Origin of the sequence: Prevotella veroralis DSM 19559 = JCM 6290, from assembly GCF_000377625.1 — a bacterium.
GTDB classification, from domain to species: domain Bacteria; phylum Bacteroidota; class Bacteroidia; order Bacteroidales; family Bacteroidaceae; genus Prevotella; species Prevotella veroralis.
Genome location: NZ_KB898328.1, coordinates 57672 through 115342, shown reverse-complemented (window position 1 = coordinate 115342; position 57671 = coordinate 57672). Strand labels below are relative to the sequence as shown.

Below are 57671 nucleotides of genomic sequence, written 5' to 3'. Positions count from 1 at the left end.
CGAATGTGCGTATGGGTTACAACGCTTATAACTATAGTGATGTACGCATTGCAAAGGGCGACTTTATTCGCATGAAGGAGATTTCCCTCGGTTATAACCTACCAGCACAATGGTTCAAGAATAGCGTTATTCAGAACCTTTCTCTCAAACTCCAAGCCACTAATCTCTTCTTGCTTTATGCTGACAAGAGACTCAATGGGCAGGATCCAGAGTTCTATAACGTGGGTGGTGTGGCGTCACCAATGCCAAAGCAATTCACCCTTACTGTAAAAGTTGGACTTTAAAACTTATGAAGATGAACGTCAATAAATATATAATGTGCCTGTCGCTTGCGTCCGCTGCACTTGCCTTTACATCGTGCAACGACTTCTTGGACAAGTATCCCGATAGTCGTATGGACTTGAAGACACCCTCTGAATCGAGCCAACTACTCGTCAGTGCTTATCCGCAAGGACACCCTGCTTACCTCTTGGAGATGTACTCTGACAATACAGATGAGCAGTTGCACAGCACTTGGAGTGCCTTCGATCGCTTTCAAGAGCAGGCTTATCAATGGAAAGACATTGATGAGGTAAGCAATCCCGAGACGCCCCATCAGTTGTGGGAAGCGCATTACGCCGCTATCTCAACATGCAATGAAACGCTTGATCACATCGATAAGGTAAAGGACAAAGAGGCTTATGATGCGCAGAAGGGAGAGGCTTTGTTATGTCGTGCCTTCGCTATGTTCCAGTTGTCAACAGTATTCTGTCAGGCTTATGACAAGACCACTGCGCAGAACAACTTGGGCTTGCCTTATCCTAAGCAACCCGAACGAGTCGTGGGCAGACTCATGGAGCGTGGCACCTTGGCAGAGCTTTACAAGAATATAGAAAACGACTTGGTGGAAGGCATGAAACTTGTTGGAACGAAGTATGCTAAGCCTAAATTCCACTTCACTAAGCAGGCTGCTTATGCTTTCGCAACCCGTTTCTATCTTTATGCACAGCAATACGACAAGGCGGTGGAGTATGCTAATAAGGTGTTAGGAGACCACCCTGAGGACATACTACGCAACTGGGCAGAGTGGAACAGACTGGGTCCCAGTGGCAACGTGCAGCCTTATGACTTCATAAAAGCAAGTAAGAACGCCAACATCATGCTGCTTCCTGCACCTTCACAGTGGGGTGTTATCAGTATTCCAATACTTGCTGGTAGCAAGTACGCACACGGAGAGTTGATCAGTAAGAACGAGACTTTGCAGGCTGCCGGACCATGGGGTAACAGCGGAACAGACCTTAACTACACCGTTACCTATAATAATGGTGTATCGAAATACGCCTTGCGTAAGATTCCATACATGGCTAAGGTCATTGATACACAGGCTGAAATAGGTATTCCCTATGGTGAGTTTGCAGTCTTCACAACCGATATCACCCTCCTTGAACGCGCCGAGGCTTATGCCCTCTTAGGTCAGTATGACAAGGCAGTAGCCGATATCAACAGTGAACTGGCAGCCTTTTCGAAGCGTCATGTGGTCTTGACTCTGAACCAGATAAAGGATTTCTACAACACGTTGGCATATTACACTCCATCGCAGCCAACGCCTAAGAAGGAGCTACACCCACTGTTCACTATTGAGCAGACAACGCAAGAGCCCCTCTTACAATGTATATTGCAACTGCGTCGATTGGTGACCATTCACGAGGGTTTCCGCCTACAAGATGTGAAGCGATATGGCATTACGATATACAGACGAAAGGTCGACGTGCAATCGAATGTCACGGCTATCACCGATACGATGAAGGCTGGCGATCCACGTTTAGCCATCCAGTTACCGCAAGACGTGATAACTGCTGGCATTACTCCTAACCCACGTAATAAATAAAAGGAGACCTATTTATGAAAAGAAATATTCTATTGGCTGCTATCGTAATAGCCTGCGGAACCATGGTTCTCACGGCTTGCAACGATGATAAAGTGGGCGGTGATTCCATCTTCCCAACCACTGCCTTGAAGCGAAACAAGTTCGATCAATGGCTGTATAACAACTATACTATGCCTTATAACATCGAGTTCCAATACCGCTTGAAGACGGAAGAAACCGATAAAGCCTACAACTTCGTGCCTGCCGATTCAGCAAAGACTGCCAAGTTAGCTATCATCACTAAGTACATGTGGTTCGATGCTTACGCCGAGACAGTGGGCTTGGATTTCGTCAAAGAGAACGTTCCGCGCATTATTGTTGCAGTAGGTATTCCGGGCTACACACGCTATCGCACGGAGGTAGTAGGTAGTGCAGAAGGTGGTTACAAGGTGACATTAAGTAAGGTGAATGCCCTTACTGACGACCTATTAAAGGACTACGGCAGTATGACGGGGTTCTATTTCCACACCATGCACCACGAGTTTATGCATATTCTGAACCAAAAGAAACCTTACGATGAGTCGTTTGATGACATCTCACGTGCCGATTATGTCAGTGGCAACTGGACATCAGTACCAGAGAAGCAAGCCTACTCACAGGGTTTTGTCTCACCTTATTCAATGGAGAATCCAGCAGAGGATATTGCCGAGCTGTACTCTATCTACGTTACAAGTACGCCTCAGGAATGGAATAAAATCTTGCAGATTGCAGGTCCAAAGGGTACGAGTATCATCAATCGGAAGCTCAAGATGGTGCGTGAATACATGCGTAATTCATGGGATGCAGACATTGATTTGCTCCGTAATGCTATCCTTCGTCGTGGTTCAAAGATAGCTACGCTCAACTTGGAAAGCCTGGAATAAGAGCGATAAAAGAGGATTCTTGGGAATGTAAAAAGAGTAAGAAGTAAAAGCGTAAAGCCTTAGCAATCTTGCTATTGACTCTCATTTCCTTAACTCCCTTAACCTCTTTAATTCCAAAGAAAGCCTCCCCTCGAATGGAAGAGAGCCTCCCTTCACATCAAGGAGACGCCCTCTTCGCATCAAAGAGACGCCTTCTTCAAATTGAGGAAACACCTTCTTCGAATCAGCGACGTGCCACCCTTCACATCAACAACGTGCCACCTGTAGGGACAGACGCCCTCGTCTGTCCGCACAAGGGAACATGATCGACCATGACGCAAGGGATTTCTGGCGGACAGACGAGGGCGTCTGTCCCTACACCGAGGCATCATTAGGATAAGAAAGAACCACCCCAACTGACTTCCGTGAGGCACTCCTCCCCTTGGGGGAGGCTGGGTGGGGTTTCCATCCGAGGGCGTCTGTCCCTACACCGAGGCATCATTAGGATAAGAAAGAACCACCCTAACTGGCTTCCGTTAGGCACTCCTCCCCTTGGGGGAGGCTGGGTGGGATTTCCATCCGAGGCATTCCTCTCCAACTTTAAACGCATTTGAAACAACGAAATAAACGAAAGAAGAAAATGAAAAAACTATGTTTTCTATTCTTAACCATCGTGTTGGGACTGTCTTTGCAGTCGTGTTTACATGATGATAAGACACTCTTCGACCAGCCAGCAGCCGAGCGTATCGACAAGAGTGTATCGGATTATACCCAGCTATTGGAGTCCTCCGAAGGTGGCTGGATGTTACATTATTATGCTGGAAAAAACTATAGTTATGGTGGTTACACGCTCTTGTTGAAGTTCAAGAATGGGCATGTAACGGCTATGGGCGACGTGCAAGATCCCGAGGAACAGGCTACTTCTGGATACGAGGTAGTCAAGGATCAAGGTCCGATGTTGTCCTTCAATGAGTATAACAAGGTGATCCATCCACTTGCAGAACCATGGTTGGGCAACCCCGATGGAGTGCAAGGTGACTATGAATTTAGCATTCTTCGTGCTACAAACGATAGTATCTACTTGCGTGGAAGGAAGTGGAAAAACGAGATGGTACTCACTCGCTTGCCTAAAGACGTTAGCTGGGAAGAGATGATGATGGGCATTATCACCGTCAAAGATGGGATGAATGTCAATACCTACGACTGCTTCCTTGGCACCGACTCAATCGGTCAGTGCAACCTCGACGGATCGACCCGTCGCTTCACAATGACTATAGGTGATAAGACATTGGATATGCCTTATTGCACTACACCAACAGGTATTTCGCTACGCGAACCATTGATATTCAATGGTAAGAAATACCAAAACTTCACATGGAATGAAGATTCGCGTTCGCTCCAAGAGGGCGATTTACGCATCGTTCAATTCCTACCGAAAAACCATAAGGACATCGACTTCTGGATTGGTACTTGGCGTCTGAAGACCAGCTTGAGGAAGAAGATTACGCTCACACTAAGCATGGGTTCGGTGGCAAACACACTAAAGGGAAAGTTGCAGATAGGTAGTATCCAGTATGAGATCTTACTAACATATAACCCCGCAACAGGCAAACTTGAGCTGCCCGGGCAACCTGTTACTGACCCCACATATACCTATCCTGCAGGTATAGTTCTTATACCGGGATCGAAGCAGGAGGGCAAACTCTTCGGTGAAGGAAAGGGTAGTTTACTCTTCACATGGGACGAGGATATGCAGCGCGCAACGGCTGAAGACAGTGGACAAATCACTGGTCATGCTGTCGATTCGTTCTTTGGTGTGGCTTACGGAGAGGACTTGTCGCCTATTATGAAGCCTGATGGCAGTTACACCTATGCGTTTACTCTGCCGGGAATAGAGTACATGACGAAAATAAATTGATACTGATTATGAACAAATATATCTATATCTTCATAGCTGCCGTATCGGTCTTCTTCGGTGCAGCATGCAGTAGTGACAATGATTTACCAGCGTATGCAACGGGGCTGAAGGTGGTGAAAGCAGAGACAGACTTCGGTGTGCTCGGTGAGACCAAAGAGGTGATTATGAGTAAAGAACCTGCTCGTGCCTATGCACTCGATACGTGGCTTACGGTGTCGAAAACGGCAGAGAAACTATCACTGACGGCTCAACCGAATACGAGCGAACAGTCGCGTAATACGTTGCTGGTGGTTAAGAACGAGCAAGGAGACTCTATCACACTGAATATCCAACAGGAGGGTGTGACCTTCGGGTTGCCTACTGGCGAGGATATCTATGCTGGAGATGAGGCTGTCGAACGCTCTTTGATAGCCACTTCTAACGTCCCCGTGGAATACAATGGGACGGCAGATTGGATCAAGGTAGGCAATACGAATGGGAAAATAAACGTCAAGGTCGAAGCCAATACGACGGGGCGTCCACGCGTAGGGTGGGTTACTGCCAAGGCAATAGGGCTTGTTGACTCATTGAAAGTGGTACAGGCTTCGCTCAACGATGTGGTTGGCGATTATGTGCAAACGGCTAAAATGCGCCTTCCAAGTCGTGACTTAGCAGAGAAGACGTCGTCTGTTCGCATTGAGGCAACGGGTACGAACAAGGCAAACTTCATCGTTGACAATCAATACAAGTGGGAGGTTAGCTTCACACCAGGCAAAGGCTTTGAGATGATGAATGGTAAGATTGTTGGTAAGAAAGAGGTTGTTCCAGGCGTATATGAGTACCTCATCACCGTAATCGTGGCTGACGACTTCAGTAAGGAGCATGAGACTGCCATCAACGGAACGAAGGAGAGCATCCTTCTCACGTTCGATAACAAGGGTAATCTCGTGTTCCGTGAGGCACAGAAGTTAGCTTCCGAACAGACCTTCTCATCCTATGGTTGGAACCGATTCACCGATACGAAGCCTGTTATGGGTGCTTTCCGTGGAATCGGAGAGGTGTATGTTAATCCGAAGTTAACACGTAGATAAATGCAACTTTAAATTCTATCATGATATAGAAAAGGGTGTTTTCACCCTGACTCCGCCCTTGCATGTGAATGTAGGGGCGGAGTTTTTGTTATCAAGAAAAGCCTCACCTTTAATTCAAAATTCAAAGTTCACAATTCAAAATTATGATTAGTTCGAGTTGACGAGTGATTAGCTCTGTTGTTGAAAAGCATTAATAAGTTCTTTGCTGGGGCATTTTTAACACGGAATACACGGATAGCACGAAGCCGCAAGGCGACACAGAGTTCCTAAAGGAACATGGGAATGAAACCCCTCCCAGCCTCCCCCAAGGGGAGGAGTGCCTAACGGGAGCGAGTTAGGGGAGACTCTTGTTTAATTCAAAATGCAAAGTTCAAAATTCAAAATTATGATTAGTTCTGTTGTTGAAAAGCATCAATAAGTTCTTTGCTAAGGTATTTTTAACACAGAATACACGGATGGCACGAAGCCTGAAGGTGACACAGAGTTCCTAAAGGAACATGGGAATCCACGGAAGCAGACGCCCTTGTCTAATTCAAAATTCAAAGTTCAAAATTCAAAATTGTGATTAGGTAGAGTTGACGAGTGGATAGTTGACGAGTTAACAAGTTGTTTGTTCTGTTGGAAACAATGGAGAACCTGTAGGGACAGACGCCCTCGTCTGTCCGCCTTTACACTTCCTTTGGGCATCCCGTTAGGCAACATCCCCTCCTTCGGAGGGGCTTGGGGAGGCTGTTATTTGCTGTGATTTGGCGGACAGACGAGGGCGTCTGTCCCCACAGGTTAGTATTATCATTAATTAAAGGAACGCCCTTCTCAATTTGAAGAGGGCGTTTCCTTGCAATGAAAAGGGCGTTTCTTCGATGTGAAGAAACGCCCTCTTTGTTTTGCAAAAACACAACTAACGAAAGCCTCCCCAAGCCCCTCCGAAGGAGGGGATGTGCCTAACGGGATGACAAGAGGGAGCGTAAAGGCGGACAGACGAGGGCGTCTGTCCCTACTTGTGACCTCCCTTTCGTATGCAAATGGTGCTATTTACTCCCCTCTCCATTCGGAGAGGGGGCGGGGGTGAGGCTGTAGAGGAGCCGCATTGAGGCTTTCCTTTTACTTCAAACAAATCTTTGTAGCCTTATTGCCTACACGCACAACGTATGTGCCGGGAGCCAATGAGATGTGGAGATCAGCGGTTGCGGCCTTGGCACGATAGATGGTTTTGCCATCAATGGAGTAAACAGCTACAGGGCTGTTCTCGCCTCCTACGATGTTAATACCACCTGCAACGAACTGAATCTTGACGTCTTCATTGGTCTTCACTGCGTCAATGCCTGTTGGAGTAAACTTAACGTAATCAGTGCTAAGAACGGCTTTTGGGAAGGCAGGATTCGTCATTACGCATACGAGGTTATTAATAGCCTTATCCAGTTTCAGTGTAGTGACACCATTCTCAAGTGTGTATGATTCGTTGAGTTCCAGCTCTTCGCCATCAAGCTTGCCATCCCTAACTTGTATCTTACCAACGAACCAACGGAAGGTAGTTGGCTCTCCGCCAGCTGTCACCTCAGAGCTGAGATCAACCTTACCATTGACACATTCAACCTTAATTGGGTCCTGAAGGTTGTACGAGTATCTGTTATAACGCTGCTTCTTGGATAGTCCTTTCGTTACTTTCTCATTAGCCGGAGGCATCGTAGAGAAGCGTAGACGGTTACCAACAAGGTTGAGGATCTTCAACTCTGGGTTCTGTGCATAAGGTACAGAAACCTTTGTCAACCTGTTAGTCGTTAGGTACAACTGATCCAACTTAGGCAACTTTGACAAGTCGATAGACTCCAGTTTGTTCACACTCAGGTCTAAGTTCCACAAGATTGGGTTATCGAGGACAATGCTTGTCAAGCTGTTGTTTGAGATCATAGCATTCTCTAACTTCTTTGCAGGAGAGAGGTCAATGGATGTGATCTTATTGTCAGCTAATGTGAGGAAGGACAAGTTTGGATACTTAGACACATCAAAGTTAGCGAGCTTATTACCGCTTAGATTGAGCTGAGTAATATACTGTCCGTCGGCCGGGAGCTTAACACTTTCCAAGCCTGTATTCGATAGCGTGATAGCGTGTGTACGCCCCAGTTTAGAGAGATCAGCGTTCTCCATCTGTACATTTGATACACTGAAGACTGAAAGCTCATCGGTTGGGTTGGCAACAAGCACACGTACTCTGGCTCCTTCCTTAGACTTAGCACGGAAGCGGGTGTAGGTGTTCTTTAGTGTATATTGATAGACATTATTATCGCCACTCCACTCGAAATAAACCGAAGTACCTGCTACTGGACTTGCCAAAGAGAGCTCTACACTATCGGTCTGGTTGACTGTTGTGAACTCTGCCAATACGTTTGTTGGCATTGGGATAGGCGTTGTTGAGGTTGTTCTGAACACATTGACACCCTTGAAATCAGGGTATGCCTCGTGTGTCATCTCACAATAGATACGCCCCGTACTGGTGTTCTTGAACTTAGAAGAACCCTTGTTGATGGTATAGTCTGTGCCCTCTATAAGAGCCTGATTATTCAGTTTCTTCCATACGAACTGAGTAACTTTTCCGTTCTTGGTTACATATTGTTCGGATAGGTCGATACCAGGGGAAGCAGTAGAGATCTCCAATGGGTTCTGTGGAGCATATAGGAATTTGCCCTGCCCGAGACCGAGATAATCAGGCATAGTAGCCAATGTGAAGAAGTTACCACGGATGTCCAATGTCTTCAATGGAGCATTAGCAGGAACGTAGAACCTCGACAACTGGTTATAAGAAATATTCAGATTCTCAAGCAACTCACTATGGTTCAGCAGCATGGTGTTGAACTGGTTGTGTGAAGCATCAAATGAGCGGAGGTTGTCGGCATTGTTTACTCCGAGCTTAACGAGGTTGTTGTAACTTACATCAAGATGACGAACAACAGTGATGTTGTTATACTCGATCGTCTCCAACTTGTTGTGACTAAGGTTGATGTCAGTCAATATACTCTTATCGAAGTAAGCAGAAGGTCCCTTCAAGCTCACCTTTCTCATGTTGTTATAAGAGAGGTCTAACGTCTCGAGCTTGTTGTTATATCCAAGCCCAACAGAGTCTAAGTCGGCATGAATCAAAGCGAGGTGACGGAGTTGAGGGAGGTTATCGAGGTCAATCTTAGACATCTTCACGCCATCAGTTCCTAATGCTGTGATCTGCTTATCCTGTGGTACATAAACCGTAACAACGTTTGATCCGGTAAGAGTTCCTTTAACATTAACGCCCGTAGGAAGCTCGTCTACAATGATTCTCTCAACCTTCGTGCCATCACCAAAGTCGATCTTCACCTTTACAGGAGCTGCTGCCGTAGCATCCTTCACACCAATCGCCATCTTGATGGCAGAGCCTTGGGCGTTGCCAGTAACAAATGAGAAAGCCTTGTCGTCCTGCCCAAATTCAGCTGTAGTCTTTACTCGGAAGTTCGCAGTGCGTAGTGAGTAATCCTTCAAGACAGAGTTCTCATACTGGATAAAGACTTCACCTTCAACCGCACGTTTCAGTGTTAACTTACCATTGTTATAGTCGTAATACTCGGCAGAGAGCTTCTCTGGCTTCGTTGGGTCATCCTTTGGCACACGATAGAGCACGCCATTTGTGGTTGAATTAGGACGATTGACACGACTGGAAAGGTCGACAACAGAACCGACACTATAGGTTGGGTTCACTTCAAGATCATTCTGTTCGTGATAATACTCGAACCAGTTTTTAGGTTGAGGGAGCGTTACGAAGTCAAGATAGTTATAACGAACATTCACGCTATAGAGCTTTGTGTTCTTTGTTAAATCAAGGCTTCTTAGCTTGTTACGAGCACATGAGAAGGTGAAGAGTTCAGGGTTTCTTGTGAGGTTGAGATTGGTTAGATTGTTACCATCACAATAGAAGATCGTAAGTAGCGGACACCTTGTTACATCAATGTTATCAAACTTGATGTCTGTATTAACGCTACCCGATGAATGAGAGGCATATAACTGCTTGATCTTTCCACTACGGCTGAGATCAAGGTTCTTAATGCGTGAGTCGCTGACATTCAGCACCTCCAAAAGAGGGTTCTTGCTAAGATTTACAGAAGAGACCGAGGTCATGTCCAAGCTCAAACGGCGTAGATTCTCACATCCTGTAGGGTCGCAAGAAGTCAGACTAAGTGTGTGATAAGCATCGAAAGATACTAACTTCGGGAAGTTCTTTAGTGTGAAACTTGGCGAGATATGCCCTATCTGCGTTACTTCCAACACCTGAAGGTTAGGCAAACGACCAATCATCAACGGTGTTGCAGCTGTGAAGGGGTTGTCCTCCAAATAGATTACTTGCAACTTCTGGAGCTTATTAATGTTCAAAGCCTGCAACGAGTTATGTTCGAGGTTGAGAATCTTTAAGCCCAACTGATCGCTGAACTTGATTTGATCAATCTCTTGACCAGAAGCATTGAAATAGTCGATCTTGCTTGCATCACCATAGATCTTGACCCAGCCTTTATCGTCTACTTGCACAGAAACAGGTGAACCTTTCACAGCAACTTCACCCTGTTCTGTAGTCGTCAAGTTGGCTATTCCGACCTCAGCTTCTTCCTCTCCGTTACCGCCATCAACGCTAAGTGTGGTATTCTCGGTGGCTCCGAGAGATAGATAAACCATTGGAGTGGTACCAGCACTCTTAGCCTTTGCATACACATTAGTATGGAAGGAGATGATAGGCTCGCCCTCTTGTGCATGCACAACGAGCGGACTTAACAGCATTACCACCAATCCTATAAGGAATGATGATAGGTAGGTAAACTTTTTATTCATATTCATTGAATAGATTAATAAATGATTATTCGTTTTGAAACTCCGCCTGCTACTTGCACAAGGTACACGCCCTTGCCCCATGAAGCGGCGTTAACATCAGCCTCATCGCCCACACACTGCTGTGCATGAACAAGCTGTCCAGAGACGGTATAGACGCGCAGACCAAACTGCTTAGCCCCTGCGAGGAATACACGGAACGAACGCTCGCCGGTCATGGTGATGAGTGGTTCGGTCTTCTCAGCCACTGTCTTCACACCATCAATACCTGCTGCCATCTCATTCAACACCTCTTTTAAACCAGCATAAGCGTTGAACTTACCCGCACCCCACTGCACAGGATCGCCTGTATGGAGCACTTTATCGTCCTTAACGGCAGTCTTCTGGATGATACGGAACACATCCTTGTACTTCAATTTAGGATTAGCTTGAAGCCAAAGAGCAATGGAACCTGCGACAACAGGCGTTGCCATGGATGTACCCAACGTCTGCGCCCAGTAATAAGTCTTGTTCCCTTTCTTCAACTTTCCCTGTAGTCCGGCATCAGTAACACCATTGGCAGGGTCGTCAACGAAGTAGCCATTGTAAGAAGAGATGATAGCTGCTGCACCGGGAGCACATATATTAGGTAGGCTTCTGCCGTCAGCAATAGTGCCATAAGATGAGAATCGGGTGGCTTGTCCATCTGGATACTCATCAATACCATCCTTTACATTATAACCATAGACCCATCCGTCGAGACTGGGCCAGTGTTTACGGACATTGTAACTGCCCACGCTAATAACATTCTTGGCACATGCCATATCACTAATTGAGCCATTGCGCGAACCTTTATCGAACTTCTTTATATCATAGTTATCGAAGTAAACAAACTGTGCATCACCATAGGCATCAATGCGCTGACCGTCTTTCTTGCTCTTAAACAAGAGTCCGAGCTTGTAACGCCCATCCTTATTTGTGGTTTGATTGTCGCTGGTCAGGAACTGAACAAGAGCGTAGTAACGACCTGTTTCAGGGTCTTTCATTGACGCAAGACCGATATATCCGTCGAAAGCCTTTGCGAAAGTAACATCCGTGGAAGCACCATTAACGGCATAATCACCGCCTGATGAGATGGTGACGGGCTGACCGTTAGTATTGCTCTTAACGGTGAATCGCTTAGCGATAAAACCCGTTTGTCCATTGTAAATGATGACTTGCATCTCGAACTCGGTGGAGTCCTGACTATAAACAGCTACCTGTCCGTTGCGCAAGTTATAGTAAGTTTTACTCGTCATCTTAAACTCTCCCTCTGACATTGGGCGTATGAGGGTTTGCTTGATTTGCCCCGGTTTATCGAACTTAGCCGTATATGCCACAGGATAATTAGCCTCATTACCAGCTGCCACACAAATGATTACATCCTTACCACACTCTGCAAGGAACTTATTCATCACACTTGTAGAGTCGTGAGCACCAACGTTACTACCTAAAGAAAGGTTGATAACGCAAGGTTTAGGCTCTTTGCCAGACAGCTTCGCATAGTTGACAATGTCGTCAACACCCATTGCGATGAACATATCTTGCAAGTCGCCGCATGAAGCAACAAGCTCGGATTCGGGTGCGCAGCCGTAGAATGGATTCGGACCAACCACTTGCTTGGCTGTTTGGTCAGTCACTCTCTGAGCATAAGTGATGTTTCCTCTATAGCCACCAGCCATGATTCCAGTAGTATGCGTACCATGGAAACTCTTTTCAGAGTCGGTTGTGAAGTCCTTTTCTATCGAATAGGTCTCGGCCTTCTGTGCCATAGTGTCGAGCACAGCCTGTGGGTAATAATTCTGATAGAGGTAGCCTTCCTTTGTGGCTGATGACTTCGTGATCTTACTGATGTAACCGAAACGTGTGGTGCCATCAGACTTGAGGAAGTTGATATGGTTAGCCTCAATACTACCATCAACGATACCCGTCACAACGCCTTTACCAGTGTAAGCCTGTGGAAGGTCGAGCCCTTGATGAATCTTGTCGATGCCTATCTCCTTACGAACAACATCCATCTTCTGATACACGCGACGTGGGAGTTCAATGCGATGAACGCACTTCAGACTTGCAACACGCTCTACATCAGCAACAGGCAAAGAAACTATTGCGATGTTACCACGCACACGAAGCACCTTTACACCTTGTTCTTCGAGTTTCTGTAAGGCATCATCACCCTTAAACTCAACCATAGCCATGGTTCCTTTTGGCAACGATTTCTGGAACTCATAAGCACGAGTACGGGCATTGTAAGTCGGTATAGAGGTATTGCGCATACGCAACAACTCCATCTGACTCTGTAGGTCTAACTTGGACTGACCATGTGCAGTCCAAGCCAAACCGAGGCTTAAAACGGTTAATAAAAACTTTTTCATCAATTATTTGATTATAACTTTCTTACCATTGATAATATATATTCCACGTGGCAACTTGGTCTCATTTACACGTGTTCCATCCAAACGATAGACTTCGTTCTTACCGTTTGCTGATTGGCGAACAGCCTCTATTCCGGTTGGATCTCCCTTAATCTTAATCTCTAAGCGATCGCCATCCTGCAATGTAACCTCATACGCGGTGCTATTTTCATAAGCACTTTCAACCTTAGTGCCATTAAGTTTCACGAGCATCTTCTTGGCGTCTGCTCCATAGGCAGAGAAGCGGAATGGATTGTCTTCAGACATGAACATGAGGGTGTTCTCACCAGTTTGCATGGTAACTTTAGAGTGGTCGGCACGCTCGAAGTTGAAGCCATACGGACTTGCAGAAAGGTCATCAATAACAACGGTTGCCTTCTTATCTCTTACAATCTTAGAGGTCTTGATCTCAACAACCGAACCTTCAGAAAGGTTGAACTGATAGGATCCATCATAATTGGCAGACTGCTGTGCACCATTGATCTTGACGCTTTCAATCTTGCAATCAGCTGTCGGCTTTAATTCAAATTGTTTACTACGCTCGCCGAACTCAATGTTGTTTTCACCAGCAACAAGGCTGACTACCTTATTTTGATAGCTCTGTCCATGATAGAGAATGGCATTAGCTGGATTGTCGATAGACACTTTGGCGTGAAGCATAGCATACTTATGTGACTTCACATCAATGGTGGTTTCGCCTGTAACGAGATAATCATAAGAGATACCATAGATGGTTATCTTCTTACCATTTATCTTGAGTTCGTCCAGAGCGAAGTCCTTGGTATTGAAGTTTAAACTAATTTTCTTGCCTGCTTTCACTGTGAAGTTGCCAGCAAGGAAATTGCTAACAGCCTGTCCATCAACCATCACACTGGCGATTACTCCCTTAGCTGCTTCATCGGAAAAAGCGAACTTTACGGGGCAATCAACATCTGGATAGTTGGCTTGAACATCGATAACTGTGTTAGAGGTAAGTGGTAGCCTGTATTCACCATCACTGCCTTGAACGTCCCTACCATCCTGTGTCACCTTATATATAGGTGCTCCGCCATAGTTCGCGGAACCAAGGATAAGGGTGTTCTCTGTGCCATTTATAAACTTAACAGTATTATTACCATTTTGCAGAGAAAGGGGAGATTGGGTTTCTTGTAAGCTCGCACGAACCTTCGAAGCATCGTCTACCTTCAACGTAAAGGATGCGTCGCGATAATCGTCCAACACGCCTGACTCCACTTCAAAAAGTGCACCTGCATCAAGGTTAGAAACATATACAGCACAGCTCTTATAATTGCTGATAGCCTGGTCAACAGGCTCTTCACCAAGTTTACTCTTCGTCACTCCTAAAAGGATACAGCCCTGTTTTGCCTCAATCTGAATCGATCCATACTGTGGCACCTTCACGGTATTGTCTCCATTAACTAAGGTCAGTGGCTGACCATAGTTGACGCGTACTGCCACATGATTAACATTATCGACTTTAACAGTTACAGCCGTCTCTTTATTGTCCCCACCCTGGGCAAAGACGTTGGCAGACAATAGCAGAATGACTGCCAACAGCATAATAGAGTATAATTTCCTCATACTTTTAAGGGTTTTGGTTATTAATTGTTCTTCTTTGATCGATTTCCTCTTATGTTACTAAGTGGCTTTTCGATAAATATTCATTGATTCAATATAGGTAAGAATCATAGCAAGAAGAGGCACATTGCACCTTGGCAACGTACCTCTTCACCGCTATTTATCTATGAATATCATATTTTATTCATTTAAGTTCATACCTAATTAAAGTTCACAAGCCGTAATCCTTTATCGAAGACGAGCTTGTAGGAAGGATCCAAAGTAGATGTTAATGTCAACTTCGTTGGGCTCTTCGGATCATCAAGCGATACCTCGTAGGTTGTTTCAAGCCCATTCAGTTTGAAGCGAACGAGTGCATCTTCAAAGCTAAGATATTGCTTAAAGATTGGGTAGTTATTGTTAGCAGCACCGCTCAACCCAGCATTCTTTGCTTCATTAGGACCTAAGAAGAGAACGTGGTTATCATCTATTTTCTCGTAATCATAGACTACTCGACCTCCAAACTGACCATACACAGCACCAATAGAGAACACATCATCACCATCATAAGTACCTATAAACAGGCTTCGAAGAGGATACTTATTACCAGAAACAGCCTTTGCATAAGTATTAACAGTCTTCCATACAGTTACAGTCTGGGAGTTTGTTTCAGTCAAGTTGACTGTCCATAGACCCGAAATGAGGGCTTCAACAGGTGAAGGATAGTATGGCAAGAGCTTGACGGTATTGTCGTTTTTGTCTGCCCACTTGTCATCTTCAGAGTAAGTGAAGTTTCTTACGATCTTATCATGCACTTTCTTTGGTGCAAGCAAGTCCATTCCTTTATCGGTGTAAACGAATGGGAGGTCGATAACAACACCGTTTGTATCGGTTGCCGCAATAACATTATAATCGGTCTTAACGGCTTTCAAGGTGTCATTCCCCAGCACGAGACGATAGTGATCAGTGGTCATCAACGTCTTCATATAGCGTGCATCAGCAACATAATCATCCCATGTCTTATTCTCCGGCATAGGTGTCATGACAATGCGAGCACCTCCCTTCTTACCTTGCAGAACCACACTATCCTTCGAGCAAGACAACACACGGAACTCAAAGTCGCCTTCGAAGCCCTTACCAGCCTGCCCTACTTGTGCGCCATCGAGCTTTCCTACAGGGTCAGAAAACTTGTGGAAGGCTTTGTTGAAAGTATCGAATGAGAGTTGAACACCCTGTGACTGGCTTACACGATAATGTGATTCAGCTTCCGCCTGTTCGGTCTCTTCCATCACTTTCACATTCTCCGTCGCATCGAACTTACAGAACACATTGTATCCGCCATACTGCTCTGCACCATAATAGGTCATCCTCCATCCGTTAGGAGCAGAGGTCAGAATCTCCTTTGTGTTACTGATTGATTCAGCTATACGATTCGCTGAAGACTTGTCAAAGACACTATCCACTTCTGGTGTACAAGCACCTAAAAGCAGGATTGATGTCAGTACAAGTAACATACTAAATAACTTCTTCATAATCTAACTCTCTTAATTTAATGTTTCCAAATCCAGGCTACTTATCTCGCTCTCACGCTTCAATACGATCTTATGTAACTTATCGATATCAACGCCCCAAGAGTCCATTAGGTAGCTGCGAATCAGTGACAACTTAGCGAGAATAGCTTTCTTTCCGTCTTCCTTACCACCTGCGGCGGTAACAGCCTGCGCCAGTCTCTTCTGCCACATCTCGTCTGTGTCGGTCACATAACACGCGAATACCTCGGCAAAGTCCTCGTTGTATTCACTGCTGGCATAGCCTGTTACGAATCCTTCAGCACCTGAATTTATATCTTTCACATTGACCCAGTCGGATGAATGGTACTTACCCTGAGAGATCGTACGGAAGTCTGTTGAATAGTTCTTGAGCTGCGTTAGAATGTGAGCAAACTCATGGTGCATAGTGTGGAAGTATGCAAAATTCAAGTCAAAGACGCCTGATGTATTATAAGGGTCATGTTCCTCGATGTAGAGGTTATTGAAGTCGAGGTTGTTAACTTGGAACAGATTCACACGTACACCACCCTCTGCAAAACCCAAGGTAATTGACCCCTGACCATTGTATTGGGCGGATCCTACAAGCTGAAACTCACGGAAACAATGCTCTTTCAAGAACTTCGGTCCCATCAACTCAGTGTATGCGTCCAACCAAACATGCTTGATGATCTTTGCCAAAGCGATAGAACGTTTCAGCTCAGCAGGCGTCACGTTATAGCCAAGGTTGGTGTTCTGGTCAACGTACTTATAATTAAATTTGATGTTGTAAGGCTCGGTGTAATTCTTATACAACCACTTATCAAAATCGTTCTGACGCTCCGTTGACTTCGTTGGGAATATTGAATTTCCCTTATCGACATCATCATTTGAGCAAGCCGCAGCCGTTAGTACGAGTACAGCTGCTATAAGCATTAACTTTATATTCTTCATATTTTATTACCTCCTTCACCGTTTAGTTACGTGGATTAGCTTGTAGTCCACTGTTGATAACATCGGATGGCAACTGTATAGCACCACGTAGATCGCCAGCCACGAAATAGAGCGGATCTTCACCATCTATGCGGTGGGTGATTTCAATGCCATAGCGTTTAATATCCTGGAAACGCAATCCTTGTTGCCAAGTCTCTATACGACGCATCTGCAAGAGGGCGTAAAGCATATTGGTCTGTGTGCCTGTCTCAACACTAAAGCCTTGTGGATGTAATGGCTTCTTGATACCCATCTGTGCATCCAGCATCACCTTTGCAGGAACTGTTGGAAGCCCATTAAAGAAACTGTTGATTGATGCCTCGGTCAGAGTAGGACGTGTGGCAGAACCTGCGGTCTCCTCTGTGTGTGATACAACCCACGCATTCATATCCGCCAAAGCAGCTGTGTAATTCTTCAACAAGATCTCTGCCTCTGCACGTACCAATAGGGTTTCATCAGCCGTAAACACGGCATCCAAGCTATGAATATAGCCTGCCGTCTTAGCTGCATTGGTGTACTGTATCTCGGACATAATCTTTGGGAAGAACGTAAGCTGTGTATTACCATAGAGCATACGAGCCTGATACAGCGTGTTATTCTGTGAACCTTTACCCCATGGCATAGGTGCCCAGAAGAGTTCTTTTGCTATCACTTGCTGTGCAAAGTTAAAGCGGAGTGCACCTGTACTAATCAACCGTCCCAATGAAGAGTAAGCTGTTTGAAGCATGTAATTAGCCTTCTCACTTGAACTAATGTAGGCATTGTGGATATCTATCGAACCACTGAGTGTCTTATAATGTGGCCAGTTTCGCAAGTCAGCTGATGGAGCAGAACCCAACGACTTAGTAGCATAATCGATTGCTTTCTGCCATTGTCCATAATAGAGGTTGAAGCGAGCTGCGAAGGCATAAGCCGCACGACTGTTGAAGTGATACTTAGGAGCTGTCAAGTAACTATCGTCCAGTAACGGCAGAGCTTCTTCAATGTCTGCATTGATATTCTCGTATAGTTGCTTCAGAGTTCCACGTTCGTTAACAGATACTCCGGGCTCTTTTGGATAAGGAAGACCTAAGTATTGGTTGGCTTTCGTACCATCGTATGCCATACAGAAGATGTTTGAAAGGCGGAACATTGTCCATGCTCTGCACAGCAAGGCTTCAGCACGTACTGGTGAAGGATCGCGATCTTTCACCTTACTAAGGCTTGCTAACACCTCGTTGGCATGCCCTACTGCGAGGTAAGAATTATTCCACACGCTGCGTGGATCATCATTATCTGTAGTCGTAACAGGCTTCCAGCGATAGACTTCACTTTGGTTAGTATTGTACATGAATGTCTTGCCATTGTCCATGACGTTATCGCTACTCCACTCCATTAGGAAGTCTGGTGACCCCTCTGCATAGGCTGAAGCTACGAGCTTCTTAGCTTTCTCAAAGGTGTTAACCTCTGCTCGATCGTCAGGCAATTTATCGAGGAAGTCGTTGCAAGAGGATAGGGCAATGAGCCCTAATCCAGCAAGCAGTATATTTAAATTCTTCATGTTCTTGTCTATAATATAATAATGTGTTAGATGCCAAGACGCAATGTCAAGGTGAACTGGCGAGGTGTTGGAAGAGCCACACCGCCGGCATTCATAAACTCTGGATCTTGTCCGTTGAGCTTCTTATCAGTGTAGATAAGGAAGAGGTTGGTTGCTTGGAGCTTCAGACTGAGCGCACTCAATGACAAGTGACGAATCAGTTGTACAGGGAAATCATACGACAGTGAAATCTCTTTCATACGGATGAAGTCGCCCTTTGCAATACGCTCGTTCGAATAGTTATAAGCGTTATAAGCACGAATGAGGTAACCATCCTGCTGTTGTGTACGTAGGTCGGCAATAGCAGGGATAGTGGTTTTCTCTTCATCACCAGCCTTTGTCCAACGGTTGCGGAACTCCTTAGGCATAGCCAACATGTCACTATAGCCTGTGCTAAAGAACGGATCCAAACGAACCTTGTTACCAAACGCATAGGTCATAAAGAGGCTCAAGTGCCAACCCTTATAACTAAAGGTATTATTCAAAGAACCGGTAATGGTTGGATCAGTTGGACCTTCATACTTCAAGTGACTAAGGTCGTAACTTTGGAAGTCAACGTTACTTGTGGTCAATTTACCATCTTGATTGATTACCTGAGGGATACCGTTTTTATTCAAGCCTTTGAAGTCGAAGGAGAAAAGGGCACGATAAGGATAACCCACCATAGTAAATCCTGTACCTGAAACCATCGACATAATGCGTGAACGACTATCGAGTGATGTAACCTCAGTCTTTACGTGTGAGAAGATGAAGTCGGTGCTCCATTGGAAGTTCTTCTTCAATATGTTCTTGCTCGAAATAGAAAGTTCTTCACCATGAGACTTCATAGATGCAACGTTAGCATACTCTATGATCGAACCTTTCGTACCATTGGTTGTACGTGGACCAATGAGGTCGTAGTTGTTACGAGTGTACCAGTCGAAGACTACATTCAAGCGGTTATTGAAGAAACCAAGGTCTGCACCAATGTTAAACTCATGCTTCTTCTCATAGGTCAGATCCTTATTTGCGAACTGACTGATATATAAACCTGACTCCTGATCGACTGCGAATGGACGCCAGATGTTGGTACTGCGGATAATTACCTGTGAGTTGGTAATAGCTGGCTTATCACCTGTCAATGAGTAAGATGCACGAAGAGTAGCGTGAGTCAAAGAGTTCTTGAATGTCTGTTGGAACCATGGCTCCTCATGTACATTCCATACTCCTGATACGTTCCAAGTAGGCAACCAACGTGCAGAACGTGCCTTACCCAATCGGTTACTACCCTCGTAACGGGTGGTGAAGTTAGCTGCATAGCGTCCTTTCCACGAGTAGTTAGCTGTACCGAAGAATGAAACATCACGCATATAGCTGTTGCTCAACTGGTAATAGAGGTTACCGTCTTCCACAGCCTGCTTGAAGTAATGGTAGTCGTAACTGGGAAGATAACCCATATCATACTGCATGCCGACACCGTCGTAAGCACTTTGTTTACGAACAATGTTGTTGACTTCCATACCACCATATAGGTTTACGATGTGACGATCATTAAAGACATCATTGTAACTGGCCGTTGCACGGAAGTCCCAACTGTTCATCTTGTACTTTTTCTCATTGTAGAAACCACCCTGAGGAAGCACAGAGTACTTCAGAGAGTTAGGTAGGTCAGGGTCTTGATAGAGCCATGGATTGTTGTCACGGATAGTGGCATCGTCCATAGCACGATAAGCCATTGCCATATTAGAACGCTCGCGAACCTGTGAAGCCTGCGTCGTTGTAGAGAACTTATAAGCACCGAGTACGGCAAGTGTAAGTTTGCTGATAGGCTTATACTTCAGTTCGGCTTGCACCTTCATATCGAGCACATCAAAGTCAATGAAGTTATTGGCTAACTCGTTATGAATGTTGAATGGAGCATAATTACGTATGTAAGAAGCATTCGGATCCAATGCGCGTGAAGCATTCATTGCGTATGAGAACGGGTTGATATCGAAGTTTCGACTCACTGCACCAGACGTTGGGTCGACCTCTTGATTGAATGATCCTGGGGCGCGTTGCTTACGATATGAGGTGTTACCAATTAGGTTTAACGACACCTTCTTATTGATGTTGTAGTTCGCATTGATTGAGTATGTCATACGTCTAACCTTGCTCTGCTCGGTCCATCCCGGGTCATCCATGAATGAGAACGAGGTGTAGTATTGAGCCTTGTCAGTACCTGAAGACATAGAGATGGAGTGGTTCATTGAAACCGAGTTAGTAAACAACTCGTCAAACCAGTTAGTGTTTCTCATCTCTGCCTCACGCAGGTAACCATTCATAGCTTCCTCTGTGTTGGCAAGACCAAACTTACCCGTGCTCTCGTTGTAGCTGTTGATGAGCTTGTACATCTTACCATAGATACCACTTGTGGCAGCACGAAGTGTACGAGAGAAGGAGAACAATCCGTCCGCAGCCATCTCTTTGTAAACACCCATCTGCTCCTGTGAGTTCATGATATTAAACTGTGAGTAACTTGGACGAAGACGCATTGTGTACTCGCCAGTGTAGCTTATTCGGTTACTTCCTGATTTACCTTTTTTGGTCGTAACTACGATGACGCCACCCATTGCACGTGCACCATATATAGAGGTGGCAGAACCATCCTTCAATATCTGGAAGCTCTCAATGTCATCTGCATTGAGTCCTGCAATAGCCGAAGAAATCAATGTTGCAGCATCACCTGATGATAGGTTGTCGGCATTCACCTCAGCTACATCATCCATGATAACGCCATCTACAACCCAAAGAGGTTTAGAAGATCCATAGATAGAAGTGGCACCACGCACACGAATCTTCGGTGCCGTACCAAAGGTACCAGACACGTTTTGAACGCTGACACCTGCTGCACGACCTTCCAAAGAGCGACTCACATCAGCCACACCATCGAGTTTTGCCTTCGATGCATCAATCTTTGTAGCTGCACCAGAGAACAATCTCTTGTCCTGTTGGGTCATACCTGTAACGACAACCTCCGTGAGTTGGTGGTTATCATTAGCCAAGGTGACCTTCATACCATCCTTAGGTGTGACGGTCTGAGTGGTCATTCCAATGTAACTAACTACGAGTTTCTTGCCTGCAGGAACGTCAAGTGAGAACTTACCATCTATATCGGTAACAGTTCCAGTCGTCGTACCCTGTACCATGACAGAGGCTCCGATGACAGCTTGACCATCGTCCTGAGAAACTACGGTTCCATTGATTCTTGTCTGACCAAAGGCTGTTCCGATGGACAGCAATAGTCCAAACAAAAATAAAGCGAATCTTCTTTCCATAGATCTCTTTTGTTTAACTAAATTTATATTATGATACTTTGCTTTCATTATGTCAAATCAGCTCGAATGCTGAAAATAGCCTTTTGAGAACCATCTAACGGTTGTCACTATTGGAGGCTTCACCTTATTATATATGTCACCAGTAACAATTCGTTATGTTTTGATACTTTTAAACTTGAACACAATCACTGGTCACAAATTTAGGAAATATTTAATTTAGATGCAAGAGATTCACATAAAAAATTACAATTGGCATGTACTTTTGTTTAAAACGTTTATATTTATAACTTAATAATGTGCCTTTACCTCAATTTTATGCGCTTTTTAGAATCAAAGGGTGTACGCCTTACAAGTTTCAAATCGTAACTTCTCTGTCAGAGCAAAGGCTCTTCTTTAATTCAAAATTCATAATTCAAAATTCAAAATTAAAGCCTCCCCAAGCCCCTCCGAAGGAGGGGATGTCCTCCCTAAAGGTCTTGCTTAACTTCTAAAGTGTGGTTGGTAGGAGTAGACAAGTTGATAGTTGACGAGTAGACGAGTTGTTTGTTCTGTGGAAAATAACACTATCTACTCCCCTCTCCATTCGGAGAGGGGTTGGGGGTGAGGCTCCTCTTAACACGGAATACACGGATGGCACGAAGCCGCAAGGCGACACAGAGTTCCTTACGGAACATGGGATTCCACAGAAGCTGACGCCCACGTGTAATGCAAAATGCAAAATGCATAATTCAAAATTATGATTACTTCTGTTTGATGTAAGAGTTTGCTAAAATGTTATGTGTCATATAGTTTCAGTGTAACGAGGTAACACCTCGCTAACAAGAACATCCAAAACAAAAACAAGGAACGCCCTTCTCAATTTGAAGAGGGCGTTTCCTTGCAATGAAGAGGGCGTCTCTTCGATGTGAAGAAACGCCCTCTTTGTTTGTAAATAATACTATCTACTCCCCTCTCCATTCGGAGAGGGGGCGGGGGTGAGGCTGTTTTTCCTCCTTTTGAGGGACTTGGGGAGGCTTTCTGGGGGATTGGATGAAACTGTTCCCACACTCTTTAGTCTCGGCATAGACCATCATTAGTAATCAAATTATTAGACTTTATTCCGACTATGTATCATCTTGATACTTAAAGGATTACACTGCTAACTGCCGACAAAATAGTAAGTTTCGACCGACCAAAGGGGAACTTCGAGCCGACAAATAGGTAGACTCTCTGCGACAAAATGGGAACTTATTTTAAACGAAAGCGACTGAAAGGGAAGAAGAGTGCGACAAATTAGTAGGTTGAAACGCTTTCCTTTCCGTTTTCTTTATGTTTTCTTGATTATTCAGAACTTTTCCCTTGATTTCGATCTACTTTCTTCTCTTTTTAAGGTGTTTGTCTTTAATAATGGACTTGTGTAACTATCACGTTATCAAAGACCTACATTTATGTGCGACAGATTAGTAAGTTTTTATAGTACAAAGCCTCCGCTATTATGCGACAAATGTGGAGTTTGTTGAAAACAATTAAACTTTACACTTTTTTGTCGCCGTTTATATAAATATATAATAGCACGTTTATGTTTGAAAACAGAGGAACCGTTGGACAGAGTAAGGGGTTAGAAGAGACAGAGTAACATAAGAACAGGAGCCTTATCCGACCTCAGAAGAAGCCCCAACCGACCTCCTCAAAAGGGGAGGAGACCTATTTGCTAAGGTGAAAACAAAGGTTTGGGAAACAGTAGCTAATGGGTTTGAAAAGGTAAAACTAAAGGCTTGAGAAACAGTAGCTAATGGACTTGAAAAGGTGAAAACAAAGGTTTGCAAAATGGTAAACAATGATTTTCAAGATAACAGTTAATGGCTTGCCAGATTACAGCTAACAGGTTTATAAGATTACAGCCGGCGAACAATACACACTTGATTGTCCGCCAGCTGCGTTACAGGAATGGGCTGATTACATACAAGATGATACGCCCAGTGAAGTTGCAATAGCCGTGATGATGGTCACAGCCAATTGGAGAATTGTTCTCCATGTTGATGGTTTGATCATAATTGAAAAGTGTTAATAGTGAATAAACGAAACTTACTCTCTGTCGGTTGCAAGGTCAAATGATTAGCTTTCTACTACTGGACCCGCATGCTCAGAACCGCCCGGAGTGCCGGAGCCGCCGTCCTTCTTGCCCGCTTTCTTCTTAGCAGAACCCTTTAAGATGAGCGCCTCCTGCATCTTCAAACCATTCAGTAAAAGCGGTGTGCGACGGCGGTCTGCACCCACGTTAACGGCTGGCGTGAAGATAACATGCGGACGACTGATGTGCTTCTGGACATTGAAATCCTTGATGTTCTTCACCCCCTGAGAGTGAATCCCTACTCGGAATATTCCCAAACTGTCGAGTTTCACACGCTTACCCTCACGCAGGGCGTAGTTCATCTCGACCACAAGTGCGGTGATAACAGCCAACACGTCCGACTCAGTCACCGTACAGGTGTTGTTGATGCGAGTGGCTAACTCCTTCATTCCCACAAGGTCGGGAGAGTAAGCGCGGGCGTACCATGCCCCCTTGTTCTTACTGTTCTTACGATTGTCCTGGTACATTCGATACTTAATTGCCATAGTTTTTAAGATTTAAAAAGTGAATAATTAATGATGTAAAAAACAAATGATTGAAAATGTAAATATATATAAAGATAATACTATAAAAGTGTAGTTTTGATTCATAATGGGCCTTATCTCTTATCGATCAATTCGTGCCTGTTCTTGCCAGAACGTTTGTAACTAACATGAATCCAACGCTTTATAGGGGCGTTGATAGGCTCTAAGATGAGTTGATCGAAGTCGGTTTTGAGCAATATTCGGGTGTATTTATCCAACATATCACGCGTTGTGATATGGATATCAGCAGCCTCGCCACGCAGATGCTGAGAGTTAGCTACACCGCCAACAGCGTCATTAAGCTGTTTACAACGGAATCCGCTTGTGATGATCACGCGTCCCACTTGTTGGCGGAGAGGCTCTAACACATTCATTGCCAATGCCTTCATATTCTCAACAACCTCCGTATAAGAAGATTCAAAAGGGCTTGCTTTCTCACTCGGAACATTATCTATTTGGAGCAGTATAGCGCGTCCTGATCGCAACATCTCACCGAGTGTAAAGTGAGGGGAAAGGTGTTGATTGAAGTCAACAAAGGTTGGAGTTCGAATTTTATTATTCATATACTTATATATTTATATTATAACTTGTTTATATGTCCAGATGCTTTCTGAACACATTGCAAAGGTACTATTTCGAGCAAGCAAAAGCAAGGAAGAAGTGCATAGTGATGTTGGTAGAGAGTGTGGAGAGGGCTTTTAAAACCTTCCCCAACCCCTTCCAAGGAGGGGGAGTACCTAACAGGAGTTAGTTAGGAAAGGCTCTTCTTTAATTCAAAATTCAAAGTTCATAATTCAAAATTATGATTACTTCGAGTGGACGAGTTGACAAGTTGACGAGTAGACAGGTTATTTGTTCTTTGGAATAGAGCACCACTATGTAGGGACAGACGCCCTCGTCTGTCCGCTCCAATATTCCACCTTACATTACAAGCAGCCTCCCTTATTCGGACAGACGAGGGCGTCTGTCCCTACTTTGAAGCAGACTCTTCAATCAACGAGAGGGACTTACTGCAATTTAAAATTCAAAGTTCATAATTCAAAATTATGATTACTTCGAGTGGACGAGTTGACAAGTTGACGAGTAGACAGGTTATTTGTTCTTTGGAATAGAGCACCACTATGTAGGGACAGACGCCCTCGTCTGTCCGCTCCAATATTCCACCTTACATTACAAGCAGCCTCCCTTATGCGGACAGACGAGAGCGTCTGTCCCTACAGATTGGTATTATCATTAATTAAAGGAACGCCCTTCTCCATTTGAAGAGGGCGTTTCCTTGCAATGAAAAGGGCGTCTCTTTGTTTCTGCTCTTTTGCTCTTTGCGAACGAAACTCTGCCTCGTTACACACCGCACGACCCTCATTCGTAAAAGAAAATACACATACCAATATAGATAAAAAAGGGCATTATAAAGAAAAAAGAAGTCCATTTATAGACGTCTATATTATGCTTTTTACGAACAATAAAGTGTTTATATTTTTCATAATAAACACTCCGTTGTTCTTTACCAGTACTCTCCTCTGATCTGCTCCGCCTTTTTCTCTATTTGTCCTAACATGTCACAATCGCCAAGACAAGGCTCTCATTTCAAAATAAAGGTTAAAGTTTGGGGTATAGAGGCAAGTTTCCTGCGTAAGTGTATTGGTATTCAAAAGAAAAACACTACCTTTGCATCAAGTTTTTTTAGTGGTTAATTTAGTTTTAGTATTTAAACCTTGGGTGATGTGAATCAGTCAAGGTTTTTTAGTATATAGGGTTTTTTCCTCTAAAAAAGAGGCTTATTTACACCCTAATTTATAAACATAATTCGCAAACGATACACTTGCTTTAAATCAAGTAATCGTTTAAGATCTCAATAAAAAAGTATGAAAATGAAATATGTAAACGACGGGGTGCGTCGCCAGGATCGCCTGATGGACGAGGAGCGGGCACTTGAGTTATTAAGAGAAGGTGAATATGGTGTGTTGAGCATGGTGGCTGACAACGCCGGTTATGGCATCCCCGTCAACTTCGTTTGGGATGGTGATCACAGTGTGTATATCCATTGTGCGCCAGCCGGAAGGAAGTTGGAAGCGATTGAAAAGAACCCTAATGTATCGTTATGTATCATTGGTAACGTCCACTTGTTGCCGCGTAACTTCACCACAGAATACGAGAGTGCGATCTTCTTCGGACGGGCTCGTGTACATCTGTCGGACGAAGAGAAGATGCACGCTCTACACCTTCTTATCAATAAATTATCGGCAGACTTCAAGGAAATTGGCGATAAATACGCCCACAAGAGTTTCCATCGTGTGGAGATAATACGCATCGACTTCACCGAATTTAGTGGTAAGAGAAAGAAGGTGCATACGGCAGATTAGAGCCGCCCCAGCCGCCCCAAAGGGGAGAGAAGGAGCCTCACCCCCGCCCTATCTACAGCCTCTCCCTCAACCCATCTACAGCCTCACCCCCGCCCCCTCTCCGAATGGAGAGGGGAGTGAATAGTGCTGTTTGCATAAGAGGGGGTGGTGGGTTGGTGTATAACGAGACTGTACCTCGTTAGCTGGAATAGCAGGAGCAAGAACAAGGAGATGCCTTCGTCAAAAGGAAGAGGGCGTCTCCTTGCAATAAAAAGGGCGTCTCTTCACATCGAAGAAACGCCCTCTTTGTTTGCTAATAGTAGTATTTACTCCCCTCTCCATTCGGAGAGGGGGCGGGGGTGAGGCTTTTCTTTCCCCTTGGGGGAGGCTGGGTGGGGTTCCCATGTCACTATGTCCTTCTGTCTAAAACATCTGCTACTCCGCCAGTGTTCCTATGTTACTTTGTCTTTAAAAACCTGTTACTCTGTCTTTAATAACTTGTTATTATGTCTTTAAAGACTTGTTACTCCTATATAAAAAAAACTTAGGAATCCTCGAAAAAGGATTCCTAAGCGATGAAGTGTTGCGGGTGCAGGACTCGAACATGCGACCTCCAGGTTATGAGCCTGGCGAGCTACCAACTGCTCCAACCCGCGATATTAACCAAAGATAACGACTAATTGAATTAGTCCTAATCCTGAATTGCGTGTGCAAAGGTACTACTTTTTATCCGAACTACCAAATAATATCGAAAAAAATATAACCTTCCTATGGTTTTATTGGTACTTTCCATCATACCATCAGCACTTTTTCTAAATCTTCAAAATGGTCGATCACTTGTTCAGCACCAGCTTTCTCGAGGCTCTCCCGACTCCCATTTCCATAGCTTACACCGATGGTATGCACCCCAGCATTGCGCCCCATGAGGATATCAAACTCGGTATCACCAACGACAACAGCAGCCTCGGGACGCACACCGAAATGCTCCAGTGTTACTAAAACAGACTCCGCCTCGGGTTTATGTTGCTGTACATCATCCGAGCCAATGACGTACTGGATATATGGACCGAGGGATAGATCGCTGACCAATGAAGCCAGTGTTCGATGGCAACGGCTACTGGCAATCGACAGCTGAATACCCTTTGCATGCAATCGCTTGAGCGTGTCCTTCACACCAGAGAATAGCGTCACAGCACCCTTAACATTCTTCTCGTCGAAGATACGACGGTAGGTATTCTCGCAGGCATCGGCCTCCGCTTCGGTCAAGGTCATTATACTCGTGAAGCACTCGCGCAGCGGGAGTCCAATGGTTGTAGCAAACTGCTCGCGTGTAGGCGACGGCAGTCCGAGTTCGTCAACAGTGGCAAGCATGGTATCAGTAATGAGCTTCTGCGAGTCGCCGAGAGTTCCATCAAAGTCGAAGATCACCAATTCTATTCTTCCTCCCTTGCCTCTTCTGCGTGTCAAGCTGCGTTTTAATCGTTTGTAGCCTTCGACCCCGAGGATGGCAATACCACTATATTGAAACAGTTTCGCAATGCCAAAGAACACCGCCCATAACACCGTCTTTGTACTGGTGGAAAGCGGTAGGAGCATCTGAGCAAAGGACAGTATATAGAACGGAACACATACCAGAAGGATGATTGCACCCGTCCGGAAAGATAGTCCCTGCAGCTTCGTTTTGATAGACATCATAATGTATTGGTTTCCTGTTTAGGCTGCAAAGGTAAGCATAAAATCGTTGTTTGAAGACAGAGTAACAGGTTTTTAAAGACAAAGTAACATAGGAACACGGGAACCCCACCCAGCCTCCCCCAAGGGGAGGAGTGCCTAACGGAGCCAGTTAGAAGAGGGCTTCTTTAATTCAAAATTCATAATTCACAATTCAAAGTTGTGATTAGTTCTATATGAAAAGGTTGTTTGCTAAAAGGCTCTGTGTCATATAGTTTCAGTGTAACAAGGCAGAACCTCGTTAGCAAAGAACGAAAGGGCAAAAAGAAAGGAACGCCCTTCTCCATTTGAAGAGGGCGTTCCGTCGTTATGAAAAGGGCGTCTCTTCACATCGAAGAAACGCCCTCTTTGTTTGTAAATAATACTATCTACTCCCCTCTCCATTCGGAGAGGGGCGGGGGTGAGGCTTTCTCCTCCTAATCTCCAACCGCATGGGATCCTGAATACCAGCGGCATTCATAACATATAAATAGCGATCCAACAGGGGACCGACACGCACGTTTTTGCGCGCACGAACCGCCATAATCGTTGAAGAGGGGTTGCGGGGAGCAAGCACATGGAGCACCCGACAGATGTTGCGCACTATCGTGATGAAGTCCATCGGACGCCCATCTGATCGCAGCAAAGCGCCACTCTCCCATACCATGTGCGCCATATCAATAAGGTCGCAGGTGGCACCTTTCCAATACAAACCCTCCTTCTCACTTCGATTGATTAGGTCGTAAAAATCATTAATAATCGTGGACTTCAATCGTTGCTTGTCCTCTTCTGTCCACTTCACTGTCGCTTTCAAAGCCGTAGCTTTCTTGTGTTCATTGTTCATAGATGATCTCTTCTAACAATTTATACTGTGTTTTCTCTCACGTTGTTCCTGCTCATTACCATCGTTAAATGATCGGAGAAGATGGGCAGGATGTGGCATCTTTTGGTCATCAGTGGGCACCGCTCTGGGGAAAATAGCACTCACCTGAATCGCTGACAAAGATAGTCTTTAGTTGTGCAAAGGATGTTCACTTGATAAAAAAGTTTCCTTAAATTAGTCTAAGAAGTAACATCTGTTAACAAAGAGAAGCCTCATCATCAGCCCAACGACAGCCTCACCCCCGTCCCCTCTCCGAATGGAGAGGGGAGTAAACAGAGTTGTTTGCGTACAAAATGGTGTATAGTCGGGATGTAGCGAGGCTATGCCTCGTTAGCTGGAACAGCAGAACTAAAAACAAGGGAACGCCCTTCTCCAATCGAGAAGGGCGTTTTTTCGCATCAAGGAGAGGCTTCCTTCACATCAACGGAACGCCCCCTTTGTTTGCAAACAATACTATTCACTCCCCTCTCCATTCGGAGAGGGGGCGGGGGAGAGGCTGCTTCTTTCCCTTGGGGGAGGCTGGGTGGGGTTTCTACTCTTGTGTTCCTCTCTCTAAAGCATTCTGCTTTTCTATCCGAAAAAACTTGTTACTTTCCGCTTTTTTACGTATCTTTGTCAATTAAGAGATAGTAGTTATAATATTTACCCAAACACCTTTTGATATGGAGAAGAAGTATTTTGCTCCCTCAGAGCTCATTATCAATAATGATGGAAGCGTTTTCCATCTACACTTAAAACCTAAAAATTTAGCTGACAAAGTCATCCTTGTGGGTGATCCCGGGCGTGTGGCACTCGTTGCGTCACACTTTGAAGACATTGAGTGTGAGGTATCTAACCGTGAATTTAGAGCCATTACGGGTACTTACCACAAGAAGCGTATCACGGCATTAAGCACAGGTATCGGTTGTGATAACATCGACATTGTTGTTAACGAACTGGATGCTTTGGCAAACATCGACTTTAAGACACGTTATGAAAATGAGCAGTTGCGACAGTTGACATTGGTTCGCATTGGTACATGTGGTGGTCTGCAGCCTTACACTCCAGTGGGTACTTACATCGCATCAGCCAAGAGTATTGGTTTTGATGGGCTTCTGAACTTCTATGCCGGGCGCAATCAAGCATGTGATTTAGACTTTGAACGGGAGTTTAAAGAGCAGGTGCAATGGGACATGCAGATGGGTAATCCTTACGTGTCATGCGCTGATAGCGAGTTGCTCGACCGTATTGCGGGCGATGATATGGTGCGAGGTGTGACCATCGCGTGCGGTGGCTTCTTCGGTCCGCAGGGTCGCGAGCTACGCTTACCACTGCAAGATCCAATGTTAAATACGAAGATTGAGAAGTTTGAATACCATGGTTTGCGCGTGACGAACTTTGAGATGGAGTCGTCAGCGTTGGCTGGCTTGGCTACACTCATGGGTCATAAGGCTGTCACCTGTTGCATGGTTATAGCCAACCGATTGGCTAAAGAGGCGAATGCCAACTATAAGAATTCCATCGATGGATTGATTGAGACCGTCCTCAGACGTATATAATAAGGTGGGAGCAATGGGTGTTGTCTGATGAAGATAAGATGAGGCTATCCCCTTAATGCGCATTATCTCTTGGAATATATTTGGTATGCGGTCGGCGTTCCCTGCCTTTCTATCAATGTTGGAAGGCTGGGAACCAGACATAGTTTGCCTACAGGAAACCAAGATAAAGACGGTAGATGCACGCTTCAATATCGTTGGATATCATCAAATATGGAATGAGGCGGATGACTCGGCACACCTTGGTACAGCGTTATTCACCAAATCATCGAACCAAGGAAACCTTTTAGACGAATTTCTGAAAGGTGTTTACAAACGGGAACACATGATAGTTGCAGAGCTGAAGAGCGTGTATATCGTTGGTGTATATGTGCCTTATGCTGGCAAGGAGCAGTCGACACGAATGTATCGGCACGATTGGTTTGAATCTTTCCAACATATTATTCATCAGTTACAAGCCCATAAGCCTTGTATTATCTGTGGTGATTTTAATATCGTCCAACAGGATATTGATGCCTTTGATAACGTGTCCGTCAAGTCGACAGCATGCTTTACCAGACAAGAGCATATCGATTTCGAACATTTTATGCAGGCGGAGGCTCTGATGGACGTGTATAGATATTTGCATCCTAATAAGCAACAGGAGGGTTTCACATATTACCCTTTTGGAGGGGAGTACAGGATAAATAAGGAAGGATATAGGATTGACTTGTTTCTTATTAGTAAGCAATTAACTGGGAAGGTAGCGGATTGTTATCCCCTTCAAGAGGTGGAGGGTTCGTGTAATGTGCCCTTACTACTGGATATTAATATATGATTTTATGGTATTAGACACGATTTCTTCGACTGCAACAGATACAATTACAGCACTCGCAACGCAGCCTGGTGGAGCCATTGGAGTGGTCAGAGTGAGTGGCGCAAAGGCGATTGAACTGACAGAGAAGGTCTTTCGTGGGGTGGGGAAGAAGCCGCTCCACGAAGCAAAGGGGAACACGCTACATTATGGAGTGATTATCGACAAGGACGGAAAAGAGATTGATGATGTCCTTGTGAGTGTGTTTCGTGCCCCACATAGTTATACGGGTGAGGATAGTACGGAAGTCTCGTGTCATGGTTCGGCATACGTTCTTAATCAGGTGGTAAAGGCACTTATCGATGCTGGATGCCGACAGGCTCGACCGGGGGAATACACCCAACGGGCGTATCTGAATGGTAAGATGGACTTGAGTCAGGCGGAGGCTGTTGCCGACCTGATTGCTGCAACGAACAGAGCCTCCCATCAGGTGGCATTGAGCCAACTAAAAGGTCACTTCAGTTCGGAACTCTCCAAGCTACGAGATCAGCTCTTGAAGATGACGTCCCTACTTGAGTTAGAGCTCGACTTCTCCGATCATGAGGAGTTAGAGTTTGCTGATCGGGGGCAGTTGAAGGCGTTGGCAGAGACAATACACGAGCGTATCTCGGTGCTTATCAAGTCGTTTGAAACAGGTAACGCACTGAAGCGTGGAGTGCCGGTAGCCATCATTGGCAAGACAAACGTGGGTAAATCAACGCTTTTGAATTGCTTGTTACACGAAGAGAAAGCGATTGTTTCAAATATTCATGGTACGACCCGCGATGTTATTGAAGACACGACAGAGATACAGGGGATCACTTTCCGCTTCATTGACACAGCTGGTTTGCGTAACACGGACGATCAGGTTGAGCAACTCGGAATCGAACGATCGTATAAGAAACTGGCGGAGGCTCGCATCATCCTGTGGGTGGTTGACACTCCGCCCAGAACATCGGAACTGTCTGATATGCAGGCTCGTTGCGAGGGAAAGAGCCTTATCCTCGTGCACAATAAAGTGGATGAGAGTGCCGCAGAAGAGGTTTCCGCGAGCGATAGTCCATGCCCCGTGGTTGCCATATCTGCCAAGTATAAGCGTAATATCGACCAACTGGAGCAACTTATCTACATATCGGCTAATATTCCAGAGATCAACGAGAACAGTGTAATCATCACTTCCGTCCGCCATTACGAAGCCCTCACTCGTGCCGACGAGTCCATCCGCCGTGTCATAGAAGCCCTCGCCATGAACCTTTCCGGCGACCTCATCAGTGAGGATCTCCGCATTTGTCTTAACGAATTAGCCGATATTACCGGTGGACAAATTACCCCCCATGAGGTGTTGGGGAATATCTTTAAGCACTTTTGCATAGGCAAGTAAGGACGGAAAGTAGCTTCCCCAGAGGGGAGGAGTGCCTAACGGAAGCGAGTTAGGATAGGCTTTTCTTTAATTCAAAATTCAAAGTTCACAATTCAAATTAAAGCCTCTCCAAGCCCCTCCGAAGGAGGGGATGTCTTCCCCAAAGGTTTTGCTTAACTTCTAAAGTGTAGTTGGTACGAGTTGACGAGTGGACTGGTTGACGAGTAAACGAGTTATTTGTTCTGTAGGAAACAATACTATCTACTCCCTTCTCCATTACTTCCCTTCGGTCAGTGACCGTTGGTTCGGAGAGGGGGTGAGGCTCCTTAAGTAGGGACAGACGCCCTCGTCTGTCCGCTCCAATATTCCACCTTACATTACAAGCAGCTTCCCCTATGCGGACAGACGAGGGCGTCTGTCCTTACTTTGTGGTGTCATCCTCAATCTAAAATACTAATCCTAACTAACTTCCGTGAAGCGCTCCTCCCCTTGGGGGAGGCTGGGTGGGGTTTCCAGACGAGGGCGTCTGTCCCTACTTTGTGGTGTCATCCTCAATCTAAAATACTAATCCTAACTAACTTCCGTGAAGCGCTCCTCCCCTTGGGGGAGGCTGGGAGAAGTTCCCAGACAAGGGCGTCTGTCCCTACAGGTTGGCATTATCTTTAATTAAAGAAACGCCTTCTTCAATTTGAAGAGGGCGTTTCCTTGCAATGAAAAGGGCGTCTCTTCGATGTGAAGAAACGCCCTCTTTGTTTGCTAATAGTAGTATTTACTCCCCTCTCCATTCGGAGAGGGGTTGGGGGTGAGGCTTCTTCTCTCCCCTTGGGGGAGGCTGGGAGGGGTTCCCATGTCACTATGTCCTTCTGTCTAAAACATCTGTTACTACGCCCATGTTCCTATGTTACTCTGTCTTTAAAAACCCATTACTTTGTCTTCAAAAAACCTGTTACTCTGTCTTTGCACACGCACACAAAAAAAAGAGGACACCGTTAAGATGTCCTCTATGTGATTCCGACAGGATTCAAACCTGTAACCTCTTGATCCGTAGTCAAGTGCTCTATTCAGTTGAGCTACGGAACCATTAAAATGGTTGCAAACGCTAAGAGCAATAATGCTATTGCTTAATTGCGAGTGCAAAGGTATCACTTTTCTTCCAACCCACCAAACTTTTCATCAACTTTTTTACGTTTTCTTTTCGTCTTCATCGTGTAGTGTGGGCAGCGAAATATGGTAACCTACTGCAACAAAGCGTATTACACAAATCATAAGAAAGGAGACTATCACCGTCAGGGGAAGCCCCATTCCGAGCGAGAAGAGTGTCCAATAGGTGAGACCTCCTGCCACACTTGCCACGGCGTAAATCTCTTTATGAAAGATGACGGGGATGTTATTCAACAGAACATCACGTATGACGCCACCTGCCACACCTGTGATACAACCCATGATAACGGCTACCCAGAAGCTATGACCTAATGCGATGGTCTTCTGAATACCGGCTATGGTGAACAGAGCTAAGCCCAGTGTATCGAAGACGAACCATGCGTTATCGAGCCTCTTGATCCATTTCCTTGATAGGATAACGAGGAAGAGTGCAAGTCCAGTAACCAACACGTACATGATATTCGACATCCAGAACGGGCGCACACCAAGCATGGCATCACGTATCGTACCGCCTCCGATGGCTACAGCAAAGCCGCATACGTAGCCTCCGAACCAATCGAAGTGCTTCTGGGCGGCGTGCCGTATACCGGAGATGGCGAACGCGAAGGTACCAAGGAACTCCAAGATGACCTGGAGGGTACGGACGAGATGGGGGTCAGTGTAGGTCATACGCAGTTTTGCGGAGTGCCTTCTATGAATTTCTTGATATTCTCCACGGCAATAGCCATGAGTCTTTCGCGTGCCTCACGAGTAGCCCAAGCCACGTGCGGAGTGATATATGCGTTGGGTTGTTGTAGAAGGGGATTGTCCTTCCGAGGCGGTTCGTCGGTCATAACATCCGCACAATAGGCTTTGAGATGACCGCTTTCGAGGGCATCGGCAACTGCCTGTTCGTCAATGAGCGCACCGCGTCCTGTATTAATAAGGATGGTTCCGGGGCGCATTTTCTGTAGACTTTCTGCATTGATCATGTGCGTATTCTCTGCCGTCAATGGGCAATGGAGGGTGATGATGTCAGACGTACTAAAGAGTCCTTCGAGGGTTGTCTTGCGGATACACTCGGGTAGATCGGTGCTGTTCTTACTGGTGTATGCCGAGATATCCATGCCCATGGCGTGCGCAATCTGCGCCACTTTCTGACCGATGTGACCGAGTCCGACAATACCAAGAGTTTTCCCCGCAAGTTCGATCAGAGGCGTATCCCAATAGCAGAAGTCCTGCTGCTTGCACCATTCACCACGTCTGACAGCCTCGGCGTAATGGTCTACTCGTGTTGCAGCATTCAATAGTAAGGCGAAAACATGTTGTGCCACACTATCGGTACTATAGGCTGGGATATTGCAAACCACAACTCCTCTTGCACGTGCCGCAGCGATGTCAATATTATTATAACCTGTTGCCAGCTCTCCAATATACTTCAGTTTAGGCAGTTGTTGGAGCACTTCTTCAGTGATATTCACCTTATTGATGAGTATTCCGTCAGCGTCTTTTGCACGTTCAACGACATCTTCCTGTCGTGTTCTTTCGTATATCGTACAATCAGCAAGTTGCTTTATTGGCTCCCACGAAAGGTCGCCAGGGTTGACTGCATGGCAGTCGAGAATAACTAGTTTCATACTTTTTTATTATTTAATTAAAGCCTCCCCAAGCCCCTCCAAAGGAGGGGATGTAGCCTAACGGGGTCGAGTTAGGATAAGAGGAAGAGCCTCTTTTTGTTGTTATTATTTGTTTTTATAAGTTGACGAGTTGATAGTTGACGAGTAGACAAGTTGCTTGTTCTATAGAAAATGATACTATTCACGCCCCTCTCCATTACTTCCCTTTGGTCAGTGACCGCTGGTTCGGAGAGGCTGTGAGGCTGTCATTCCCATCAACGAAGGCGTTTCCTTGCTATGAAGAAAGCCTCTCTTCGCTTCAAAGAAACGCCCCCTTCGTTTTAAGAAGAGCACCCCTTTGTTTGCTGTCCTGCTGTTCCAGCTAAAGAGGTACAGCCTCGTTACACACCGACCGACCATCCCCAGCCAACGTCCAAGCAACACTCCCCTCCTTTCGGAGGGGTCGGGGGAGGCATCCTCAACCACTCCCTTGTTATGCAAACAGCACTATTCACGCCCCTCTCCATTCGGAGAGGGGACGGGGGTGAGGCCGGTTGTAGACGGGGGTGAGGCTGGTTGTGGACGAGTCTAAGGCTGTCAAGTGGGTATAAACTCCCTCCCCTCCAACTCATCCGGCATATACTGTTGCTCGACAAAATGCCCCTCGTAATCGTGAGGATACTTATATCCATCGCCATAACCAAGATCTTTCATCAACTTTGTCGGTGCATTCCGAAGGTGCAACGGAACGGGCAGATTACCCGAACGGCGCACCTCCTCAAGGGCGGCATTGATACCCTTATAAGCCGAATTGTCCTTCTTGGAACGAGCGAGATAGACCACCGCTTCCGCCAAAGGTATGCGTCCCTCCGGCCATCCTATGCGGTCGACTGCATCGAAAGCTGCGTTTGCCAGCAATAGAGCATTGGGGTTCGCAAGTCCGATATCCTCGGCTGCGCTGATCACTACACGGCGTGCGATAAAGCGCGGATCTTCGCCTCCTTCAATCATGCGAGCCATCCAATAGAGGGCAGCATCGGCGTTTCCTCCACGAATCGACTTGATGAATGCAGACACAAGGTCATAGTGCATCTCACCGTCCTTATCGTATGCCAAGGGGTTTTCTTGCAGCTCTTTCTCCACCAACTCATCGGTGATAACAATCTCATCTGACGTCCGAGCACTCACGAGAAGGTCGAGAATATTGAGCAATTTACGTGCATCACCACCGCTATAACGCAGTAGGGCGGTCGTCTCGGAGAGCTTTATCGTGAGTTTCTTCAGCTCCGTGTCTTCCGTAATTGCACGTTGCACGAGGCGGAGTAGGTCGTCTTTCCCCAACGATTTCAGCACATATAACTGGCAACGCGACAGCAGTGGGCGGATGACTTCGAATGAGGGATTCTCCGTCGTTGCGCCTATTAACGTCACAACTCCTTTCTCCACAGCCCCCAACAAGGAATCTTGCTGCGACTTAGAGAATCGATGGATTTCGTCGATGAAGAGTATCGGAGAAACCGAATTGAAGAACCTCCCGCTCTTCGCCCGATCGATTACCTCGCGTACATCTTTTACACCACTTGTCACCGCCGAGAGCGTGTAGAAGGGTGTTTCTAATTGATGGGCAATGATTTGAGCGAGCGTGGTTTTGCCTACGCCCGGTGGTCCCCAGAGGATGAACGAACTGATATGACCGCTGTCGATCATACGTCGCAAGACAGCTCCCTGACCCACAAGATGCTCCTGCCCAATGTATTCATCCAGCGTCCGGGGACGCATCCTTTCTGCCAATGGTTCCATATCTTCTCGTTTCTCTATCGATAAATTCCGCTCCTGCTCACCGTCCGCAATGGTCTTACCGACGTTTCGCAGGAACCTTATATATCAATAGGCAAAAGTAAGCAATTATTCTCATAATCCAAAATTCAGCCTTTAAAATGATGGATAACCAACTGGTTTGGCGGCTTTCCAATGCCTCTCTATCCGCCCAATCAGCCCCATTTGCCTCACTCCTCACCCTCTCCTATCTGCCCAATCAGCCCCATCTGCCTCACTCATCACCCTCACCTATCCACCCAATTAGCCCCACCTGCCTCACTCATCACCCGCTCCTATCAGCCCCATCCGCCTCACTCCTCACCCTCTCCTATCTGCCCAATCAGTCCCATCTGCCTCACTCCTCACCCTCACCTATCCCCAAAACAAGTAAATGTTTTTCAAAAACCTACCACTTTGTCGTATCTTTGCATAACTCTCTTCACATAAAATCTTACCTTATTGTCGACCTTAAAAACGCTTACTTTTGTAACTATCAAGCAATTAGTATCTTATAACTGATTATCCTTTATATTAGTTTCCACTATTTACTCCGCCCCAAAACGGCTTTTCGTATCAAAAAGACGATTATCCTCTCTATCACAGCTAACAATTTCCTTGTTTTGTCATAACTATTCACAAAAAACCAAAAAAGCCTCCCATTCTGTCGAACCAACCCTCCCTTTCTGTCGAACCGATACACCTTTTACTTACTAATTTGTCGCATTCTCCTTCCCAATCTGTCGCTACCACCTTACTAATCTGTCGTCGCTAACTTACTAATATGTCGGCAAATAACCTCGCAAACTATTGTGTATCAGAATCTTAAAGTACCCTTACTAATATCTTATAATTGATTAAATAACGATATCTAACTCGAAGAGAAGTTTTTAAATTAAAGGTTTAAAAGATTATTCCCTGTGTGGAGATGACTTTTACTAAGGTGTTTTAGGCGACCCTCCCTATTTGTCGCACATAGCATTAAAGGGCGTTTGCTCGCTGTGAAGAAGGCGTTTCTTCGATTCAAAGAGGGCGTTTCTTTCATGTGAAGAAGGCGTCTCTTCCATGTGAAGAAAGCGTCTCTTTGTTTGCAGAAGGGTGTCCGCTCATTCAAAGGAAGGGCTTTGCTCGTTTGTTGCTGTTCGTTTTTTCCGTTGCTTCTTTGGCTTCATTTTGTCGTTCGTTGTCGGTCTTTTGTTCATTTTCTGTCGCTCCCGTGCGTGTGAGGCTATCGGTCTCCTCCAATTCTTTTGATCGCTTAGCTCGTGTGCAACTCATCGGCTAAGTGTTTTGTTCTTAGTCGTATAGCTCTGTCCCGTTTCGTCTTTCTTACGTTCGCTTTCAGCCCTCCCCTACCCTCCTGTCATTCGGTAAGTTCTATTTTTGTCTACCTTGTTCTCAATTTCAGCGAAGCCTCGTTTGGTATTTTCCCAACCAATATTCTCCTATTTTTCTTATCGATTTTCTCTAACTCCTTCTACCCTTTTTAAGGTTCAAATCCGACTTCTTCTCACATCGTGCAGCACCATATTTTTCTTCCCTTTTTGTCGTTTATTTAATGCTCCCAAAGTGTCTCCTTTATTAGAAGTGACGCCTCTTTCAATTTGAGTTTTTTCTTCCCTTTTTGTCGAATAAACCCCTCCTCTCTGTTAAATTATCCTGTTTTCGTCGCCAATTAAGCCCCCTTTATATGCGACATATTAGTAACTTATTTCTCTTCAAAAGCCCTCCAATGAGATCATCTAACCATCTGTAAAACAGAGATATAACTTCTATCTTCTCCACGAAACATTTAACTTCAGTCCAAACAATTCACTTTTTTGTCGCCGTTTGCCTTTAACTCCTACCATAAACATACTGATTTACAGAGGAATACATCGTTATCTGCACCCAAGGAAACACCTTCCTAATTTGTCGCAAGCCTTTCTTTCCACTTAAAACTTCCTTTTTTGTCGCCCTTTTAACGCTTCCCTCCACACTTCCCTTGCGTTTTTACTTACTAATTTGTCGCACTTCTTCCTTTCACCCTCTCAAGTTTTCTCTCCCTATTTGTCGCTCTTTGCATTTCTCCCCATCAATTACACCTTACTAATTTGTCGTCTCTTTCCCCTCACTTTACCGCTCATCACCTTATTGATTTGTGGCTCTTTCCCTTTCTCTTTGCCGCTCATCACCTTATTAATTTGCCGTTCTTTCCCTTTTACTTTCCCCCTCATCACCTTATTGATTTGTGGCTCTTTCAGCCCTCCCCCACCCTCTTCTCTTTTCTAATTTGTCGTTCTTTCCCTTTCACTTTCCCACTCATCACCTTATTAATTTGCCATTCTTTCCCTTTCTCTTTGCCGCTTATCACCTTATTAATTTGTGGCTCTTTCCCTCCACTTTACCGCTCATCATCTTATTAATTTGTGGCTCTTTCAGCCCTCCCCCACCCTCTTCTCTTTTCTAATTTGTCGTTTATTCCACATTGCAAAGCAGCCATTTAATAAATAATCCACTCATGCTATAATTCTGTTTCGCCTCCCCCTTTTTCCTTTTTTGCCTTTCCCTTTTCCCCATCTTATCTCCCCAACCACTTTATCGCACCTCCCTCAATACCCTATCGCAGCCCCCAAAATACCCTATTCCACCTCTCTCCAATACCCTATCGCAGCCCTCCAAAGAACTCTATCCCACCTCTTTAAAGGTTATGCGAATCTAACTTAATCCATTTTGCAGTGTCATTCTTCCTCCTCACCCGTAGGGACAGACGCTCTCGTCTGTCCGCCTTTAGTTATTCACCCATTCGTCCTCCCTAATCTAACTCACTCTTTTTCATAGTTTTATCCTACATCTTTTGAAATTGACGAAACGCCCTCTTCGTTATCACGGAACGCCTTCTTTGCTATCACGAAACGCCCTCTTCGTTATCACGAAACGCTTTCTTTGTTGTCACGAAACGCCTTTTTTGTTATCACGAAACGCCCTCTTTGTTATCACGAAATACCTTCTTTACGCTCACGGAACGCCTTCTTTGTTATCACGAAACGCCCTCGTCAGTCCCTACTTGGAGGTGTATTTAGAGGAAAGAAATATGTTCATTCAAGGTAAGCTCATTATGCTTTTTCTTTCTAAGGATGCGTCATTTAAATAGCATGTCTTTATACTTTTCCGTTTTAGGAATAGATTTCTAAGTCTCGTGTTCCTATGTTCCTCTGTCTTTCCCAACCCATTACTCTTACTTAAACTCCAGTTCCCTTTATGTTTATTTACACTTCTTTTTATTTATATTTATACTTCCTTATTTTTAAACGTATCTATATATAAATATAAAAATACCTTTCTTTTTATATATCTTTGTCTATTATCTCTTTTGTTTTAATACGTTATTATTTATTTGTTCAAGCACTTAGATATATAAAAATACATAAGTGTAATAATGTAATAAGATAATTATTTGCTTTGTAATTATTGATTATATATAAATATACTATTACTTGTTTATATCTTTATTTACGCTTATTATGTTTTTAATTAAATATCTATTCATTTAAAATTATCTTTGTTTTAACCTTAAAATATATATTAATATAAAAGTATATTATATCTTTTCTAATTGAATGTTGGCGTCTGTTATATATCTGTTTACGTCCTTTTTATATTCTCTTTATTATTCAATTATATATAAATAGATATTTTACTTCACCTTATCACTTACTTTCCTTTTCATGTCAAAACATGATATTATTGCCTAAGAGAGACTTTAATTTATTGCGGAAGTCAATCTTCTCACACTGTTGGATGTACCTCCTCTACATTATAAAACACTTACGAATAATCTATAAGGCATTGAATAACAATATTATAAATGTTTATATATTTGTTTATTTATTGATACTTCTCTTATAGAAGTGCGTTTCTTCTTTTCGTTCCAATGCTTTTGTATCTTTATTTAAATATATATTTATTTCTTAATTGCCACCTTTCTGCTCTCTTGTATAACGCTATTATATATAAATATGTAGTCCTTTTAGTTGCTTTAAGGTTGTTTGTTTATGTGAATAAATAAATATATAGTATTTGTTTTAAAGCCTTTCTTTTTCTCTATTAATACATAAATATATATTTAATTAATAATGTTTTAAAGCACTCTTAATATAACTTCTATATTTATTTAAGTATTTGTCTATATTTGAAAGAACGCTTTTTAATGATTATATATATAAAAATGTAATAACGTAATAGTTTATTTATTTGCTTATTTAAATGCGTTTTTAATGATTTAAATGATTATCTTTTTCAACAAAAACATTTGAATGTATTTGTTTCTTTCAGTATTTAGGTGTATATTTGCATACACATTAATATAAATGAACGAATAGGTGTTTATTTGTATAGATAAGCGTTAATGTAAATATATAAATACGTATGAAGAGGTTTAAAATATCTGCTGTTCAGAGTGAGACACTCAACTGGAGCATTGGACTATTTATAGCGTTTAGTTTGGTAAACATCGTAGATCATTGGACAGGAGCACCCACTGAAGGGTCGACTTCATTGACTGAGACCTTTGCTACTGTTCAGAGTTCTTCAGCCATTCAGATAGCTGAGTCGATTCTTGTTTGCGCCACCCAGCTCGTGATGTGGGAGGTTTTTCGCAGATGCCTGAATAATAGTAAGCATTTCATTTTGCAGTTGGCACTGCTCGTGATTATGGTTTTGTCCGTTTTAGGAACAGCTGCTGTTTGTTACAAGGCATTGTTGCCAGCACACGACTTAATGATGGAAACGCCACGCGAGGAAGCATTGATTCAGACCTTCAGGGGCTACAACAACGTTGTTATTGGACTATTGAATCTATTCTTGGGAATCGGTTTGGTGCGTAAGTTCCGAGGCTCGATTCGTTTGTACGGAATGTCCCTCATCATTTGTCCGATACTCATTTTCCTAACTGGCGGAGTGTTTTATTATATGTACAATGAGGTGGGCGGACTATCAATGACAGCCATCGACACTTACGGAACCATCCTAACACTGATTGTCTTCGTGCTTGGTTTGATTCCAGCGATAGCCCTTCGCGGTTCGATGTCGTCGGATATTCCAGATGAGGAGGTGATAGGGTAGAGGCGACTCAACCATAGAGAAGCTACCTCTCAACCACGAATTTATATATAATATATATATAATAAGGTGGAAGAGGGGCGTTACTCCTACTCAAAGTAAGATTTCTCTACATTAATACAGCGCATATTTTCGATATTTGCGGGCAGATGGCAAGGAAGTCTAAAATACGCCAGAAATGACGAAGAAAAGGGTAGGGTAGAGTTTACAAAATGATAGTTTAATAAGTAAATAATGTTCAATAAGGCTATTAAAAGCCACCCAAATAGCGATTAAATACCGTTATGGATGCTAAAGATGTAACTTTTTTGCCTGTGAGAAAATGGGAGCAAAGAGCTTCAAATATCCTCCTTTTGCTATATATCATGGGCATAATTGCCTATAGCTTGGTATATATCCTTGGTCCAAACACCCTCTTTTGGTATGGTTCCGGACTAAGTCAAATGGAGCTTCAGACTATTGCCATCGTCCCATTCTATTGCGGTTTTGCGGGATTGATGACCCTCTTTGGAATCGTAATCCATCGCATTGGTCAGTCGCACTTCGGCTGGATGAGTATTGCAATAGCTGCTTGGTTGTTTGCTTTCTTCCTGATCGTCAACCTCTGTGCAGACATCGTTGTCATGTGTGAAATCAACTATTCTTCAGTCGCCGTGACTGATAATAACATTCTCAATTTAGCCAACGGACTGTACCTATCGTGCATTTCTTTGAGCTTACTCTGCTATGTTTACATCCTCGTTCGGTCGATTTTTTTGAGCAAAGGAGACCTTAGGATATTGTTTGTCAAGCAGTTAGCTACCTTTTGCGCATTCCTTATCCTATTTCAATTCTGCCTACCTACAGCCACTACCAACGCCCCCTGGATTGTTGAAATACCATTGATTCTATCCTATGTTTCCGTTGTTCTCTATATCGGAATACTATGGAGAAGAGTTTTAGATGCAGCCCATCTCCATGCTCCGAGCATGGATAACACCACCGATGGAATGTGGTTGTTGCGGGACGAAGAAGACCCCTTTATAGACGAATAAAGCAATGAGAAAAGAAAAGATAATAGACCGTTTGCCTGCAACGAAAGGCGAGGAGAACCTCATGAGTGCCCTCCTTTCGCTCTTCATCTTAGGTGTATTGGGTGACGTAATGGCATTAGGTAGTCAGTTAGAGATCGTTAATGACAACATTTTCACAGATGAACAAAACACGCTCATCGACCATTTCTCCATGATAGCAGAGCTTTTGGTGAGCTATTCTTTCATGGCTATGATCGCCGTATTTGCACGTGTGGCGCACCGCTTGGGACGCACTGTAAGTGGGTGGGCAATAGTTAGTTACGTGTCATGGATATGCGTAGTCTTCGGTGTAATCTACCTAACAGATGTGAAGCCCTTAGAGCTTTTCTCCGAGGCAGACTATAGTGGCGAAGCCTTCTATATAAGCTGGAAAACCATCGTGAGTCTATCTCGTTGGGTGACAGTTGCGACCTATCTGTTCATCTTGATACGCATGCTCATGCTCACGAGCGGGCGGCTCTATCGGTTGATAATCAGCCAGATATGTATGCTGGCAAGTCTCATCTTTGTCGTTGTAGGTGCATTCATAATCTGCCTACTCGGTTTCAGTGATGGCATAAATGATAGTCTTTCGCATGCCATTGGATTTATCTTATGGGTCTTTATCATCGCTGACGTCATCGCCATTGGAGTAGTTTGGAAGCGTGTACTGATAGGTGACAATAATACGACAATATAATTAATAAGAATAGAAACAAATATCAATAACAATAATGAAGAATAAGAAAGTAGTATTTGCAAACCAAAAGGGTGGGGTAGGGAAGAGCACCCTCTGCATCCTGTTTGCTAATTATCTCGCCTCAAAAGGCAAGGATGTTTGCATCATCGATACCGACTTGCAGAAGACCATCCTCATGCAACGTCAGAAAGATGCACAGCTCTATGAGGGTGAAGAAGAGCCTTACAACGTGCAGGATTTCGATGTGACTGATGTCGAGACCATGCAAGAATTGATGGATTCGGCATCGCAGGTTGACGGCTTCGTGTTGTTCGATTCGCCGGGTAACATCAGTGAGGACGGATTGGCACCACTGTTCGTTGATGCCGATTACATCGTTTGTCCGTATGAATATGAGGACAAGACACTCGATTCGACAGGTACTTTCGTGCAGGTTCTCAACGTCTTACGCGAGCATAACCCACAAATGCATGCACAGCTGTTCTTCGTTCCTAACCGCATTGATCCACGCATTGGTACGGCGGAGGAGCAGGACATGTGGGAGAAAACGGATGATGTTTTTGGTAAGTTCGGAAAGGTTACGCCGGCCGTAAACAGTCGTGCTACACTGAAGCGCACGAATACTTTTGAGCTTTTAGCTACCCAACGGAGTGCGGTGAAGGAAGCGTTTGAGTATATGATTAAAAGAATGAAATAGAAGCTAATCAGACCCCAACCAGCCTCACATCAGCCGCTCAAAAAGCCTCACTCTGCCCCCTCTACAGCCTCACCCCCGCCCCCTCTCCGAATGGAGAGGGGAGTAGATAGTACTAAATGCGAGGGGTAGGAATTATTTAGATAATGACATCCACACTATCTAATCACTCCCCTCTCCATTCGGAGAGGGGTCGGGGGTGAGGCTGGTTGGGGCGGGGGTTAGGTTGGTTGGAGTTTAGTTTTGGCTTTTTAAAATACTATTTTGAATTAAACATGGCAAAGAAGAAGAAAACAATGGTAATGATGCCGGGTGCAATGGCAGACTTGGCTCATAGCGTACAGAGAGTTAGTACGAATGCTGCTACTACTAACACAGAAGGGAAACAATCTGATAATGAGATCGTTGAGGACGAAGAAGCGATTGCTGAAGAGGCTCCAAAGGAAGTGAGTGAGGCGGTCGAAACAGTTGAAAACGAGCATGCAGAAACGGTCGAAAGGGCATCGGAAACAACGGACGAGACGGCTGAAACGGAGGCGACTGCACATGCTTCTCACTTCGGACAGCATACCGTGACCGAGGCTGTCAAGGATGAGAAAGACCGCACGGCACCAGCTGCTAAGAAGTTACCCAAAGCCGAGGGCAGGCAGTTGGCACGTGAGTATTCAATGGCAAAGGACAGTGGTGAGGACAGTTGGCGGCTCTTCCTCGACCTTGCGCGAGACTATAAAATGCGCGACTCACGCCTTGCAACGGTGTATATAGACTCTGATTTGAAGAGCGTCTTGGACCGTTTGAAGTCGGCTACGAGTATCAAGTTGCCGTCAACAGCTATATTGAGTGCTATCGTGGCGCGCTTCGTCTTCGAGCATGAAAAGGATATTAAGAACGCTATCTTTGGGGAGAGTTTGCTGTAAGGGAGGGCTTGAGCCCAGCCCAACTACAGCCTCACCCCCGCCCCCTCTCCGAATGGAGAGGGGAGTGGATAGTACTGTTTGCGTACGAAGGAATGGTTGAGGAAGTCTCCCTTGACCCCTCCAAAAGGAGTGGAGTTCCTAACGGAAGTAAGTTAAGGGATGGTTGGTTGGTGCGTAATGAAGCTGTGCCTCTTTAGCTGGAACAGCAGGAGTAAAAACAAGGGGGTGCTTCCTTCAAAAGTAAGAGGGCGTTTCTTCGATAGCAAAAGGGCGTTTCGTTGCTATGAAGAGGGCGTCTCTTCGCTATGAAGAGAGCCTTTCCTTGCAATGAGAAGAGCCTTTCTTCACAACGAAGAGTGCGTTTTCTTCTTCGTATTCTTGTGGTTCCAGCTAACGAGCCTGTACCCTGTTACACATTGCCCCAGCCTAATCAAACTATTTCCCGTTAGGTGTTCCTCCCCTTGGGGGAGGCTGGAGGAGGCTCTTTTGACCTTTCCATCATGCGCAAACAGCACTATTCACGCCCCTCTCCATTCGGAGAGGGGACGGGGGTGAGGCTTTTTGTCAGAGATTGAATATTAGTAAGAATGAAGCAAGCAGACAAAGAGAAACTACTGAACTTACTCCGTCAATATGAAGAGTTAAGGGTCAATGAACAGATAGATTATGATAAATTCTATCTCTACTCCATTATTACTCACTCTACAGCTATCGAAGGATCGACCGTTACCGAACTTGAGGCTCAACTGTTGTTCGATGAGGGGATCACCTCTAACAAGCGGACGATGATAGAGCAACTGATGAATCTTGACTTGAAAGTTGCCTATGACTTTGGTATGAAATGGATTCAACAACATGAAAAGATAACGGTTGATAACCTTATTCTACTCGCTTCGAAGGTGATGGCACGCACTGGTGGTGAGTATCACACAATGGTTGGCGACTTCTCTGCAGCACGTGGCGAACTGCGGAAACTCAATGTTACAGCAGGATTCGGAGGGGCTTCTTACATGTCTTATCTTAAAGTTCCTTCCCGTTTGGAGGCGTTTTGTTCCGAACTAAATAGGCGGCGAGAGCACCTCAATCCGACAGATATTGCTGCAATATATGAGTTGAGTTTCTGGGCACATTATGAGTTGGTAACGATTCATCCGTGGGTGGATGGTAATGGACGAACATCCCGTTTGCTGATGAATCTACTTCAGATGGAGTTTGATGTATTGCCGACAAAGGTTCTAAAAGAGGACAGAGCTGAATATATTCAAGCCTTGGTTAGGGCGAGGGAAGATAATAATTGCGATGTTTTTATCGACTATATGACGCTCTTACATTGCCAGCATCTACAGCAGGAAATCGACCACTTCATGCGGTCGATAGGGGAGGGAATGGTCGATAAAGAGGCTTTGATGGAGGAAATAATTGGTAAATGGTCGATAAAACCATCATTGGCAGCGAAACTGGTCGATATTATTTACTTCGCAAATAACCATCAGGAGCTTACGACCGAACTCATAACACGGGAGTTCCAACTTACTCCAACCACTGCCAAACGTTACCTCCGTCAACTCGTATCATTCGGTTTCTTGCAGTCGGAAGGGGCAAATCGTAATAGGAAATATAGGGCTTTGTATAATTCAAAATTCATAATTCACAATTCAAAATTATGATTAGTTAGAGTTGACGAGTGGACAGGTTGACAAGTAAACGAGTTGTTTGTCCTGTGGGCAATGGCACTATCTGCTCCCCTCTCTGTAGGAGAGGGGGTAGGAAGGAGGCATCATCTCCATTTAAAGAGGGCGTTTCTTCGCATCAAGGAGAGGCTTCCTTCACATTAACGGAATGCCCCCTTTGTTTGCAAACAATACTATTCACGCCCCTCTCCATTCGGAGAGGGGACGGGGGTGAGGCTGGTTGTGGACGAGGATAAGGCTTGTTCTTTATATTAAAACATTGATAATGAAACATAGAAAAAACATACAGATTCCAGCCTCGGCAACGGATGGGAAGATGGGAGAGGGTAGGGTAGCAAGACCCTACAAGATGGCACTTACAGGACAAATCATATTGTATCTCTTTGCTATCGCACTCTTTGCTTTTGGCATTGCAATCATCTATGATGCCGTACAAACAGGCGTTTTGACCACTATTTTACATGGTTCTGCCTCGCTGGACGATTATATCTCCACACTTATGGGGCTCTTCCTCCTTCTTTTGCCAGTATTTGCCATCCTCTATACAAGGCGTGATAAGGTGTATATCTATGAAGATAGAATCGTCAAGGAAACCCTCTTTGGCACTCGAGTTCTGTTCTTCAATAGTATTGAATGTGTGCTACCTTCTTACGGGAATGGTATCGAATTCGTACCCTATCAGGGTGCAGGAAAGAAGATAACCTTCGGTGTTTACTATCGAGATTACCATGATGTGGAACGCTGGGCAGGGCGTTATTTCCATAATTACTTCCCCCGTGAGAAGAGAAAAGACCGCCAGTCGATAAGGCAGAATAGCTCTTTAGGAGCCAGCGCAGTCGAACGGCTCAATCAGAACGAACGCAACCGTCTATGGGCACGAGCGGTGAATATCCTTGCAAACATCGTCACTGTCGCCCTCTTCTTCGTGCCAATGCCCTATTACCGATACGTCTTTTTGGCGGCAGCAGCAATGCCATGGCTGGCGAGCATTGTGTTTATCAAGTCGAAAGGAACGGCACTTTTCGATGTATATCGTGATGATACCGACCGCCCAACACTGTTTAGTAGTACCTATTTAGTGTCTTTGGTGCTGTTGTGTTTATCGTTGCGTGAGAACATCATAGATATTTATCCGCTCATACCCTATATGCTTCTGTGCATTGTTGTGGTCTCTATTCCGTTCCTCTGGTACAACTTCAGTTTCACAAAATCACGCGTGGACAATCCAACCGAGCAGTTCATTTTTGTCCTCTTCTTCGCTATCTTTTATGCGATTGGCACCATCATAACCTATAATGTAGCGTTTGATTACTCCAAACCAGATCATCACATCAGTTATGTGAAGGATAAGTTTGAGACGAGCGGACGCAGTCATGCGTATAAAGTGCGCTTTGCCTCCTGCGGAACTATGCAAGAGGATGGTGAGATAATAGTATCGAAAAAGGAGTATGAGACCTATCGGGAGGGAGATAGAATTGATGTTGAGGAGTATAAAGGAGCCTTAGGCGCAGCCTTTTATATGGCTCATTGAGAGAGGGGAAACAGCCTCACCCCCAGGCGAAACAGGCTTCCCACCAGCCAATCTACAGCCTCACCCCCGCCCCCTCTCCGAATGGAGAGGGGAGTGAATAGTGCTGTTTGCATAAGAGGGGGTGGTGGGTTGGTGTATAACGAGATTGTGCCTCGTTAGCTGGAATAGCAGGAGCAAGAACGAGGAGATGCCTTCGTCAAAAGGAAGAGGGCGTTCCGTCGTTATGAAAAGGGCGTCTCTTCGATGTGAAGAAACGCCCTCTTTGTTTGCTAATAGTAGTATTTACTCCCCCTCTCCATCCGGAGAGGGGTTGGGGGTGAGGCTCCTTCTCCCATTAAAAGAATTGCCACCAGTAGGGACAGACGCCCTCGTCTGTCCGCATAAAGCGGGGAAGTTGGTTGCGGATTTGGCGTGCTCTGGCGGACAGACGAGGGCGTCTGTCCCTACAGGTTGGCATGTTCTTTAAATAAAGGAACGCTTTCTTCAATATGAAGAGGGCGTTCCGTCGCATCGAAGAGAGGCTTCCTTCATATCGAAGAAACGCCCTCTTTGTTTGCTAATAGTAGTATTTACTCCCCTCTCCATTCGGAGAGGGGGCGGGGGTGAGGCTGTAGAGGGGACGGGGGTGAGGCTGCTCCTCCCCTTAGGGGAGGCTGGGTGGGGTTATTGGGGGAACTTTGGTAGGGTTATAGGAGGAGGCTGGCTGGGCTCCAACTGTCAGTAAAATTTGGTAGTATCAGTTGTTATTTGTATCTTTGCACGTATTTAGAAAATAAGCAAAATAACATCGATAATATGGCAAAGAGATTCGCCGAGCACAAGGGGCTTGACCTTGTTAAAACAAACCAAGACATGTTGAAGGAGTGGGAGAAGCATGACATCTTCCACAAGAGTATTGACGAACGAGAGGGAAAACCGCAGTTTATCTTCTTTGAGGGGCCTCCTTCGGCTAACGGACATCCGGGTATTCACCATGTTCTTGCACGTTCCATCAAGGATACTTTCAACCGTTATAAGACCATGCAAGGCTATCAAGTGCACCGCAAAGCAGGCTGGGATACACACGGACTACCCGTTGAGTTAGGTGTTGAAAAGGAGCTTGGTATCACCAAAAAGGACATCGACAACCATAACTCGGAACGATATATTTCCACTGAAGACTATAATCATAAGTGTCGTGAGAACGTAATGAAGTTCACCGCAGAATGGCGACAGGTTACGGAAGAGATGGGCTACTTTGTAGACATGGAACACCCTTATATCACTTACGACAACAAATATATTGAAACCTTATGGTGGCTCTTGAAGCAGCTTTATAATAAAGGGTTACTCTATAAGGGATATACTATCCAACCTTATTCCCCAGCTGCCGGTACGGGCTTGTCAAGCCATGAGTTGAATCAACCGGGCTGTTATCGCGATGTCAAGGACACCACGGTTACGGCACAATTTACTATCCCTGAAGAAGATTGGAAGGCATTGGCTGAGAAGGCAAACTTGCCTAAGTCGACTTGGGGTAAACCTTGTTTCGTTGCATGGACAACCACTCCTTGGACCTTACCATCTAATGTTGCGTTGTGCGTCGGACCGAAGATTGAATATGTCATCATTGAGACTTACAACCCTTACGATGCGCAGAAAGTAACCTTGGTAATGGCTGCCAGTCGTGTAGCTGCCTATCTGAAACCAGAAGGCGAGATAACTGATGGAGGCGAATTACCTGCTTTCGAGCGTGGCGACAAGTATGTTCCTTATCGTGTCGTAGGGCGCGTGATGGGTACAGAATTGGAGGGTTTGCATTACAAACAGCTCATGCCTTGGGTGAAGCCAGTGGAGAAGACAGGCGAATTTGCGCCTCAATTCGTTAACAACTATGCGACAGCTCACCCAGAGAAGGTGTTCAAGAGTGAGGAAGGACGCGATGAGTTCGTTGAGATGGAGAGCGAGGCTTTCCGCATTATCCTCGGTGATTACGTTACGACGGAAGATGGTACTGGTATCGTGCATATCGCTCCTACCTTCGGTGCTGACGATGCGAAGGTGGCAAAGGATGCGAATATTCCTGCGCTATATCTTATCTCGAAGAAGGGTGAAACACGCCCTATGGTCGACCTCCAAGGTAAGTATTACACCCTTGATGAGCTGGATAAGAACTTCATCAAATCATGCGTCAATAAGGAAGCATACGCCCATCATGCTGGCGATTACGTAAAGAATTCATACGACCCACGCTTTAATCCAAATGGAGTATGGGACAAGAAAGCCTCTGAAAAGGCTGAAGATCTGAACATCATCATCTGTATGGAGATGAAGCAGGAAGGCTCTGCTTTCAACATCCAAAAGCATGTTCATAACTATCCGCACTGCTGGCGTACAGACAAGCCTATCCTTTATTACCCGTTAGATAGCTGGTTTATCAAGGACACGGCACGCAAGGCTCGCATGGTGGAACTCAATAAGACGATACACTGGCAACCGGCATCTACGGGTACAGGAAGGTTCGGTAACTGGCTTGAGAACTTGAATGATTGGAACCTAAGTAGGTCTCGCTTCTGGGGTACACCATTACCTATCTGGCGTGATGAGAACCATGGCGAGAAGTGCATTGGGTCAGTAGAAGAACTCTACAATGAGATAGAGAAGGCAGTTGCAGCAGGTGTCATGGAGAAGAATCCACTGAAGGAAGTAGGCTTCGTAGTGGGTGATTATAGCAAAGAGAACTATGATAAGATTGATCTCCATCGCCCTTATGTCGATGACATCGTACTTGTTAACGACGAGGGTAAGCCTATGCACCGTGAAAGCGACTTGATTGATGTATGGTTTGATAGCGGTTCAATGCCATACGCACAACAGCATTATCCATTCGAAGGAGAGATTAATTCCGATGGTCTCAAGGCTACGGGTATGAGCGAGGCAGCTTATCGTGATGCCTTGATACACTCTACCTACGAGGGAATAGCTGTACCTCCAGCATTCTTCCCAGCCGACTTCATCAATGAAGGAGTTGACCAAACGCGTGGTTGGTTCTTCACTCTTCATGCCATAGCAACCATGGTCTTCGACTCAGTTGCATTTAAGAATGTGATCTCAACAGGGCTTGTCTTGGATGCAAAAGGTAATAAGATGAGTAAGCATGTAGGCAATGTTACCGACCCATTTGAGATGCTTCATAAGTACGGAGCAGACCCTGTTCGCTTCTACATGATGACCAATAGCGAGCCTTGGGATAACCTGAAATTCGATCCAGAGGGCGTTGATGAATGTAGACGCAAGTTCTTTGGCACCTTATATAATACGTATAGCTTCTTCGCTCTGTACGCTAACGTCGATGGTTACGAGCCAACAAACTGCAAGGCTATTAAGGCTGACGCACCAGAGATCGACCGCTGGATTATCTCTAAGCTGAACTCTCTGATTAAAGGTGTTACAGCCGAGTTAGAAGACTTCGACCCAACACGTGCAGGTCGACTCATCGACTCTTTCGTTAATAACGACCTCAGTAACTGGTACGTCCGACTGAATCGTAAACGCTTCTGGGGCAAAGAGATGAGTGCAGACAAGCAGAGTGCGTATGACACCTTATATACTTGCTTGATGACAGTGGCACGTCTCTTGGCTCCGTTCGCACCATTCTATGCGGATCAACTGTATAGAGATTTGGGCGGAGAATGTGAGAGTATTCACTTGGATCGTTGGCCTGTTGCTGACGAGGCAGTCATCGATACCGACCTTGAAGCACGTATGGACATGGCTCAACGCATTACTTCTATGGTCTTGGCATTGCGTCGTAAGGTCAATATAAAGGTTCGCCAACCATTAGCACAGATAATGGTTCCAGCCATAGACAGCACTCAGAAGAAGCATATAGAGGCTGTTGCTGACCTTATTAAGCATGAGGTGAATGTGAAGGAACTCTCTTTTGTTGAGGGACAAGGCATCTTGGTAAAGAAAGTAAAGTGCAACTTCCGTGTCATGGGCAAGAAGTTTGGTAAGCTGATGAAGCTCGTTGCAGCACGTATGGATGCACTGTCTCAAGATGAGATAGCTGCTTTGGAGACTACTGGTGAGTTCAACTTCGAATTGGAAGGACAGCCTATCAAGGTAGAAGCAGCCGATGTTGACATCATATCAGAGGATATTCCGGGCTGGTTAGTGAGCAATGAAGGCAACCTAACTGTGGCACTTGAGGTGGAACTAACCGATGAGTTGCGCCGCGAGGGAATGGCTCGTGAGTTGATCAACCGCATCCAGAACCTCCGTAAAGAGGCTGGACTCGAGATCACCGACCGCATTTCTGTTATCATCGAACCTAATGAGGAAGCTGCGAAGGCAGTAGAGTCTTTTGGCGAACTGATCAAGACACAAGTATTAGCTAACGCCATTTCACTGGCTGAGAACGCTGGTACAGAGGTTGAATTCGACGACTTTAAACTTCATATAGACATCCAAAAAGACTAAAAAACATAGTGGGGTGCACCCTTAGGGATGCCCAGAAGTCTGACGGGATGGCTGTACCAACCGTGCAACCATCCCCTCTCGGGACTTCAAATCCTACCTCACTATATCTCAAATAATGTTTAATAACCTAATTCACTTTATTCCTTATGGAGACAAAGAAGCGTTATAGCGATGAGGAACTCGAGGAGTTTCGCGCTATAGTAAACAACAAATTAGCCATAGCTAAGTCTGATTACGAAGAGACGATGAAGATTCTTACAAACAAGAACACTAATGACGTCAATGACACATCACCCACTTATAAGGCATTAGAAGAGGGTAGTTCGAATCAAACAAAGGAAGAACTCGTGCAGATGGCACAGCGTCAACAGAAGTTCATAAAGGGTCTTCAAGCCGCACTCGTGCGTATCGACAATAAGACCTATGGTATAGATCGAATCACAGGAGAGCTTATTCCGAAAGAACGACTGCGTGTTGTCCCTCATGCAACACTAAGTGTAGCATCCAAGGAAGCTAATAAACATCATTAATGAATAGTAATAAGAAAAAGGGCTTGATGGCTGCTTCTCTGATTGTATCGTTGCTTATCATCGATCAAATCATTAAGTTAGCTGTCAAGCTAAACATGACCTTAGGCGAGTCAATTCATATATTTGATTGGTTCCAGATAGAGTTTGTTGAGAACAATGGTATGGCATGGGGAATGGAGCTCGGAAGCAAGTTGTTCCTCAGTCTCTTCCGTATCTTCGCAGTCATTGGATTGATATGGTATATCAGAAATCGCATCCAGCAGGGAGCGAGAACGGCGTATATTGTCGTGTTATCGATGATATGTGCAGGTGCAGCAGGCAATATCTTCGACTCGTTGATATATGGTCAGATCTTCACTGCCTCTACACCTTATTATATAGAGGGAGCCGTTCCTTCAACTCTTACAGCATGGGGAGAAGGGTACGCACCAATGCTTATGGGCAAGGTAGTTGATATGTTTTATTTCCCCCTCTTCACCGGTACCTTCCCTGACTGGATGCCGTTTTGTGGAGGCGAATCATTCGTCTTCTTCTCCCCTGTCTTCAACTTTGCTGATGCCTGCATAAGCGTGGGTGTCATCACCATTCTACTGTTTTTTAGAAAGGACTTCAACGGTTGGAAACCGGAGAGAAGTTAGGAGTTAGGAGTGTTGAATGAGGAGTTTTGAGAGGATAAAGACACTATTTAGAATGAGAGAGAAATATACAACTCGCTTGTTAACAATACTTTGTGGATTACTACTCACAACCTTTTTTGTGGGTTGTAAACCATCTATTCCATCCGAATACATACAGCCATCGAAGATGGAAGACATACTGTATGACTATCACATAGCGATGGCGATGGCAAATAATAGTAATACTTCTGCGGCGAAAGCAAAGGCTTATAAGCTGGCAGTAATGAAGAAGTACGATGTGACGGAGGCGCAGTTTGATAACTCTCTGAAGTATTACATGCGTCACACCGAACATCTTCATGACATGTATGTAGACATCTCCAAGCGTCTTGAAGACCAAGCTCGTGCAGAGGGCGCATCGGAGTCTGAACTATCACAATACGGCGCTATCACCTCCAAAGGAGACACTACTGATATATGGAAAGGCGGTCGCTCGCTCATTCTCTCCCCTTACGCACCTGTCAACAAAGAAACTTTTGAGATCAAAGCAGATACAGCCTTCCACAAAGGCGACCGCTTAATGCTCAATTTCGATTCGCAGTTTATCATACAAGATGGCGCACGCGATGCCGTAATTGTTATGGCGGTCACTTTCACCAACGATAGTATTACAACGCAATACACGCATATCTCCTCTGATTCTCATCAAACACTTATGGTGGACGGGGGCGACTCTTTACGGATAAAAAACATCCGTGGCTACTTCATGATGCTAAAGGGTCAAGAGCCAACTACCACCTTTAAGATGTTAATTCTTAATAACATTCAACTCGTCCGAATGCACGTTCGCAAGCAAGAGAACGTCAATTCAGGCGACTCAACGAATACTTCTGACCCGATAAGAACGATCGGTGGAACACCAGTAAACCCCAGTTCGGCACCAGCACAAGGTGACCGTCCACCTCGCACACCCACTGATGCTATGCGTGAAAGGGGCTTACCCGTAAAGAGGACACGATAAACTTGAATAGATGCGACGCATAGCAGCTAACTTCATCCACACTCCCAACGAGACAATCGAGCAAGGAATCGTTGTCATCGAGGCTGGAGTTGTCACGGAGATATATCCCTTCACACACGAAGAGGCTATGACAGAATGGATGAGCGGAACGATTGATGTGCGCAAAGACAGCGATGGGATTCTCCGTGCCTATCGACATAATACACCCATAGAATAACCTTTGAACAGATTAAAAACATAAAAACTACAGCTTATGAAGAAGTCATTTGCAACGCTCGCAATGCTTTTTATGATGTCATACACCTATGCGTGTACGAACTTCATAGCCACTAAGGGCGCAACAAAGGACGGTTCCGTCCTCGTTACTTACAATGCTGATGATTACGGCTTGTTTACTAACTTATGTCATTATCCGGCTGGTTCTCATGCCAAAGATGCGCGTCGTGAGATCATTGATTACGACACGCACGAGAGCCACGGGTATATTCCTGAGGCGCAAGTAACCTACAATGTCATCGGAAATATCAATGAATACCAGGTCAGCATAGGTGAGACTACCTACGGCGGACGCGAAGAGATGGTGGATAAAAACGGCATTATCGATTACGGATCACTGATGTATTTAGGCTTACAACGCAGTAAGACGGCAAGAGAAGCTATCAAGGTGATGACGACACTGGCTGAGACTTACGGTTACAACTCCGAGGGTGAGACCTTCACAATAGCTGATCCTAACGAAGTGTGGTTGCTTGAGATGCAAGGATGTGGCGGTGATAAGAAGCAGAAAGTGGTATGGGTTGCAGTGCGCATACCCGATGGGATGATTTCAGCTCACGCCAACCAGAGTCGCATTGGGCAATTTTCTACTTATCCAACAGAGGTCATCACGTCTAAAAACTGCATTAGTTTCGCACGTTCAAAAGGCTGGTTTACTGGAAAGGATAAGGATTTTAACTGGAAAATGGTGTATGCAAAGCCCAACTTCGGAGGGCGTCGTTGGTGCGATGCACGCGTTTGGAGCTACTTTAATCACTTCAAAGATATGTCGCACTGGTTGCCTTGGGCACTCGGAAAAGACGCCAACGCCGAAGACATGCCACTATGGATTGTACCAGACAAGAAGCTCGATGTCGCTATAATGGAGGCTTGTATGCGTGATCACTATGAGGGTACTCCACTCTCATTAGACCATGATATAGCACAAGGAAACTGGGATTGTCCTTATCGTCCAACCCCTCTTCAATACGAGGTTGACGGTAAGAAGTATTTCAACGAGCGTCCAACGTCTACCCAGCAGACGGGTTTCTCCTATGTAGCACAGCTCCGTTCATGGTTACCAAGAGAGCTTGGTGGAATCCTATGGTTCGGTAACGACGATGGCAATATGATAGCTTATGTGCCTATCTATTGTAGTAATACGGAGCGTGCAGAGTGCTTCGATACACCTGGCGCAGACGCTGTTACCTTCTCAGATAAGAATGCTTTCTGGGTTTGCAACTGGGTAAGTAACATGGTTTACCCACGTTATTCGC

42 protein-coding genes and 2 tRNA genes (2 of these 44 cut by a window edge) are annotated in these 57671 nt (G+C 45.0%); 23 read left to right on the top strand and 21 right to left on the bottom strand.

What is annotated here, in order from left to right; translation table 11 throughout:
- From D464_RS0105290 to D464_RS0105270, 6 genes are all read left to right on the top strand, one after another.
- Nucleotides 1-284 carry the 3' end of a SusC/RagA family TonB-linked outer membrane protein gene (locus D464_RS0105290; protein ID WP_026284644.1) on the top strand. 3031 nt of this gene lie to the left of the window's left edge, so 284 of the gene's 3315 nt are visible here — the last part of the coding sequence; its start codon lies off the left edge, out of view; it ends in the stop codon at nt 282-284.
- Nucleotides 285-295: 11 nt separating this feature from the next.
- Nucleotides 296-1867 (top strand): RagB/SusD family nutrient uptake outer membrane protein, encoded by a 1572-nt coding sequence (locus tag D464_RS0105285; RefSeq protein ID WP_024985920.1) that lies wholly within the window; start codon nt 296-298, stop codon nt 1865-1867.
- Nucleotides 1868-1881: 14 nt separating this feature from the next.
- A complete protein-coding gene (locus tag D464_RS0105280) occupies nt 1882-2769 on the top strand; it encodes a zinc-binding metallopeptidase (protein ID WP_018910474.1) in 888 nt (295 codons plus the stop codon).
- Nucleotides 2770-2903: 134 nt separating this feature from the next.
- The gene (locus D464_RS13835; RefSeq protein WP_018910473.1) at nt 2904-3074 is read left to right on the top strand and encodes a hypothetical protein; all 171 of its coding nucleotides are present in this window, start codon (nt 2904-2906) and stop codon (nt 3072-3074) included.
- A gap of 314 nt (nt 3075-3388) precedes the next feature.
- The gene (locus D464_RS0105275; RefSeq protein WP_018910472.1) at nt 3389-4666 is read left to right on the top strand and encodes a DUF4302 domain-containing protein; all 1278 of its coding nucleotides are present in this window, start codon (nt 3389-3391) and stop codon (nt 4664-4666) included.
- Nucleotides 4667-4674: 8 nt separating this feature from the next.
- A complete protein-coding gene (locus D464_RS0105270; RefSeq protein ID WP_024985995.1) occupies nt 4675-5736 on the top strand; it encodes a BACON domain-containing protein in 1062 nt (353 codons plus the stop codon).
- 1101 nt (nt 5737-6837) lie between these two features.
- Here the strand turns inward: D464_RS0105270 and D464_RS0105265 are convergent.
- The 11 genes from D464_RS0105265 to D464_RS0105225 form a co-directional block, all read right to left on the bottom strand.
- Entirely contained in the window at nt 6838-10584 is a 3747-nt protein-coding gene (locus D464_RS0105265; RefSeq protein WP_018910470.1) for a leucine-rich repeat domain-containing protein, read from the bottom strand.
- Nucleotides 10585-10592: 8 nt separating this feature from the next.
- Nucleotides 10593-12968, bottom strand: a complete 2376-nt coding sequence (locus D464_RS0105260) for a S8 family peptidase (RefSeq protein WP_018910469.1) — start codon at nt 12966-12968, stop codon at nt 10593-10595.
- 3 nt (nt 12969-12971) lie between these two features.
- Nucleotides 12972-14588 (bottom strand): hypothetical protein, encoded by a 1617-nt coding sequence (locus D464_RS0105255; RefSeq protein ID WP_026284643.1) that lies wholly within the window; start codon nt 14586-14588, stop codon nt 12972-12974.
- Nucleotides 14589-14785: 197 nt separating this feature from the next.
- Complete coding sequence (locus D464_RS0105250; protein ID WP_018910467.1) at nt 14786-16096, bottom strand: DUF4302 domain-containing protein; 1311 nt, start codon at nt 16094-16096, stop codon at nt 14786-14788.
- Between the two features lie 12 nt (nt 16097-16108).
- Nucleotides 16109-17044, bottom strand: coding sequence for a zinc-binding metallopeptidase (locus tag D464_RS0105245; RefSeq protein ID WP_004381677.1), 936 nt, complete (start codon nt 17042-17044; stop codon nt 16109-16111).
- Nucleotides 17045-17066: 22 nt separating this feature from the next.
- Complete coding sequence (locus D464_RS0105240; protein ID WP_018910466.1) at nt 17067-18623, bottom strand: RagB/SusD family nutrient uptake outer membrane protein; 1557 nt, start codon at nt 18621-18623, stop codon at nt 17067-17069.
- Nucleotides 18624-18649: 26 nt separating this feature from the next.
- Entirely contained in the window at nt 18650-21958 is a 3309-nt protein-coding gene (locus tag D464_RS0105235; RefSeq protein WP_024985950.1) for a SusC/RagA family TonB-linked outer membrane protein, read from the bottom strand.
- Between the two features lie 563 nt (nt 21959-22521).
- On the bottom strand, nt 22522-22683 hold the full coding sequence (locus tag D464_RS13625; protein WP_154649583.1) for a hypothetical protein: 162 nt from the start codon (nt 22681-22683) through the stop codon (nt 22522-22524).
- A gap of 1210 nt (nt 22684-23893) precedes the next feature.
- Nucleotides 23894-23989 carry a smalltalk protein gene (locus tag D464_RS13620; protein ID WP_262502528.1) on the bottom strand — a complete coding sequence of 32 codons (96 nt, stop codon included), beginning with the start codon at nt 23987-23989 and terminating at the stop codon, nt 23894-23896.
- A gap of 63 nt (nt 23990-24052) precedes the next feature.
- Nucleotides 24053-24553: an HU family DNA-binding protein gene (locus D464_RS12520; RefSeq protein WP_018910464.1), complete on the bottom strand. Its 501-nt coding sequence runs from the start codon at nt 24551-24553 to the stop codon at nt 24053-24055.
- A gap of 113 nt (nt 24554-24666) precedes the next feature.
- Complete coding sequence (locus D464_RS0105225; RefSeq protein WP_018910463.1) at nt 24667-25155, bottom strand: D-Ala-D-Ala carboxypeptidase family metallohydrolase; 489 nt, start codon at nt 25153-25155, stop codon at nt 24667-24669.
- 1308 nt (nt 25156-26463) lie between these two features.
- On the opposite strand from D464_RS0105225, the gene D464_RS0105220 reads away from it, so the two are divergent.
- Entirely contained in the window at nt 26464-26955 is a 492-nt protein-coding gene (locus D464_RS0105220; protein WP_208854297.1) for a pyridoxamine 5'-phosphate oxidase family protein, read from the top strand.
- Nucleotides 26956-27517: 562 nt separating this feature from the next.
- On the opposite strand, the gene D464_RS0105215 is transcribed toward D464_RS0105220, so the two are convergent.
- The 3 genes from D464_RS0105215 to D464_RS0105205 form a co-directional block, all read right to left on the bottom strand.
- A tRNA-Met gene (locus D464_RS0105215) sits at nt 27518-27590 on the bottom strand.
- Between the two features lie 136 nt (nt 27591-27726).
- A complete protein-coding gene (locus D464_RS0105210; RefSeq protein WP_018910460.1) occupies nt 27727-28629 on the bottom strand; it encodes an HAD-IA family hydrolase in 903 nt (300 codons plus the stop codon).
- A gap of 400 nt (nt 28630-29029) precedes the next feature.
- The gene (locus tag D464_RS0105205; protein ID WP_018910459.1) at nt 29030-29488 is read right to left on the bottom strand and encodes a hypothetical protein; all 459 of its coding nucleotides are present in this window, start codon (nt 29486-29488) and stop codon (nt 29030-29032) included.
- 701 nt (nt 29489-30189) lie between these two features.
- Here D464_RS0105205 and D464_RS0105200 point away from each other — a divergent pair.
- The 3 genes from D464_RS0105200 to mnmE are packed head-to-tail and all read left to right on the top strand — an operon-like array spanning nt 30190 to nt 33275.
- Nucleotides 30190-31065 (top strand): nucleoside phosphorylase, encoded by an 876-nt coding sequence (locus D464_RS0105200; protein WP_018910458.1) that lies wholly within the window; start codon nt 30190-30192, stop codon nt 31063-31065.
- A 55-nt stretch (nt 31066-31120) separates the two neighbouring features.
- The gene (locus tag D464_RS0105195; RefSeq protein ID WP_024985951.1) at nt 31121-31879 is read left to right on the top strand and encodes an exodeoxyribonuclease III; all 759 of its coding nucleotides are present in this window, start codon (nt 31121-31123) and stop codon (nt 31877-31879) included.
- 4 nt (nt 31880-31883) lie between these two features.
- A complete protein-coding gene (gene mnmE, locus D464_RS0105190) occupies nt 31884-33275 on the top strand; it encodes a tRNA uridine-5-carboxymethylaminomethyl(34) synthesis GTPase MnmE (RefSeq protein WP_018910456.1) in 1392 nt (463 codons plus the stop codon).
- A 985-nt stretch (nt 33276-34260) separates the two neighbouring features.
- Here the strand turns inward: mnmE and D464_RS0105185 are convergent.
- The 6 genes from D464_RS0105185 to D464_RS13610 form a co-directional block, all read right to left on the bottom strand.
- Nucleotides 34261-34334, bottom strand: a tRNA-Arg gene (locus D464_RS0105185).
- Between the two features lie 102 nt (nt 34335-34436).
- The gene (locus D464_RS0105180; protein ID WP_018910455.1) at nt 34437-35084 is read right to left on the bottom strand and encodes a trimeric intracellular cation channel family protein; all 648 of its coding nucleotides are present in this window, start codon (nt 35082-35084) and stop codon (nt 34437-34439) included.
- Nucleotides 35081-36031, bottom strand: coding sequence for a D-2-hydroxyacid dehydrogenase (locus D464_RS0105175; RefSeq protein ID WP_018910454.1), 951 nt, complete (start codon nt 36029-36031; stop codon nt 35081-35083). The genes D464_RS0105180 and D464_RS0105175 overlap by 4 nt, the downstream gene beginning before the upstream one ends.
- Before the next feature lie 576 nt (nt 36032-36607).
- Nucleotides 36608-37810 carry a replication-associated recombination protein A gene (locus D464_RS0105170; protein WP_018910453.1) on the bottom strand — a complete coding sequence of 401 codons (1203 nt, stop codon included), beginning with the start codon at nt 37808-37810 and terminating at the stop codon, nt 36608-36610.
- Nucleotides 37811-38935: 1125 nt separating this feature from the next.
- Complete coding sequence (locus D464_RS13615; RefSeq protein ID WP_018910452.1) at nt 38936-39103, bottom strand: hypothetical protein; 168 nt, start codon at nt 39101-39103, stop codon at nt 38936-38938.
- A gap of 800 nt (nt 39104-39903) precedes the next feature.
- Nucleotides 39904-40041: a hypothetical protein gene (locus tag D464_RS13610; protein ID WP_018910451.1), complete on the bottom strand. Its 138-nt coding sequence runs from the start codon at nt 40039-40041 to the stop codon at nt 39904-39906.
- A 2191-nt stretch (nt 40042-42232) separates the two neighbouring features.
- On the opposite strand from D464_RS13610, the gene D464_RS0105150 reads away from it, so the two are divergent.
- The 7 genes from D464_RS0105150 (at nt 42233) to D464_RS0105120 (ending at nt 49510) form a co-directional block, all read left to right on the top strand.
- The gene (locus D464_RS0105150) at nt 42233-42928 is read left to right on the top strand and encodes a hypothetical protein (protein ID WP_018910450.1); all 696 of its coding nucleotides are present in this window, start codon (nt 42233-42235) and stop codon (nt 42926-42928) included.
- Nucleotides 42929-43209: 281 nt separating this feature from the next.
- A complete protein-coding gene (locus tag D464_RS0105145; protein WP_018910449.1) occupies nt 43210-43959 on the top strand; it encodes a hypothetical protein in 750 nt (249 codons plus the stop codon).
- A gap of 4 nt (nt 43960-43963) precedes the next feature.
- Nucleotides 43964-44677 (top strand): hypothetical protein, encoded by a 714-nt coding sequence (locus tag D464_RS0105140; protein WP_018910448.1) that lies wholly within the window; start codon nt 43964-43966, stop codon nt 44675-44677.
- Nucleotides 44678-44711: 34 nt separating this feature from the next.
- On the top strand, nt 44712-45374 hold the full coding sequence (locus tag D464_RS0105135) for a ParA family protein (protein WP_004384244.1): 663 nt from the start codon (nt 44712-44714) through the stop codon (nt 45372-45374).
- Nucleotides 45375-45646: 272 nt separating this feature from the next.
- The gene (locus D464_RS0105130) at nt 45647-46288 is read left to right on the top strand and encodes a hypothetical protein (protein ID WP_018910447.1); all 642 of its coding nucleotides are present in this window, start codon (nt 45647-45649) and stop codon (nt 46286-46288) included.
- 587 nt (nt 46289-46875) lie between these two features.
- Nucleotides 46876-47955 (top strand): Fic family protein, encoded by a 1080-nt coding sequence (locus D464_RS12515; RefSeq protein WP_018910446.1) that lies wholly within the window; start codon nt 46876-46878, stop codon nt 47953-47955.
- A gap of 289 nt (nt 47956-48244) precedes the next feature.
- Nucleotides 48245-49510 (top strand): hypothetical protein, encoded by a 1266-nt coding sequence (locus D464_RS0105120; protein ID WP_018910445.1) that lies wholly within the window; start codon nt 48245-48247, stop codon nt 49508-49510.
- Between the two features lie 334 nt (nt 49511-49844).
- On the opposite strand, the gene D464_RS13830 is transcribed toward D464_RS0105120, so the two are convergent.
- Nucleotides 49845-50021 (bottom strand): hypothetical protein, encoded by a 177-nt coding sequence (locus D464_RS13830; protein ID WP_208854296.1) that lies wholly within the window; start codon nt 50019-50021, stop codon nt 49845-49847.
- A 284-nt stretch (nt 50022-50305) separates the two neighbouring features.
- Between D464_RS13830 and ileS the strand changes: the two genes are divergently transcribed.
- From ileS to D464_RS0105090, 6 genes are all read left to right on the top strand, one after another.
- Entirely contained in the window at nt 50306-53971 is a 3666-nt protein-coding gene (gene ileS / locus D464_RS0105115; protein ID WP_018910443.1) for an isoleucine--tRNA ligase, read from the top strand.
- A gap of 146 nt (nt 53972-54117) precedes the next feature.
- Nucleotides 54118-54501, top strand: coding sequence for a TraR/DksA family transcriptional regulator (locus D464_RS0105110; RefSeq protein ID WP_004383215.1), 384 nt, complete (start codon nt 54118-54120; stop codon nt 54499-54501).
- The gene (locus D464_RS0105105; protein WP_018910442.1) at nt 54501-55139 is read left to right on the top strand and encodes a lipoprotein signal peptidase; all 639 of its coding nucleotides are present in this window, start codon (nt 54501-54503) and stop codon (nt 55137-55139) included. The genes D464_RS0105110 and D464_RS0105105 overlap by 1 nt, the downstream gene beginning before the upstream one ends.
- A gap of 52 nt (nt 55140-55191) precedes the next feature.
- A complete protein-coding gene (locus D464_RS0105100; protein WP_018910441.1) occupies nt 55192-56139 on the top strand; it encodes a DUF4296 domain-containing protein in 948 nt (315 codons plus the stop codon).
- A 10-nt stretch (nt 56140-56149) separates the two neighbouring features.
- Nucleotides 56150-56356 carry a hypothetical protein gene (locus D464_RS0105095; protein WP_018910440.1) on the top strand — a complete coding sequence of 69 codons (207 nt, stop codon included), beginning with the start codon at nt 56150-56152 and terminating at the stop codon, nt 56354-56356.
- Between the two features lie 36 nt (nt 56357-56392).
- A protein-coding gene (locus D464_RS0105090) for a dipeptidase (RefSeq protein ID WP_018910439.1) crosses the window boundary here: on the top strand, nt 56393-57671 show its 5' portion. 359 nt of this gene lie beyond the right edge of the window; 1279 of the gene's 1638 nt are visible here — the first part of the coding sequence; the start codon lies at nt 56393-56395; its stop codon lies beyond the right edge, outside the window.

What these genes read in the sequence shown, in the direction of transcription:
- D464_RS0105285 (WP_024985920.1), top strand. Translation starts at nt 296, where the DNA reads ATGAACGTCAATAAATATATAATGTGCCTGTCGCTTGCGTCCGCTGCA.
- D464_RS0105280 (WP_018910474.1), top strand. Translation starts at nt 1,882, where the DNA reads ATGAAAAGAAATATTCTATTGGCTGCTATCGTAATAGCCTGCGGAACC.
- D464_RS13835 (WP_018910473.1), top strand. Translation starts at nt 2,904, where the DNA reads ATGGAAGAGAGCCTCCCTTCACATCAAGGAGACGCCCTCTTCGCATCA.
- D464_RS0105275 (WP_018910472.1), top strand. Translation starts at nt 3,389, where the DNA reads ATGAAAAAACTATGTTTTCTATTCTTAACCATCGTGTTGGGACTGTCT.
- D464_RS0105270 (WP_024985995.1), top strand. Translation starts at nt 4,675, where the DNA reads ATGAACAAATATATCTATATCTTCATAGCTGCCGTATCGGTCTTCTTC.
- D464_RS0105265 (WP_018910470.1), bottom strand. Translation starts at nt 10,584, where the DNA reads ATGAATATGAATAAAAAGTTTACCTACCTATCATCATTCCTTATAGGA.
- D464_RS0105260 (WP_018910469.1), bottom strand. Translation starts at nt 12,968, where the DNA reads ATGAAAAAGTTTTTATTAACCGTTTTAAGCCTCGGTTTGGCTTGGACT.
- D464_RS0105255 (WP_026284643.1), bottom strand. Translation starts at nt 14,588, where the DNA reads ATGAGGAAATTATACTCTATTATGCTGTTGGCAGTCATTCTGCTATTG.
- D464_RS0105250 (WP_018910467.1), bottom strand. Translation starts at nt 16,096, where the DNA reads ATGAAGAAGTTATTTAGTATGTTACTTGTACTGACATCAATCCTGCTT.
- D464_RS0105245 (WP_004381677.1), bottom strand. Translation starts at nt 17,044, where the DNA reads ATGAAGAATATAAAGTTAATGCTTATAGCAGCTGTACTCGTACTAACG.
- D464_RS0105240 (WP_018910466.1), bottom strand. Translation starts at nt 18,623, where the DNA reads ATGAAGAATTTAAATATACTGCTTGCTGGATTAGGGCTCATTGCCCTA.
- D464_RS0105235 (WP_024985950.1), bottom strand. Translation starts at nt 21,958, where the DNA reads ATGGAAAGAAGATTCGCTTTATTTTTGTTTGGACTATTGCTGTCCATC.
- D464_RS13625 (WP_154649583.1), bottom strand. Translation starts at nt 22,683, where the DNA reads ATGCATTTTGCATTTTGCATTACACGTGGGCGTCAGCTTCTGTGGAAT.
- D464_RS13620 (WP_262502528.1), bottom strand. Translation starts at nt 23,989, where the DNA reads ATGATCAAACCATCAACATGGAGAACAATTCTCCAATTGGCTGTGACC.
- D464_RS12520 (WP_018910464.1), bottom strand. Translation starts at nt 24,553, where the DNA reads ATGGCAATTAAGTATCGAATGTACCAGGACAATCGTAAGAACAGTAAG.
- D464_RS0105225 (WP_018910463.1), bottom strand. Translation starts at nt 25,155, where the DNA reads ATGAATAATAAAATTCGAACTCCAACCTTTGTTGACTTCAATCAACAC.
- D464_RS0105220 (WP_208854297.1), top strand. Translation starts at nt 26,464, where the DNA reads ATGAAATATGTAAACGACGGGGTGCGTCGCCAGGATCGCCTGATGGAC.
- D464_RS0105210 (WP_018910460.1), bottom strand. Translation starts at nt 28,629, where the DNA reads ATGATGTCTATCAAAACGAAGCTGCAGGGACTATCTTTCCGGACGGGT.
- D464_RS0105205 (WP_018910459.1), bottom strand. Translation starts at nt 29,488, where the DNA reads ATGAACAATGAACACAAGAAAGCTACGGCTTTGAAAGCGACAGTGAAG.
- D464_RS0105200 (WP_018910458.1), top strand. Translation starts at nt 30,190, where the DNA reads ATGGAGAAGAAGTATTTTGCTCCCTCAGAGCTCATTATCAATAATGAT.
- D464_RS0105195 (WP_024985951.1), top strand. Translation starts at nt 31,121, where the DNA reads ATGCGCATTATCTCTTGGAATATATTTGGTATGCGGTCGGCGTTCCCT.
- mnmE (WP_018910456.1), top strand. Translation starts at nt 31,884, where the DNA reads ATGGTATTAGACACGATTTCTTCGACTGCAACAGATACAATTACAGCA.
- D464_RS0105180 (WP_018910455.1), bottom strand. Translation starts at nt 35,084, where the DNA reads ATGACCTACACTGACCCCCATCTCGTCCGTACCCTCCAGGTCATCTTG.
- D464_RS0105175 (WP_018910454.1), bottom strand. Translation starts at nt 36,031, where the DNA reads ATGAAACTAGTTATTCTCGACTGCCATGCAGTCAACCCTGGCGACCTT.
- D464_RS0105170 (WP_018910453.1), bottom strand. Translation starts at nt 37,810, where the DNA reads ATGGAACCATTGGCAGAAAGGATGCGTCCCCGGACGCTGGATGAATAC.
- D464_RS13615 (WP_018910452.1), bottom strand. Translation starts at nt 39,103, where the DNA reads ATGAGTTGCACACGAGCTAAGCGATCAAAAGAATTGGAGGAGACCGAT.
- D464_RS13610 (WP_018910451.1), bottom strand. Translation starts at nt 40,041, where the DNA reads ATGAGGGGGAAAGTAAAAGGGAAAGAACGGCAAATTAATAAGGTGATG.
- D464_RS0105150 (WP_018910450.1), top strand. Translation starts at nt 42,233, where the DNA reads ATGAAGAGGTTTAAAATATCTGCTGTTCAGAGTGAGACACTCAACTGG.
- D464_RS0105145 (WP_018910449.1), top strand. Translation starts at nt 43,210, where the DNA reads ATGGATGCTAAAGATGTAACTTTTTTGCCTGTGAGAAAATGGGAGCAA.
- D464_RS0105140 (WP_018910448.1), top strand. Translation starts at nt 43,964, where the DNA reads ATGAGAAAAGAAAAGATAATAGACCGTTTGCCTGCAACGAAAGGCGAG.
- D464_RS0105135 (WP_004384244.1), top strand. Translation starts at nt 44,712, where the DNA reads ATGAAGAATAAGAAAGTAGTATTTGCAAACCAAAAGGGTGGGGTAGGG.
- D464_RS0105130 (WP_018910447.1), top strand. Translation starts at nt 45,647, where the DNA reads ATGGCAAAGAAGAAGAAAACAATGGTAATGATGCCGGGTGCAATGGCA.
- D464_RS12515 (WP_018910446.1), top strand. Translation starts at nt 46,876, where the DNA reads ATGAAGCAAGCAGACAAAGAGAAACTACTGAACTTACTCCGTCAATAT.
- D464_RS0105120 (WP_018910445.1), top strand. Translation starts at nt 48,245, where the DNA reads ATGAAACATAGAAAAAACATACAGATTCCAGCCTCGGCAACGGATGGG.
- D464_RS13830 (WP_208854296.1), bottom strand. Translation starts at nt 50,021, where the DNA reads ATGCGACGGAACGCCCTCTTCATATTGAAGAAAGCGTTCCTTTATTTA.
- ileS (WP_018910443.1), top strand. Translation starts at nt 50,306, where the DNA reads ATGGCAAAGAGATTCGCCGAGCACAAGGGGCTTGACCTTGTTAAAACA.
- D464_RS0105110 (WP_004383215.1), top strand. Translation starts at nt 54,118, where the DNA reads ATGGAGACAAAGAAGCGTTATAGCGATGAGGAACTCGAGGAGTTTCGC.
- D464_RS0105105 (WP_018910442.1), top strand. Translation starts at nt 54,501, where the DNA reads ATGAATAGTAATAAGAAAAAGGGCTTGATGGCTGCTTCTCTGATTGTA.
- D464_RS0105100 (WP_018910441.1), top strand. Translation starts at nt 55,192, where the DNA reads ATGAGAGAGAAATATACAACTCGCTTGTTAACAATACTTTGTGGATTA.
- D464_RS0105095 (WP_018910440.1), top strand. Translation starts at nt 56,150, where the DNA reads ATGCGACGCATAGCAGCTAACTTCATCCACACTCCCAACGAGACAATC.